The sequence below is a fragment of the Mycobacterium sp. PSTR-4-N genome (assembly GCF_022348085.1).
In the GTDB taxonomy this organism is placed as follows: Bacteria; Actinomycetota; Actinomycetes; order Mycobacteriales; family Mycobacteriaceae; genus Mycobacterium.
The window spans coordinates 54056-109833 of sequence record NZ_JAKRFN010000009.1; the positions used below are offsets into that span (position 1 = coordinate 54056).

Consider the following 55778-nt stretch of genomic DNA (forward strand, 5'->3'; position numbering starts at 1 on the left):
ATGATACGTTGATCGAATCATGGTGGACAGCGGTGCGGACGTTCTGACGGCATGTCGCGACCTCTGGCGCGCCATGGAGAATTTCGACGAAGCGGCATGCCGGGCGCTGAGGATCGGGCGCAGCGATCTGCGGGCGCTCAATGCGCTCGAGGAGGGCCCGCGCAGCGCGGCGTGGCTGGCCGAACACCTCGGACTGTCGCGCGGATCGGTGACCGCGCTCGTCGATCGTCTCGAAGCGGCACGCCTGGTCGAGCGTCGCGCCGCCGAGCGTGACCGGCGCAGTGTGATGGTCGCGCTCCGGGACGCCACCTGGCGTGCGCTCGCCGACATCTACCGCCCCCTCGGACAGCGGGTCGCCGCGGCGGGCGCCGGGCTGACCGAGCGGGACCGGCGCGCGCTGGTTCAGGGGCTCGACGCGATCGCGGCGGCCTTCACCCAGGCGCAACCCGGGGATGGCCGATGATCGACGAGATGGATCTCGCCGACCTCCTCGACCGTGTGCACGTCGTCGCCCTTCCGATGCGCGTGCGGTTCCGCGGCATCACCACGCGAGAGGTCGCGCTGATAGAAGGCCCGGCCGGCTGGGGCGAGTTCGGCGCGTTCGTCGAATACGGCCCCGCCGAGGCCGCGCACTGGCTGGCCGCCGCGCTCGAGGCCGCGAATCAACCGCTGCCGCCGACGCAGCGAGACAGCATCCCGATCAATGCGACGGTGCCCGCGGTGTCTGCCGGGCAGGTCCCGGAGGTACTGGCCCGGTTCCCCGGTGCCCGCACCGCCAAGGTCAAGGTCGCCGAACCCGGGCAATCGCTGGCCGACGACGTCGCCCGTGTCAACGCCGTGCGCGCGCTCGTACCCACCGTTCGCGTCGACGCCAACGGCGGCTGGACCGTCGAGGACGCCGTCGCCGCCGCCGCGGCACTGACCACCGATGGGCCGCTGGAGTACCTCGAACAGCCCTGCGCGACGGTCCCTGAGCTGGTCGAAGTGCGTCGCCGCGTCGATGTTCCGGTCGCGGCCGACGAGAGCATCCGCAAGGCCGAGGATCCGCTGCACGTGGTGCGCTCGCAGGCTGCCGACATCGCGGTGCTCAAGGTTGCCCCGCTGGGCGGGGTCCGGGCCATGCTGGCGATCGCCGCACAGATCGACATCCCGATCGTGGTGTCGAGCGCCCTGGACTCGGCGGTCGGCATCGGCGCGGGCCTCGTCGCGGCCGGCTGCCTGCCGCGGCTGCCGCACGCCTGCGGGCTGGGCACCGGCAGCCTGTTCGTCGAGGACGTGGCCGAGCCGGCGCCGCCCGTCGACGGGTTCCTTCCCGCGACGGCGGTGACGCCGGACCCGGCGCGGTTGAGCGCCCTGGCGGCAGACCCCCGGCGCCGTCAGTGGTGGATCGAGCGCATCCGGGAGTGCTGGCCGCTCGTGTCCTGATCTGTGGGATGCATGGCCTGGACGCCACGACCACAGTCCCCGAGACTGAGGACCATGGCGCGGCAGGTTGTGATCCTCGGCTTCGAGGGTGTGCAGGCGCTCGACATGATCGGTCCGTTCGACGTGTTCACCGGGGCGTCGCTGTACGCCGGCAGCCTCGGGGTAGACGGCTATGACGTGTGCGTCGTCTCCGCGGGCGGCGCACCGGTCAGCACCGGCACCGGCCTGACGCTGGTGGCGAATCCGCTGCCCGATCCCGCCGCGCCGATCGACACCGTCGTGCTGCCCGGCGGTGCCGGCACCGAGGTCGCCCGCAAGGACCCCGCCGTCATCGACTGGATCGCCGCTGTCGCGCCGCACGCCCGGCGCGTCGTCAGCGTGTGCAGCGGCGCAGTGCTGGCTGCCGAGGCCGGGTTGCTGGACGGGTGCGTGGCCACCACGCATTGGGCGTTCGCACCGCAGCTGGCATCGGAGTTCCCGGCGATCACCGTCGACCCGGACCCGATCTTCGTCCGCAGCTCCGAGCGGGTGTGGACGGCCGCGGGCGTGACGGCTGGCATCGACCTCGCGTTGGCGCTCGTCGAAGACGATCTCGGCACCAACGCCGCGCAGACAGTGGCCCGTCACCTGGTGATGTACCTGCGCCGGCCGGGCGGGCAGACGCAGTTCGCGGCGCCGGTGTGGATGCCACGCGCCCGCCGCACCCCGATCCGCGACGTGCAGGAGGCCATCGACGCCGCGCCCGGCGACGCGCACAGCATCGCCGAGTTGGCCCGGCGCGCGGCGATGAGCCCGCGGCACTTCACCCGCGTGTTCACCGACGAGGTGGGTGAGGCGCCCGGCGCCTATGTCGAGCGGGTCCGCGTCGAGGCGGCCCGCCGCCAGCTGCAGGAGACCGACGATCCCGTCACGGTGATCGCCGCGCGGTGCGGATTCGGCTCGGCCGAGACGCTGCGCCGCAACTTCGTCCGCCGTCTCGGTGTGTCCCCCGATCAGTATCGAAAAGCGTTCGCCTGAAGGGAGTTTCGACCATGCAGGTCGCGATCGTGCTCTATCCCGGGTTCACTGCCCTGGACTTCATCGGACCTTACGAATGCCTGCGATGGCTGCCCGACACCGAGGTCCGCTTCGTCTGGCATGAGCCCGGGCCCATCGCCGCGGATTCGCAGGTGCTGCTCGTCGGGGCCACCCACAGCTTCGACGAGACCCCGGCGCCGGACATCGTGCTGATCCCCGGCGGCATGACCACACTCGAGCACGCCCGCGACAAGAAGGTGCTCGAGTGGGTGCGCCACGCCCACGAGACGTCGACGTGGACGGCGTCGGTGTGCTCGGGGTCGGTGATCCTGGCCGCCGCCGGCCTGCTCACGGGGAAGCGCGCGACATCGCACTGGGCGGCCCTGCCGGTGCTGCGGACGTTCGGGGTGACGCCGGTCGGCGACGAGCGGATCGTGGCCGCCGACGAGCGCATCGTCACCTGCGCCGGCGTCTCGGCGGGCATCGACCTGGGCTTGTGGCTGACCGGCCGCATCGGCGGCGAGGCCAAGGCCAAGGTCATCCAGCTGTCGATGGAGTACGACCCGCAACCGCCGTTCGACTCCGGGCACATGTCGAAGGCGTCCGCGTCGACCAAGGCCGCCGCCACTGCGCTGATGAGCCGCGACCTGGCCAAACCCGCGTCGCTCGCGGCGGCCGGCGGCCTGATGTGGGATGCCGCCCTCGCGCGAATCCGGCGCGCCAATCGACACTGAGCGTCGGTCAGCGCGCCGAAATCGCGGCCCGAACAGTCGCGATCACCTTCTCCGGATACTCGACGATGTCGAGCCACGTGAAGCGAAGGACCTGCCAGTTCATCAACACGATGTCGTTCTGACGGCTGCGATCACGGTGGAATTCCGCTGTGCCGCTGTGGAAGGCGAAGCCGTCGACCTCGATCGCCACCTTGGCTCGAACGAACGCGATGTCGACCCGGTAGTTGCCGATGCGGTAGTTGGCTTTCCACCCGGTGATCCGGGCACCGCGGAGCAGCCCGTGAATACGGCGTTCCGCCTCGGACCGGGCTCCATCGGATGCGGCGTGCAGGAGCATCCGTGCCCGGGGCGCACCCGTTCGTCCCTTGTTCCGCAGATGCGCCTGCCACAGGCTGTGTACATCGACACGTAGCTGCAGCGCGTTGTCCATCAGCTTGGCGCCGTCGCGACGTCGCGCAGCGGCTTCCACGACGGTCAGCGGCAGGGCGGTCACCCGTACGCCCCGCAGCTCGACCACGTCGGGCGGCATCAAGTCACGTCGTCGCACGCGTGTCCCATCGTGCCGTCGACCGTGGCTGTCACGCGGCACCGTCACCTCGAGCCTCTCCGGTACGAAATGTGTCAATCCATGCCACCAGGCTGCGGTCAGTCCGCTGGCAGCCGAGCGGGCACCGTAACCCCAGACGGCCGCGCGGACCCGGGCTGCGTCGGTGAACGGACGGTCATCGACGAAGTACACGCCCCGTCCGGTTCTGCGCCAGCGGCCCGATTGCACGCGATGGCGCACTGCCCGTCCGCTAAGACCGGCCGATCGCGCCTGGTCGAGGGTGATCACGCCGTCCTGGTCGCGCAGATAATCGCTGAGCACGTCAGGTGGGACGCACACGACGCGCGAACGGTTCCACTCCCGGCGAATCCGGCGCGCAAACCGACGCCGCATGTCGGTTGGCGCGCCCGATTCGTACGATTGCGGGGTGAATTTGGCCTACGACGATCGCGGTACCGGCGATCCGGTGCTCTTCATCGCGGGTCGTGGGGGCGCAGGTCGCACCTGGCATCTGCATCAGGTGCCGGTCTTCGCCCGCGCGGGCTACCGCTGTGTGACGTTCGACAACCGCGGGGTGGGCGCCACGGAGAACGCCGACGGGTTCACGACCGAGACGATGGTCGGCGATGTCGTCGACATCATCGAGAAGCTGGGCCTGGCCCCGGTGCGCATCGTCGCGCTGTCGATGGGCTCCTACATCGCCCAGGAGCTGATGGTGGCGCGCCCCGATCTCGTGCGCTCGGCGGTGCTGATGGCCACCCGCGGCCGCCACGACCGCGCCCGGGATTTCTTCTGGCGCGGCGAGGAGGCGCTGGCCGCATCGGGGATCGAGCTCCCTGTCGAGTTCGAAGCCAAAGTGCGCCTGCTGGAAAGCTTTTCGCCGAAGACGCTGAACGACGGCAACGCGGTGCGCGACTGGATCGACATGTTCACGATGTGGCCGCAGAAGCCGACCCCGGGGATGCGCACTCAGCTGTCGATCGCGCCGCAGAGCAGCCGGCTGGCCGCCTACCAGAACGTGCAGACCCCGGCGCTGGTGATCGGGTTCGCCGACGACGTCGTGCTGCCCGCCTACCTCGGCCGCGAGGTGGCCAACGCGATGCCGAACGCGACGTTCCTGGAGATCCCCGGCACCGGACACCTCGGCTTCATCGAGAAGCCGCAGGTGGTCAACACCGCGATCCTCAATTTCTTCGCCGATACCCTGTAGTGGTGAACCCCTCGACCGCGCAGGCTCGGGTGGTCGTCGACGAGCTCGTCCGCGGCGGCGTCCGCGACGTCGTCCTGTGCCCGGGCTCGCGCAACGCTCCGCTCGCCTTCGCCCTGCACGACGCCGACCGTGCCGGCCGCTTGCGGTTGCACGTCCGCATCGACGAGCGCACCGCCGGCTTCCTGGCCATCGGCCTCGCTGTCGCGCAAGGCGCGCCGGTGTGCGTGGCGATGACGTCGGGCACCGCGGTGGCCAACCTCGGGCCTGCCGTCGTGGAGGCCAACTACGCCCGCGTCCCGCTGATCGTGCTCAGTGCGAACCGGCCCTACGAGCTGCTCGGCACCGGGGCCAACCAGACCTTCGAACAGCTCGGCTACTTCGGCACCCAGATGCGGGCCAACATCAGCCTCGGCCTGGCCGAGGACGTCCCGGAGAAGATGGCCTCCCTCAACGCCCAGTGGCGGTCGGCGACGTGCCGGGTGCTGGTCGCCGCGACGGGCGCGCGGTCGGCCAACGCGGGGCCCGTGCAGTTCGACATCCCGCTGCGCGAACCGCTGGTGCCCCCCGTGGACGAACCCGGCGAGCCCTACGCTCCCGAAGGCCGTCCCGGCGGGCGGCCGTGGACGATCACCCCGCCCGTCACGTTCGACCAGCCGCTGGACATCGACATCACCCCGGACACCGTGGTGATCGCCGGCCACGGCGCCGGCGGGCATCCGAACCTCGCGCATCTGCCCACGGTCGCCGAGCCGACCGCTCCGTATGCCGCCAACCCGTTGCATCCGTTGGCGCTGAACCTGATTCGTCCCCAGCAGGTGATCATGCTGGGCCGGCCGACGTTGCACCGTCCCGTGTCGGCGCTGCTGGCCGACCCGTCGATTCCGGTGTACGCGTTGACCACCGGGCCGCGGTGGCCGGACGTGTCGGGTAACTCGCAGGCGACGGGCACGCGCGCGGTCACCTCAGGTGAGCCGAGCCAGGAGTGGCGCGACCGGTGCGCGCGGGCCCACCGGCAGGCCTGCGAGGCGGTGCGCGGTCAGCTCGCCGCCCACCCGCTGACCACCGGGCTCCATGTCGCCGAAGCCGTCGCCGACGCGGTGCGGCCGGGCGACCAATTGGTCCTCGGCGCAAGCAATCCGGTGCGCGACATCGCGTTGGTCGGCTTCAACACCCCCGACGTCACGGTCCGCTCCAATCGGGGCGTCGCCGGGATCGACGGCACCGTGTCGACGGCCATCGGGGCGGCCCTGGCCCATGAACGCGCGACGGGCGGGCGCACCGTCGCGCTGATCGGTGACCTCACGTTCGTGCACGACAGCTCGGGCCTGCTCGTCGGGCCGACCGAGCCGATACCGACTGCGCTGACGATCGTGGTGTCGAATGACAACGGCGGCGGCATCTTCGAGCTGCTCGAGCAGGGTGATCCGCGCTTCGCCGACGTGTCCTCGCGCATCTTCGGCACCCCGCACGACGTCGACGTCGGCGCGTTGTGTCGTGCGTACCACGTGGAGAACCGGCAGATCGAGGCCGCCGATCTCGCAGCCTCCCTCGACGAACCGCACGACGGTATCCGGGTGTTCGAGGTCAAAGCCGACCGGTCGTCGCTGCGGTCGCTGCACGCGTCGATCAAGGCTGCCCTGTGACGGCACTGCTCGCGCGCCTGAAGGCGTTGTGGCAGTTCATCATTCCGCATCTTTACGGCGAGCCGGGGGAGACGCGGCGGGGCCGGGTGCTGCGCAGGATTCGGATCGGCATCGTGGTGGTGGCGTGCCTGGTGACGCTGCAGTCGGTGCTTCTGGTGGTGGGTGCGTGGCGTGACGACCGCCAGATCGAGCGGCACATGGGTGTCGCCGAAGCGACTGTCCTGGATGCCGGACCGCGGCGGTCGACGATCGAATTCGTCACGCCCGACAGGGTGACCTACCGACCGGAACTGGGGGTGTTGTACCCGTCCGAGTTGGAGAACGGCATGCAGATCTACGTCGAATACGACACCAACAACCCGGATCTGGTACGGGTACGGGATCGCGATGCATCGTTGGCGATCATCCCGGCAGGTTCCATCGCGGTCCTGGCATGGCTGGTCGCCGGTGCCGCGTTGGGCGTCACCGCGGCGGTGCAGCGCCGCCTGGAAAACCAGGACGCTCCGACTCAGGGCGCGACGAGCTGATCGAGCCAGTCGGCGTCGGAGATGTCGACCTTCTCCCCGGAGTTCAGGTCGACGACGGTCGGGGTGCCGGTGTCGACCGGATCCGCGGTGTAGAGCAACTCGAAATTGGCCTGCTCCAGTTCGTCGACGTCGACCACCTCCTTGGCCTGGGAGATGGTGTCGGCGACGGGTTCGGGCAGCCCTGCACTGCGTGCGATGGTGCGCAGCTCGTCTCCGGTGAACGCCGGGCCGCCCGGATCCTGCTGTGCCCACAGCTCTTCGACGAAGTGCTGGAACTGCACACCTGACGTGGTCGAGTCGCCTGCGGGTTCCGCGGCGGCGAACATGGCGTTGACCACGGCCGCCGAGTAGCCCTGCCCCTCCTCGTCGAGGAACGTGAGGGGGCGGTAGGTGACCTGAACCCCGCCCACCGCCAGGTAGTACGCGATCTGGTCGCCGAACTGCTGCTGAAGCTCATGGCAGTGAGTGCACTGCGGCTCGGTGAAGATCTCGATGTGCACCGGCGCGTCGTCGAATCCGGCGACGACGCCGTAGCCGTCGGCCGACAGAGCCAACGGGGCGGTGACGGGATCGGGACGGGCGGTGCCGGCGATCTCTTCGGCACAGCCGGCCGTAAACAACAGCAGCCCGACCACGATCAGGAGCCGCGCCGTCCGCGTCGTCTGCATGTCGGGAAGAATAACGCCGCACCACGGGCAATTCGCGCGACATATCCCTGCTCGCAACCTCCGGGACAGGTCGTCCTGTCACCGTCGGGACGTGCGCGTCGCAATCGTCGCAGAGTCGTTCCTCCCGAATGTCAACGGCGTCACCAACTCGGTGCTTCGGGTGATGGAGCATCTCCGTCGCACCGGCCATGAGGTCCTGGTCATCGCTCCGGACACCCCGCGGGGCGAGCCGGCGGCCGACCGCGTTCACGACGGCGTGCGCATCCACCGCGTGCCGGCCATGATGTTCCCGAAGGTGACCTCGCTACCGCTGGGTGTGCCGCGACCGCGGATGGTCGGTGTGCTGCGCGGCTTCGATCCCGACGTGGTGCACCTGGCGTCCCCTGCGCTGCTCGGCTGGGGTGGCGTCCACGCGGCCCGGCACCTCGGTGTTCCCTCGGTCGCGGTGTTCCAGACCGATGTTGCCGGCTTCGCGCAGAGCTACGGCATCGGCGTGATGTCGCATGCTGCGTGGGCGTGGACCCGCCGGTTGCACAGCAAGGCCGACCGCACCCTCGCACCGTCCACTGCGGCTATGGACGATCTTGTGGCGCACGGCATTCCGCGGGTACACCGGTGGGCGCGCGGCGTGGACATCACCGGATTCGCCCCGTCGGCGCGCGACGAGCAGCTGCACCGGGTGTGGTCCCCGGACGGAAAACCCGTCGTCGGCTTCGTCGGCCGGCTCGCCCCGGAGAAGCATGTGGAACGGCTCGCCCCGCTGGCCGAACGCGACGACATCCAGGTCGTCATCGTCGGTGACGGCGTGGACCGCGCCAAACTCGAGGCTCAGCTGCCGAAAGCAGTGTTCACCGGCGCGCTCTACGGCGCCGAGCTCGCCGCGGCCTACGCCAGTATGGACGTCTTCGTCCACCCCGGCGAGCACGAGACGTTCTGCCAGGCCGTTCAGGAGGCGATGGCGTCAGGGGTGCCGGTGATCGCCCCGGACGCGGGCGGCCCGCGCGATCTGGTGGCCCCGTACCGCACCGGGCTGTTGCTGCCGGTGCCGGAGTTCACCGACCGGCTCTCGGAGTCGGCGGACCATCTCGTCGCCGAGCGGCGGCGGTATGCGGTCGCGGCGCGACGCAGTGTGCTGGGTCGTACCTGGCCGGTGATCTGCGACGAGTTGCTCGGACACTACGACGAGGTGGCTGGTCGGCGCGGGGCCCGGGCCGCGTGACCCGGTGGCTCCGACGCGCTGGTTCGACTGAGCGGGGTTAATCCGCCTGCCGGGCGGGTACAGCACTCGCTACGGCTCCGCTGCTGCTCCGATGGCGACACAGCGTTGTGCCGGTGTCGCGGCGGAGAGTGAGGATCCATGATCGGTGCCCTGTATGACGCTGCGCTCAGCGGGCAGCGATGTTGGATCCGCAGCGCCGACTACCAAACCAGGGTTCTGCACGTCGACCGGTGGCTGGCCGAATGCGACGACGACCCCTTCGATGCTGCGCTGGCCGCCCGCGCCGAGGGGCCGACGATCGATCTGGCGTGCGGCCCGGGACGCTTCGCCGCCTGGCTGAGCCGCCGCGGCATCCCCGCGATCGGCATCGATCAGTCGGCGGTCGCGGTACGCCTGGCCGAGCAGCGGGGCGCGCGGGCGCTGCGTGGCGACGTCTTCGACACGGTGCCGCGGGAGGGCTGGTGGCAGACGGTGCTGCTGGCCGACGGCAACATCGGTATCGGCGGCCACCCGCTGCGCATGTTCAACCGGTGCCGCGCCCTACTGCGCGAGGGCGGCCACTGCGTCATCGAGTTCGACCCTGCGGTGACCGGGACGGTGACGACGATGGTGCGGTTGGAGACCGACGGCGAGGTCGGCCCGTGGTTCACGTGGGCCTCCGTCGGCCTCGATGCCGTCGAGGAACTCGGTCAGCGAGTGTCGTTGCGGCTCAAGGACGTCGAGATCATCGGCGGGCGCGGCATGGCCGAACTGGCTGCCATCTGAGCCGGTCCGATCCGATCCGGTCGGTTGCGCATTTGTTGCACATCGGCAACTGTTTTCGCTATGACGGAGGGTGCAGACGCAGTTCGCTCGCGTAGAGGAGGCCCTTCGATGGCAGGAGCGTCGTTTCCCGACGCCGTGAGCAGGCCGATGGTGGCCGTGGCCGACAGGGCACTGCGCTGCCGTCCGCTCATGCGCGCACCGATCGCCCTCTACCGGGCGGGTCTCGGATTTCTCTTCGGAGCGCGGTTGCTCATGCTCGAGCACACCGGCCGTCGTACCGGGCTGCCGCGCTACGTCGCGCTCGAGGTCGTCGATCATCCGGACCCGAACGTGTACGTGGTCGCATCCGGCTTCGGAAAGAAGGCGCAGTGGTTCCGCAACGTGATGGCCCACCCCGATGTCAGGGTCTGGACGGGCGGTCGCCGGGGCGTTCCGGCGTCGGCGCGACGGATGGCAACCGCCGAGGCCGACGCCACGTTGCGGCGCTACATCGCAGCACACCCCCGCGCCTGGGACGCGATGAGTGCGGTCCTCGACCGCAGCATCGACGGGCAAGTGGCACCGCCCGACACGAAGTTGCCGATGGTGGAGCTGAGGATCACATGAGCCGTCGACTCTGCGCGGGCGTGGTGCTCGCCCTGTGCTGTGCGGGGTGCTCCGGAACGTCGCCGTCCGAGTCGGAGACCGTGACCCACAGCGCCCCGCCGGCGGCGGTATCGGTGGCGCAACTGGTGGTGGACCGTCTCCAGAGTGAGGACCACGTGGTGCTGCATCCGGTGGACACCACCCGTTCGGACTGCCCGCAGGCAGGCTGCGCTCAGGCCGTCACCACCGACAGGTTCACGATCATGTCCTTCCCAGGCACGGGTGTCGCGCAGAGGTATGCCGCAGACCGGGGCCTGCGCCAGGTCGCGAGCATCGTGGTCGCGTTCGCCCCGACAGTGCCCGAGAACGAACGCGATCAGCTCTGGGCGGAGATCACGCACACCGTGGACTGACCGCCCGCGCCCTCAGCCCTGCGCCTCGACGGCCACCGGCTGCCACTCTTCCCATGTCGCGAGACGCTTCTCGTAGTCGGCCTTGGCCAGCTGCAGGGGCAGCTCGCCGAAGAACACCCGCAGCGGCGGCTCGGGAGCGTCGACGACCTTGAGGATCGCCCGCGCCGAGGCCGTCGGATCTCCCGGCTTCGAGCTGCGTGACTTGCGCGATTCGGCCGCTTTGGCGTGGATGTCGGCGTAGTCGGGAAGTTCTTCGGCGTGCTTGGCCGACGGGCCGGCCCAGTCGGTGGAGAAGCCGCCGGGCTCGACCAGCGTGACGTGGACGCCGAAGTCGGCGATCTCCTGCGCCAGCGCCTGGCTGAAGCCCTCAAGCGCCCACTTGGAGGCGTGGTAGATGCCGACGTTCGGGAAGGCGGTGATGCCGCCGATCGACGAGACCTGGATGATGTGCCCGCTGCGTTGGGCCCGCAGATACGGCAGCGCGGCCTGGGTGATCCACAGGGCGCCGAACACGTTCGTCTCGATCTGGTCGCGAGCCTCGGACTCGGAGAGCTCCTCGATGAAGCCGAACTGTCCGTAGCCGGCGTTGTTGACGACGATGTCGAGCCGACCGAAGTGCTCGTGGGCCTGTGCGACGGCCGCGAAGTCGGCGTCACGGTCGGTGACGTCGAGGCGGATCGGCAGCAGCGCGTCGCCGTGCTTGGTCTTGAGGTCGTCGAGGGTGGACAGGTCGCGGGCGGTGGCGGCGACCTTGTCGCCGCGCTCGAGGGCCGCGATCGTCCATTCGCGTCCGAAGCCGCGCGAAGCACCGGTGATGAACCACACTTTTTCACTCATGAGCGGTTCAATGCCCGTCGCGCTGGCATCCATTCCCGAATCGCGTCGGTGATACGTTCGCGGGTGTGAACCGTGCGTCGCTGGAGAAGGACCCACACGAGGTCGCGTCGATGTTCGACGGCGTGGCGCGGCGCTATGACCTGACCAACACGGTGCTCTCCGGTGGGCAGGATCGGTTCTGGCGGCGGGCCACTCGTGAGGCGCTCGGGATCGGGCCGGGTGATCGGGTGCTGGATCTCGCGGCGGGGACGGCGGTGTCGACGGTCGAGCTGGCCGCATCGGGTGCATGGTGCGTGGCGGCGGACTTCTCGGTGGGCATGCTGTCGGCGGGGGCGGGCCGGCCGGTGCCCAAGGTCGCCGGGGATGCGACGAAGTTGCCGTTCGCCGACGGTGTGTTCGATGCGGTGACGATCAGCTTCGGTCTGCGCAACGTGGTGGACCACGTCGCGGGGCTGCGGGAGATGGCGCGGGTGACGCGTCCCGGCGGCCGGCTGGTGGTGTGTGAGTTCTCGACGCCGACGAACGGTCTGTTCGCGACGACGTACAAGGAGTATCTGATGAAGGCGCTGCCGCGGATCGCCCGCGCGGTGTCGTCGAACCCCGACGCGTACGTCTATCTCGCGGAGTCCATTCGCGCGTGGCCCGATCAGGCGGAGCTGGCCCGTCGTATCCAGGCGGCCGGCTGGACGGACGTGGCGTGGCGCAACCTGACGGGTGGCATCGTGGCGCTGCACGCCGCCACCAGACCGTAACGTCGTCCCGCGAGCGCGCGCGTCTGCACGCAGACACGCCGCTATTTCTGTACTTTTGCGCGCGCTCGCCACCCGCGAACGTAGCGTCATGCTCATGCCGTACGGACGTCATGCCGATCCCGACGCCACCCTGGGCTCCGACCCGCGTTCCGATCCCCGCATGGTCACCGCGCTCGCGGCCTTCGGTCTCGACGGCCGGTTCCCGCTCTCCGGCCTCGGCGCGCATTCACCCCTGGACCAGCGGCTCGCCTACGCGACGATGGCCGAGAACGCCATCGGCTCGGTCTTCGCTGCCCTGGCTGCAGACATGGCCCAACCCGCGGGCGTCACCACTTCGACGACGACCATCACCGGGGTCGACGGGAACTCGGTCACGCTGTTCATCAGCCGGCCGACCGACGAGGCGGGGCCGCTCCCCGCGCTGCTGCACCTGCACGGTGGAGGTATGGCGATCGCCAGCGCTGCCGACCTGCCGTACATCCGGCTGCGGGAACACCTCGCCGCCACCGGCCTCGTGGTCGTCGGCGTCGAGTTCCGCAATTCGGGCGGCGCGCTCGGCCCCCATCCGTACCCCGCGGGCCTCGACGACTGCGCCGCGGCGGCCCGGTGGGTCTTCGAGCAGCGCGCCGAGCTCGGGGTCAGCCACGTCGTCGTCAACGGAGAGTCCGGCGGTGGAAACCTGACACTGACGTTGGCGCACAAGGCGAAACGGGATGGCTGGATCGGCGAGATCGCGGGCTTCTATGCACAGTGCCCGTTCATCTCCAACAGGTGGCAGGACGTCTGCGAGGACCTGCCCTCGTTGGAGGAGAACGACGAATACTTCATCAGCCGTGAGCAATTGGCGATTCTCGGTTCGCTCTACGATCCCGACGGGAGCCACGCCGACGACCCCGCATGCTGGGCGTCGGCAGCCACCGATGCTGATTTGTCCGGCCTGCCACCGCATGTGGTCTCGGTCAACGAGCTCGACCCGCTGCGCGACGAGGGGCTGCAGTACTACCGCCGACTCGTGCGGGCGGGGGTGCCGACGGTCGGTCGCCTCGTTGCCGGTACCTGTCATGGTGGCGATCTGCTGCTGGCGCACGCGATGCCGGACGTGTTCGCCGCAAGCATCAGAGACGTCAGCGGCTTCGCCCACTCCCTGTCCTGACCTTCGGCGAGCGCGCGCGTCTGCACATCGACACGCCGTGGCACGCGTGCATCGGCGCGCGTTCGGCGCCGACGAGCGCGCTACTCCGTCCACAGACGCGCCGATTCCTCGCTCACACGCTCGTCGTGGATCTCCTGGAAGTTCCGCCCACCCCGCGCAAAGGTGGCGACAACTGCAGCAGGGCAACGACTCTCGTCGAATCCGCGACCCCACTGACACGGCCGCACGTGCACGAGGTCGACATCGACGCCGTCGGCATCGAAGAAGTACGGCCCGCGCAACCGCCCCAGCCGGTACAGGCCGTCCTCGTCACGTGTCCACACGAACGCCCCGTCGGCCACCGCGGCGAACCGCTCGACCCGGCGCTGCGGCACGTCGACACACCCGAATCCGCACAGCCCCAGGCGCAGCGCACGCTCCACCGCCAGCAGATGATCGATGTCGTCCCGCCGCGAGCGCATCGGCGCCCGGTACACGGACGTCACGCTCGTGGCCCGCGAGCGCGCGCACAGCGCCGCGACACACCGCGCGGGGATGTGCAGACGCGCGCGCTCGCCAAACCAACGCTCACGTGAACGGGCGGCGGGCGTCCACCCGCTCCGACAGCCGGCCCGCGCCCCGCCAGAGCCGCGCCACGGTGTCCGCGTCGTCATCGGTGACGAAGTTGCCCATCACGCGCACCGCCACCGTCATCAGCGCCGACGACCGCATCGCCAGCGGCCCCGTCGCCGGCAGAAACCGGGGGAACGTCAGCAGCAGCGCCAACCGCCGCGCGATCGAGAACCCGCGGGCATAGTGCCCATCCAGAACCGCCGGCCACGCCCGCGAATAGTCGCCGCTGCCCAGCATCGCCGCGGCCAGCCGGCCGGTCTCCAAGCCGTAGTCGATGCCCTCCCCGTTGAGCGGATTCACGCACGCCGCGGCATCGCCGATCAGCATCCAGTTCGGGCCGGCCACCCCGGACACCGCGCCACCCATCGGCAATAAGGCCGAGCGCGCGGCCCGCACATCGGAGTCGAAGCCCCATTCGGATCGCCGCAGCGCGACGTAATGATTCAGTAATGGCCGCAGTGCGGCATCGGCCGGGCGCTTGGACGTCGCGAGCGCGCCGACGCCGATGTTCACCTCGCCGGTACCCAGCGGGAAGATCCAGCCGTAGCCGGGCAGTACCTCACCGCTCGGCGAGCGCAGTTCCAGATGCGAGGTGATCCACTCCTCGTCATGGCGCGGCGTGGCGATGTAGGCGCGGATGGCGGTGCCGTACACGGTGTCCCTGTGCCATTGCCGGCCGAGGACCCGCCCCACGCCCGAGCGGACCCCGTCGGCGACGATCAGGTCGCGGCACCCCACCACCTCGCCGTTGTCCAGCACCACCGCCGACACTCGGCCATCCGAATAACGTTGCACGTCAACGGCTTTCACGCCGAGCTTCATCTTCGCCCCGTCATCGGCAGCCACCTGCCGAATCCGGTCGTCGAGTTCGAGGCGCGGCACCGCGCTGCTGATCGGCGGGAACGACCGGCCCGGCCAGCGGACCTCGACGTCGGCGCCGAAGCCGGACATCCGCAGTCCGTGGTGGGTGACCCGACCGGTCAACCACCCGTCGAGCCCCAACCGCCGCATCTCGGCCACCGCCCGAGGGGTCAGGCCGTCACCGCACGCCTTGTCGCGGGGGAACGTCGCAGAGTCGATGACCAGCACCTCGTGCCCTGCGCGGGCGGCCCACGCCGCGGCGGCCGAACCGGCCGGACCGGCCCCGACGACCACCACATCAGCGCTCGTGTGCATGGGTCCCAGTATGTTGGCTGTGTGAGGACACCGGCGAACGTGGTGGCGGGAGTGGACTTCGGCGATGCCGAGTTCGCCCAGGACGTCCGTGACGGAGTGGCCCGGATCGAGGCGCTGATGTCGGAGGAACTCGGCCGCGCCGACGAGTTGATGGCCGAGGCGGTGACGCACCTGTTCCAGGCCGGCGGCAAGCGGTTCCGCCCGCTGTTCACGGTGCTGTCCGCTCAGCTGGGTCCCGAGCCCGACTCCTGGCAGGTCACCGTCGCCGGCGCAGTCATCGAGCTGGTGCACCTGGCCACGCTGTACCACGACGACGTCATGGACGAGGCGCAGGTGCGCCGTGGCGCCGAGAGCGCCAACGCCCGGTGGAGCAACAACATCGCGATCCTCGCCGGGGACTACCTGTTCGCGACGGCGTCCCGGCTGGTCAGCAGGCTCGGGCCCGACGCTGTCCGCATCATCGCCGATACGTTCGCGCTGCTGGTCACCGGCCAGATGCGGGAGACTCGCGGTGCGGCCGAGCATGTCGACGAGGTCGAGCACTACCTCAAGGTGGTGTATGAGAAGACGGCCTGCCTGATCGCCGCGTCGGGTCGGTTCGGGGCCACGTTTTCCGGTGCCGACGAGGAGCAGATCGAACGGCTGGCCCGCCTCGGCGGCATCGTCGGCACGGCGTTCCAGATCTCCGACGACATCATCGACATCGACAGTGATCCCGACGAGTCCGGCAAGGTGCCAGGGACTGATCTGCGGGAGGGCGTGCACACGTTGCCGGTGCTCTACGCGTTGCGTGAGACCGGCCCGGACGCCGAACGGCTGCGTGACCTGCTGGCCCGCCCCCTCGAGGACGACGACGACGTGGCGGAGGCGCTACGGCTGCTGCGCGCCTCGCAGGGCATCGCCAAGGCCAAGGAGACCGTCGCCGAGTACGCGCGCCGGGCCGAGGCGGAGATGGCCGCGTTGCCTGACGGCCCCGGGCGTCAAGCGCTGGCCACTCTGGTCGATTACACGATCAACCGGCACGGCTGAAGCGCCCCGGAACCTGCGCGACCTGTCCGGGCGTTGGAGGGACGTATGAGTTCGTCAGGTCAGATGAGGAGGACCGGTCGATGACGTGGCATCCGCACGCCAACAGGGCGAAGACGTTCCTGTTGCTGGTGCTGTTCTCGGGGTTGATCGTGGCCGTGGGCGCGATGTTCGGCCGCAACATCATGTTCCTGGCGGTGCTGTTCGCGATCGGCATGAACGCCTACGTCTACTTCAACAGCGACAAGTTGGCGCTGCGGGCCATGCACGCGCAGCCGGTCACGGAGATGCAGGCGCCGGTGATGTACCGGATCGTGCGGGAGTTGGCGACCACCGCGCGTCAGCCGATGCCGCGGCTCTACATCAGTGACACCGCCGCCCCGAACGCGTTCGCGACGGGCCGTAACCCGCGCAACGCCGCGGTGTGCTGCACGACGGGCATCCTCGGCATCCTCAACGAGCGCGAACTGCGTGCTGTTCTGGGGCACGAACTGTCCCACGTCTACAACCGCGACATCCTGATCAGCTGCGTGGCGGGCGCGATGGCGTCGGTGATCACCGCGTTGGCCAACCTCGCCTTCTTCGCGAGCATGTTCGGCGGTAACCGGGAAGGCGGCACCAATCCCTTTGCCATTCTTCTGGTTTCGCTGCTGGGCCCGATCGCTGCGACGGTGATCCGGTTGGCGGTGTCGCGTTCGCGTGAGTACCAGGCCGACCAGTCGGGTGCCGAGCTGACCGGCGATCCGCTGGCCCTGGCGAGCGCGCTGCGCAAGATCAGCGCGGGTGTGGAACGCGCCCCGCTGCCGCCCGAGCCGCAGCTGGCCGACCAGGCGCACCTGATGATCGCCAACCCGTTCCGCTCGGGGGAGAAGATCGGCAAGCTGTTCGCCACCCACCCGCCGATCGCGGACCGCATCGCGCGGCTCGAGGCGATGGCCGGCCGGGGGCCGGGTCACTACTGACGGCCCCGTCAGACTTTTCCCCTGACGATGCGCAGCCCACGGCCGGGCACTTAAGGTGTGCGCGTGCTCACCCGAATCCTCGTCGGTGTCACGGCCGCGGCGGCGTTGGCCGCACCGGCCGTCGCCTCGGCTGACCCGTCCCCGCTGAACGTCAACGCGCTGCCGCCGGTCAATCCGCAGCCCTTCGCGTCCCCGGACGGCGCGTGGTACTCGTTCGCCGCGCCGATGGGTGTGACGTGTGTGATGGACCGGCAGACGGGCAGTTACGGGTGCAACGGTGCCCTGCCGGGAGCCCCCGGCGGAGCCAACGTGGTGACGGGCTGGGCGGGCGGCCCGCCGGGGTTCGCCAATGCGGCCGGCCCGATGTACGGCGCGACGGCAGACCCGCTGCCGCTGCCGCCGAACACCCGGATGAGCTTCCGCACCGTCAGCTGTGGCACCGACGGCGTCATCACCTCGTGCGTGAACACCGTCGACCAGTCTGGCTTCGTCATCAGCCCCACCGGCACCTACGCGTACTGAGCGCTAACACTGCCTGCGCCTGCGGCGACATCTAGGCTGTGACGGTGTCGAGCAGAGCTTTCCTCGCGGCGGCGTGCCTGGCCGCGGCCGGTGTCCTCAACGCATCAGGTGTCGCTGCGGCGCAGCCGCCCACTCCACCGCCGCCACCGCCGGCGCCCAACGTGAACGCGTGGGCGCCCGCGAACCCGCAGAACTACGCCGTCTTCGACGGTGCGGCGTACGCGTTCAGCTCCAACGGTCTGACCTGCATGCTCCAGCGCTCGGGCGGCTACGGGTGCAACGGCGTGCTGCCCGGCGCCCCCGAGGGAGCCAACCTGATCAGCGGTGCGGCGGGCGGGGTGCCCGGGTTCTCGGTGGCGCCCGCGCCGATCTACGGCGGGCCCGTCAAGGCGCTGCCGGCCAACTCGCGGCTGAGCTTCGGTGACGTCAGCTGCGGCAGCGACGGCACCCTCACCTCGTGCGTGGACAGCCGCAATCAGGCGGGCTTCGTGGTCAGCCCGACAGCGTCGTGGGTCGTCAACGAGGTCAACCCGTTGCTGGCCCGGCCCGAGGGCACCAACCCCTACTTCAACTAGAAGCCCGAGCCGTGCACCTCGTGGCCCGGCTTCTCCAACATCAACCCGCGGTAGGCGTCCTCGACGGTCGCGCCGTGGTTGACCACCCCGTCCACTTCGCGGGCGATCGGCATCGAGATGTCCAACTCCTCGGCGAACGACATGATCACGCTCGACGCCTTCACCCCTTCGGCGACCTGGTTCATCGACGCGATGATCTCGTCGATCGGCTTGCCCGCACCCAGCTGCTCGCCGACGTGGCGGTTGCGGCTGCGCTGGCTGGTGCACGTCACGATCAGATCGCCCATGCCGGCGAGCCCGGCGAAGGTGTCGCGGTGCCCGCCGATCGCCTCGCCCATCTTCGACATCTCACGCACCGCGCGCGCCATCACCATCGCGCGCGTGTTCTCGCCGATACCCAGCGAATACCCCATGCCGACGGCGATCGCGTAGACGTTCTTGAGCGCACCCGCCATCTCGACACCCACCACGTCGTCGGTGGTGTACGTGCGAAAGCGCTTGGTGCGGAACAGGTTCGCCAGCTGAGCGGCCAGGTGTTGATCGGGCATCGCGAGTACCGCGGCGGCGGCATAACCTTCGGCGACCTCACGAGCGATGTTGGGGCCGGCCAGGATTCCCGCCGGATGTCCCGGTAGCACCTCGTCGACGACCTGGCTCATCCGGTAATTGGTGCCTTGTTCGAGGCCCTTGACCAGTGACACCACGGGCACCCAGGGGCGCAGTGACGCGGCCAATTCGGTGAGAACGCCGCGGAATCCATGCGAGGGCACACCCATGACGATGACGTCGGCGCACTCGGCGGCTTCGACGAAGTCGGTGGTCGCCTTCAGGTCGTGCGCCAACTCGACTTCGTTACCGAGGTACTTGGTGTTGCGGTGGTGGTTGTTGATGTCGTCGGCGGTCTCCTGCGAGCGCACCCACTGCAGCGTCGGGCCGCGCCGCGCGCAGATCGAGGCCACGGTGGTGCCCCAGGATCCGCCCCCGAGGACGACGACTTTGGGTTCGCGCTGTGCAGGTGCCATGGGAGATCACCCTAGGGGCGGGGGCTGACCGGCGAGGCGGGTTTCGTGGCGATCGGTGCGCGGAGGGTGCCGGCCGCGTGGGCATAATGGACGCGACGTTGCTGAGGGGGTCTTGTGTCGGTCACGGTGTCGACAGTCGAAGCGTCTGACCCGCAGGGCGTGACCGCGGCAGCAGGTCGCCTCAGCCGTGACATCGTCGAGCTGGACGCGGTCGCCTCCGAACAGAGGCAGGCGCTGGCGCGCATCGAGGCGGCCTGGCAGGCGGCCGGTGGTGACGCCGCTGTGGCGTCGGCCGAGCAGAACCTGGCGGTGCAGCTGGAGCTGCGGGGCCGGCTGGAATCCGTTCGAGCCGCGTTGACGGCGGGCGGCGCGCACCTCGACGCGATCCGGGTCGGGCTGCTGGAGCTCGTGTCGGCGCTGCGCGGCATGGGGTGGACGGTCACCGACGACGGGGTCGCCGTCGCACCGTTGTTCCCGCCGGTGTTGGAGCGCTTCGAGCCCGGCTTCACCGCGGTGATCCAGCGGCTGCTGGGCTTGTTCGATCAGATCGACACCGGCACCGCCGAGGCTGTCAGCAGGGCCGTCGAGTCCTGACCCGCCGAGCGTGCAGGTTGTGTACGCGAAACAGGCGTCAGGCGTGCACAACGTCCACGTTCGCGGTCAGCGGTAGTTGACGAACTGCAGCGCAACCTCGAGGTCGGCGCCACGAAGCAGGGCCTGGACGGCCTGCAGATCATCGCGCTTCTTGGAGCTGACGCGGATCTCCTCGCCCTGGATCTGGGCCTTGACGCCCTTGGGGCCCTCGTCGCGGATCAGCTTGGTGATCTTCTTGGCGTTCTCGCTGTCGATGCCCTGCTTGATGCTGCCGATGACCTTATAGGTCTTGCCGGAGGGCTGCGGGTCGCCCGCGTCGAACGCCTTCATCGAGATGTCGCGCCGGATGAGCTTCTCCTTGAAGACGTCGACGGCGGCCTTGACGCGCTCCTCGGTGGAAGAGACGAGGATGATGCCGTCCTCGCCCTGCCACTCGATGCTGGTGTCGGTACCGCGGAAGTCGAAGCGGGTGGAGAGCTCCTTGGCCGCCTGGTTGAGCGCGTTGTCGACCTCCTGGCGGTCGGCCTTGCTGACGATGTCGAACGATGAATCCGCCACTGGACCCGTCCCTCCCTCGTGATCGGTACTTGGTTCCATCTTGGCCGTAGGCCGGGGCGGCGGCCAAGCCACCCTGGCGATTTGTCGTCAGGGTATGCCGTCGTTGTATCCTGCTGTGCGCGCTACACGCGAACCCGGCAGGTTGCCCGAGCGGCCAATGGGAGCGGACTGTAAATCCGTCGGCTTACGCCTACAGTGGTTCGAATCCACTACCTGCCACACCAGATCAGGCCCCCTTTCGAGGGGGCCTGACGGCTTTCGAAGGTCCGTTTGCGCCGTGAGCCGGCGAAGGATTAGGTGAGCTCAGTCCGGCCAGACGCCCTCGAGCATCTCCCATTGGTCGCCCTCGACAGCATTGTCGACGCAGACGCTGCGGCCGGTCAGTCTCCAGACCCATCGCCCGTTGGGCGCTTGCAGGGTCACCACGCGGCCATCGAATGTCAGTCCGATGTCAGGATTGCGGCCCAGATTCGCGAGCACGTGGCTGGCGAACCACATCACCGGGGTCGCACGCTCGACATGTAGCTCGTCCCCCTCGCGGCGGAACCGAATTTCGCCCGTCACACACGGTGCGCTCGTTCTCGCCATCGTCGCCATGTGAAGTATTCGGCGCCGGCCTCGCCACGGATGGGAATTCGCGTCGCAAAAGCAAATCTGACAGCGGCCTGTGAATTCCCTTGATCGAATTTGCTATTGATGACCAAATCATGACGATCTGCACGGCGGCTGTCCTCATGCGGAGATCTCGTTGCCATAAGAGTGATCCAGTCCTCGGAATGGAGGGCCACGGAAAATTACCGTCCGCGTTACTAATTAGAGCTCGGTCCGGCAGATGACTATGTGCGATCCTCGCCGGCCCGTGGCGTCAATGATCCTGCTGCGCGACCTCGCATACGGCTGTCCCGTCGCCGTAATTTATTACGTCTACCTTTGCTTCAAGATCATATCGGCGATGCCAACAAAAGCGATCAGCAAATGCGTAGCGTCGGCGCTGCCCTCCTTGATGCACCAGGGTTCGCGCCGAATATCACTTCTCCCCAAGGGGTTCATCCATGTCCAAACACCGCAACCGTGCGCCGCGGACGCCTGTCAGGCATTATCTCGCCGCCGGAGTCTCCGGCGCCGCTCTCGTAGGAGCGGGTGTCCTTCTGGTCTGGCCGTCGGATGTCGCGGCGACGGCCGCAGCCGATATTCAGCTGGCCTCGACCGACGGCCCGCTGCCAGAAGACTCATCGACTCTGCCCTGGTGGCTGGGTCACTCGGGTGGCGACCGGACGGCGTCGGTAGTCGCTGCGGCCACACCCTCGGCGACGATGCGGCCGGTCGTCGGGCCCGGAGGCTGGCTCTACGGCGACGGACTCGATGCCCTGGCGATCAACCCCGACTGCACCGCCGATTGTCGCGGCGGCAACGGCGGTTTGTTGGGTGGCAGTGGCGGTAACGGTGCCTACGGCGGTGCCGGCGGCAACGGCGGCTTGTTCTTCGGCAACGGCGGCGATGGCGCCAACGGAGTCGATGCGTTCACGACCGCGGCAGGTGTCCGGGTCGCGGCCACTGCGGGCGGCGCCGGCGGTAACTCAGGCCTGTTCGGCGACGCCGGCGACGGCGGTAACGGCGGCAACGACTACAACTCGCTCAGTTCCACCGTCGCTGGAGCCAACGACGCTGTCGGGGCGGCTGGCGGTTCCGGCGGGCGTGGCGGCCGGATCAGCGGCAACGGTGGCAACGGTGGCCGCGGAGGATTGGCCGACTCGGTCAACGGCAACGCGAGCGGAGGGCGGGGCGGCGCCGGCGGCGCAGCCACCACCGGTACCGGAGGTGACGGGGGTGACGGTGGGTCCGCGTCAACGGATGCCGACGGAACCCACGTCGCGATCGGTGGCGACGGGGGCAACGGCGGAGCCGGCGCCCCCGGAGGCTCCGGTGGTGACGGCGGGACGGTCAACAACGCCTTCGGCCAGGGTGCCGACGGGGTCGGCGGCAACGGCGGTTCCGGTGGCGCGGCAACGAGCGGAATGGGCGGAGCCGGCGGCAGCGGCGGCTTCGTGGCCACCGACGAGGGTGATGCCACCGGCGGCGTGGGCGGCAGCGGCGGTAAGGGCGCCGCATCTGCGGCAGGCGGCGCCGGCGGTTCCGGCGGCAGCGCGAGTTCGGCCGGGAGCAACCGCTTCGGGACTGACGGCGACGGCGGCACCGCCACCGCTGGCGCAGGTGGGCGCGGCGGTAGCGGCGGGAACATCCGAGGACGGGGTGGTGACGGCGGCGCCGGTGGCGACGCCGACACCGACGGCGGACCCGCCGCCGACGGCGGTGACGGCGGCATGGGCGGTAACGGCGGCACCGTAGCCGGGACCGGTGGTGACGGCGGCCGCGGTGGCAGCACTATCGGCGGCGACACCCGGACCCCCGGCGCCGGCGGCGCGGGCGGCCGAGCTGGTGTGGGCGGAAAGTCCGGTGCCAGCGGTCCTGACGGAACCAGTAGCGACTCGTAGGGACGCCGCACCCAGAAGCCTCGGGCGTGACCACCGCGCCCGAGGCGCGGCGTGCATTCGTCGGTGTGATCGAGGTCCGTGCCGACCTGTTCCGCCGCGTTCACACGGTGCACCCCGTCGCGGTCGTGCACCAATACTCCTTGTGGACAGGGGATGTCGAGCAGGTCGCGTCGATGGCGGCCGGAGGGGGTGCACCACAACCAGGAACGCGACACTGAGGCCTCCTAGAATGCGGTCATGGCCAGCAACGGTCTCGGCGACTACCTCCGTGCACGTCGCGGCCGGGTCACGCCCACAGACATCGGCCTGCCTAGCGACGGGTTGCGCCGGGTCAGTGGACTCCGCCGGGAAGAGGTGGCGCTGCTGGCCGGCATGAGCGTCGACTACTACACCCGACTCGAGCAGGGCCGGGAGCGCAGCCCCTCCCCGCAGGTGATCGACGCCCTGTCAGCGGTCTTGCAACTTCCCGACGACGCCCGTGAGCATCTGTTCCGGCTGGCGGGGCTGAGCCCTCAGGAGCGCGGCAGCGTCAGCACCCGCGTCGATCCGGCGCTGCTCGAACTCCTGGAGATGTGGCCGGTCAACCCCGCGTTCGTCTACAACCGTGCATTCGACGTCCTGGCCAGCAATCCGATCGCCGACGCGATGTTCATGCAGTGGACGCACTCGACGAACCTGATGCAGATCATCTTCACCGAACCCGATGCCAAGACCTTCTACTGCAACTGGTCGGTGGTCGCCGAGGATGCGGTGGCGAGTTTTCGCCACGGGTTCGGTATCGCACCCAACGACGTGCGTCTGTGCACTGTGCGCGACGAACTGTTGGAAGCCAGTCCGGAATTCGCCGACATGTGGACACGCCACGATGCTCGACGTAAATCGCTGCAGAACAAGACATTCCGACATCCGATAGTGGGTGTCATGACGCTGACGATGCAGACCTTCGATGTGCGCTCCAGCCCGGGCCAGGAACTCGTCGTCTACCACGCCGAGCCCGGTTCCCCGAGCGCAGAGGCGCTGTCGGTGCTGTGCTCCTGGGCCGTCACCAGCTGACCGATGACGACGAAAGGATAAACGATGTCCACCTTTATGGTCACCTACGTCGGTGACGGCACCAGCTCCTTCGATCGCAATTACTATGAAAGCAAACATATTCCGTTTGTGGCCAAGACGTGGGAGCCGTTCGGTCTGGAGCGTACCGACGTGTACTACCCCGAGGATTCTGTGGACGGCCAACACGTCGTGGCGGTGGCGCTGTGCCACTTCGCCGACCGCGCAGGTCTGGATCGTGCACTCAGCGCGCCCGAATCCGCACCCATAGACCAGGACATCGCGAACTTCACGAACGTTGTACCGATCATCACGGTCGTGTCCCCGGCCACGTGACGTCCCTGGGTGCACTGCACCCATTGTGTCGGGGCGGCCGCTGACTAGCGTCGAAGGTGCAGTGATCACCTCTGGCGAAAGGACGATCGTGAAGCGCACGACTCTCGGCGGTCTGGACGTGTCAGCCCAAGGCTTGGGCTGCATGGGCATGAGCGAGTATTACGGTGAATCCGACTGGGACACCAGCATCGCCACGATCCGGCACGCCATCGACATCGGCATCACCCTGCTCGACACCGCGGACCAGTACGGCGCCGGCCACAACGAGGTGCTGGTCGGCCGCGGCATCGCCGGACGCAGAGACGACGTTCAGATCGCGACGAAGTTCGGGATCGACCGGAGCAGCGGTGACGAGAACCGGGTGCACCGTGGCGATCCGCCGTACGTGAAGCGGTCATGCGACGCGTCGTTGCTGCGTCTCGGCGTCGACCACATCGATCTGTACTACCTGCATCGGCCCCCGGACAACGCCGAGATCGAGGACACCGTCGGTGCGATGGCCGAACTTGTGGAGGCGGGCAAGGTCCGTCATATCGGCCTCAGCGAGGTCAGCGCCGATCTGCTGCGCCGCGCCTACGCCGTGCATCCGATCGCCGCCGTGCAGAGCGAATATTCGCTGTGGACACGGGATGTCGAGCAGGTGACGCCGGTGATGGCCGAGCTCGGCGTCGGGCTCGTGCCCTATGCGCCCCTTGGCCGCGGCTTTCTCACCGGATCCGTGCAGACCGAGAATTTGGCGTCCAACGACTTCCGCGCCAAGAACCCGCGCTTCACCGGCGATGCCGGTCAGCAGAATCAGGCCATCGCCGACACGGTGCGCTCGGTCGCCGACCGGCTTGACGTCCTACCCGCGCAGGTGGCACTGGCCTGGGTGTACGCCCAAGCCGATCGGCTCGGTGTCTCGGTGGTGCCGATCCCCGGAACGCGTCACGCCGAACGGCTCGACCAGAACGTCGCGTCGCTCGACGTCGAACTCGACGACGAGGCACTGGCCGAACTGCAGCCGTTGAGTGATCAGGTGCAGGGTGGCCGCTACGCGGATCGTGGCGTGCGCTGATGGGTTCTCGACTGGACGGCAAGGTCGCCGTCGTCACCGGCGCGTCGAAGGGGCTGGGTGCCGAGATCGCCCGGGAGTTCGCCGCGGAGGGCGCATCCGTGGTGGTCAATTACGCCCGCAGCAAGGACGCTGCGGACGGCGTCGTGGGTGGGATCAACGATGCCGGAGGCTCGGCGGTGGCCATACAGGCGGACATGAGTGACGAGACTCAGGTGAGCGAGATGTTCGCCGAAGCCCATCGCGTCTTCGGCCGTCTCGACGTCCTGGTTAACAACGCCGGCGTCTACGACTTCCAGCCCCTGCAGAATTTGAGCCGGGACTTGTTCCGACGCCATTTCGAACTCAACGTGTACGGCTATCTGACCGCGATCAAAGAGGCTGTCGGCTACATGTCGCCCGGAGCGAGCATCGTCAACATGAGCTCGACGGTGACGATCTTTGGGCCCTCTGAGGCGTCGGTGTACACCGCCACCAAAGGCGCGATCGATGCGTTGACGCGATCTCTGTCGAACGAACTGGCGCCCAGAGGAATTCGGGTCAACGCGATCAAACCGGGTGTCGTCGACACCGAGGGTGTTCAGGCGGGCGGGTTTCTCACCAGTGACTTCGGCAGGGCGCTGGTCGAGGAGACCCCGCTGGGTCGGCTGGGGCACTCCGAGGATGTCGCCCCGGCAGCCGTGTATCTGGCATCGGATGAAAGCGGATGGATGACAGGGGAGTACATCACGATGGCCGGAGGGCAACGGTGACGGACGCGCAAGGCACCGCGAGCCAGGTCGTGCAGAACTATTTCGACGTCTTCTTCAGCCACGACGTCGACAAGACACTGCAGTGCCTGACCGACGACGTGGTCTGGCGCGTTCAGGGCGCGCCCGATGTGCCGACCATCGGAACCCGGTACGGCAAAGACGAAGTGCGGGAATGGCTCGAGCTTTTCCCGCACCACTTCCAGCCGCTCGACTTCGACATCCAGCGGATGGTCGCCGACGATGATCGGGTAATCGTCATCGGCCACTTCACCCACCGCATCCTCGATACCGGCAGGGAATTCAGCAGCGACTTCGCGACCATCTGCACGGTGCGTGACGGGAAGCTGGCCGCATACAACTTCCTCGAAGACTCCTACGGGCTGTGGGATGCCTTCCAGCCCGTCGACTCCTGATTCCGGGAAAGGACCGTCGTGAACATCACGGGCAACACCATTTTCATCCCCGGTTCCACCAGTGGCATCGGCCTCGCGCTGGCGCTGGCCTTGCACGACAGGGGAAACACCGTCATCGTCGGCGGCCGGCGCACCCAACTCCTCGACGCGATCGCTGCCCGGCATCCCGGCATCGACACCGTGCAGATCGACACGACCGACCCCGCCGGCATCTCGGCGGCGGCTACGTCGGTGCTCGACAAACATCCCGACCTCAACGTGATCATCGCGATGGCCGGGGTGATGCGGGTGGAGGACTGGCACCACCGCGACGGTTTCCTCGATTCGGCCGAAGCGGTCATCACCACGAATCTGCTGGGTCCGATCCGCCTCATCGCCGCGTTCATCGACCATCTGCAGAGGCAGCCCGTAGCCACGATCATCACCGTGTCATCCGGTCTGGCGTTCACGCCGCTGAAGATCACGCCCAGCTACAACGCCTCCAAGGCGGCCATCCACATGCTCACAGAGTCGCTGCGACTACAGCTCGCCGACACGTCGGTGTCGCTGAAGGAACTGGTGCCGCCATCGGTGGCCACGGATCTGCTTCCCGGGCAACGGGAGAGCTCGTTCGCGATGCCGCTCGACGATTTCATCGCCGAGGTCATGCAGATTCTGGAGGCCGATCCGGACGGCAAGGAGATCCAGGTGGAGCGGGTCAAGTTCCTCCGCTATTCCGAGGTGCGCGGCGAGTACGACGACGTCGTGCGGACGCTCAACGAGGCGGACCCGAACTGAGTCCTGCGCGGGCGATTTCGCCGAGCGGCCACGCGAACTCCCCGCAACCTCTAGTGTCCTGCCGTGAAGACGTTGATGCGCGTCCTGGTCGCGCTCCTGCTCGCGTTCGCTCTCGCGCCCTCGGCCGCGGCCGCACCGTACCCCACCGGGCCGGTCACGATGACGGCCGGCGCAGGGCCCGGGAGCGGATTCGATCTGACGATCCGTTCGGTGGTCGACGCCCTGCAGACCGAGCGGATCGTCAATGTTCCTCTGCCGGTACAGAATCGGCCCGGGAACAGCGGGTCGGACTTCCTCGCCACGATGGTCGAGCAGTATCGCGGTGCCGACGATCAGCTGTCGGTCGCCTCACTGGCGACGATGATGAACCAGGTCCGGGGCGTGTCCCGCTACGGCTACGCCGATGTCACGATGATCGCCCGGCTGATGACCGAGTACTTCGTCGTCGTCACCACCCCCGCCTCGCCGTATCAGAACCTCACCGACCTGATGGGGGCAATCAGAGCCGATCCGGCCCGCGTGACGGTCGGCGCGGCGCCTGACGACGAGGCACCCTTCGATCTGTTGGTGAACGCCGCCGGCACGGATCCGAGGGCCACTCGCTACGTCGCGCACGAGGGCGGCGGCGCACAGACCGCGGCGCTGCTCGCCGGTGAGGTCCAGGTGGCGATCGGCGGGGTGAGCGAGTTCGTCGACCAGATCCGCAGTGGGCAGCTGCGCGCCCTCGGGGTGCTGTCAGAGAATCGGTTGCCGGGCCTCGACGTGCCCACCGCGCGCGAGCAGGGTCTCGACGTGACGCTGGCGAACTGGCGCGGGATCTACGGGCCGCCGGCGATGCCGCAGTACGCCGTCGATTACTGGCAGCAGGGGCTCGCAACCATGGTCCAAACGCCCACGTGGCAGGGCATCGCCGACCGCAGCGGGTTCGTGACCACGTTCATGGTCGGAGACGAGCTGCAGGCGTTCCTCGCTGACACCCAGGCCGACGTCGAGGCCGCCTACCGGATCGCCTGACGCAGCCGCAGCCCTCGCCGGCGCACCCACAGCACCGCGGCCGCGGTGGTCTGCGCCCACACCGCCAGTGCGATCCCCAGATGCACGAAGCTCTTGGTGTCGCGGCCGAGGATGGGGCCGATGGCGGCCGGCACCTGGTTCCAGAACACGTCGTGTTCGACGCCGCCGATGGGGTCGGCGACGTAGTACAGCGCATATGGCAGGGCCAGGGCGGTGAGCCACACGGCGACGTGGCGCCTATCGGAACGATCTCGCCATCGCCGGATCAACGGTGCGGCGGCCACGGGGAGCAGCACCGACACCAGATTGCCGATGCCGAGCCACGACACCACCGGCACCAGCACGTTGGGGACGGTGCGCAAGAGCCGCGACGGCGTGTCGATGCACAGCGTGAACAGCACCGCCGCTGCAAGAGTGGGTAGACCGACCACGCCGAACAGCGCGAGGTTCTTCACCAGCAGTATTCGCCACATGGGTGTGCCGGCCGCGAGCGCGGCCTGTACGCGGTGGTGGTCGGTGCCCAGCATGTTCGTGGTGGTGACGTCGGCGAGGATGAACGACGCGAAGTAGGTGTCGACGACGACGATCAGGTCGTTGTGCATGTTGTGCCGCGTCAGCGGCTGGACCAGAAGCCACAGCGCGGCGAGCACCGTGTTGATCGCGACGCCGCTCAGGCCTGCGTAGGGCGGGGTGAACATCCAGCGGATCTCGGCGGCGACGGCGCGTGGCAACGGCAGGGACAGTGCCCGCGCCGACCGTCGCGCGCTGTAGGGGCGGGCCGCGCCGGCCCGCACCATCGCGCGGGCGTACCGGAGCACCACCGGTTTCATGGACCCCTCCCGCACAAGGTGTCTGCGACCCTACCCGCGGACACCCCGATTTCATCACCTCGGAGCAACGTCGGCGATGTACTGTGTGTCCGCTCGATCGAGGGTCAGCGATGACCGCAAGAACACTGACAGCGAGGCAGCCGTGAGACTGATCCTGGAACTGCTTCGCCCCTACCGCTGGTCGGTGCTCGGCATCTTCGCGGTGCTGTGCGTTCAGATCGCGATGGGGCTGGCCGCGCCGTGGCCGCTGAAGGTCGTGCTGGACAGTGTGGTCGGCGATCATCCGTTGCCGGCCTGGCTCCATGGGCTGCTGCAACCCATCCTGGGTGGCGAGAGCCGGATGCACATCGCTGGATTGGCCGCGATCATGGTGATCGTCATCGCGGTGATCGCCGCGATCGCCACCTATGCGGCCAACTACCTCACCGAGACCGTCGGTCAGCGCGTCGGCAACGATCTGCGGACCCGGGCCTACCACCATCTGCAGCAGCTCTCGCTCAGCTACTTCGACACCCACCGGGTCGGGCCGATCCTGTCGACCCTGACCGACGACGTGGACACCATCCAGGACTTCGCGTCCGCCTCGACCCTGGGCATCGCGACCGACCTGCTCACCATCGTGGGCATGCTCGGCCTGATGCTGTGGCTGCAATGGGATTTCACCCTCGTGGCGCTCGCGGTCGCACCGCTGCTGCTGTTGTTCGTCTCCCGAATCCGCAAGGCGGTCAAGGCCGCGACGCACGAGGTCCGCCGACGCGAGTCCGACATCGTCGCCGTCGCCGAAGAGGGGCTGCAGTCGATCCGGGTCGTCAAGGCCTTCGACCGGGAAACGCTGCAGGAACAGCAGTTGGCGATCGCCGGGCAGCAGGCCGTCGATGCAGCACTCAACGCGCGCCGGGTGAAATCGGTGGTCTCACCGATCGTCGCGGTCGTGGTCGCGGCGTGCACGGCGCTGGTGCTGTGGCGCGGCTCGGCGCTGATCCTCGCCGGGGCGATGACCGCGGGCACGCTCACCGTGTTCATCAGTTATCTGGCGTCGTTCTTCAAACCCGTGCAGGACCTGGCGAAGCTGACCAACACGATCGCGATGGCCGCGGTCGGGGTCGAACGGGTGGCCGCGCTGCTCGACGCCGAAACCGACATCGAGGAGAAGCCCGACGCCGTCGGTGCCGCAAAGGTCAAGGGCGGCATCCGGTTCGACAAGGTCGCGTTCAGCTACGACGGTGAGAAGCCGGTGCTGCGCGATGTGACGTTCGACGTCGCCCCCGGTCAGCTGGTCGGCATCGTCGGCCACACGGGCAGCGGAAAATCCTCGCTGGTGAGCCTCATTCCCCGGTTCTACGACCCCAGCATGGGGTCGGTGCAGATCGACGGCGTGGACCTGCGCGACTACAAATTGCACGAGATACGCCAGCAGATCGGTTATGTGCTGCAGGACACGGTGCTGTTCCGGGGCACCGTCCGCGACAACATCGCCTTCGGCCGGCCGGATGCCACGCACGAAGAGATCGTGGAAGCCGCGAAACTCGCCAACGCCCACGAGTTCATCTCCGACATGCCGCAGGGTTACGACAGTGCCGTCGGCGAACGCGGGATGACGTTGTCCGGCGGCCAGCGGCAGCGTATCGGCATCGCTCGCGCCCTCATCCGCGACAGCCCGATCCTGATCCTCGACGAACCGACCGCCGCGCTGGACGCCCAGTCCGAGCATCTGGTGATGAGCGCGCTGCAGCGGCTGATGAGCGATCGCACCGTGTTGACCATCGCCCACCGGCTCTCGACGATCCGCGACGCCGACAAGATCGTCGTGCTGGAAGAGGGGCGCGTCGTCGAAGAAGGCACCCACAGCGAGCTGCTCGAGGGCAACGGCAGATACGCTGAGTTGCACCGCATCCAGTACGAGGACGAGACGCCGTGACCCGCTCCCTGATCATCCTGCCCGACGACTCGTCGCGGCCGGTTCTCGACGCCATCCACAACGCCGAGAAGTCGGTGCGCGTCAAGATGTTCGCGTTCAGCCATCAGCCGCTGCTCGACGCGGTCGTCGCGGCGCACCAGCGAGGCGTCCTGGTCAAGGTGATGCTGAACCCGGAGCGTCGCGACGGTGAGACCGACAACGACGGAGCGCGGGACCTGTTGCTGCAGTACGGCATCGACGTCACCGAGAGCAGTCCGTCGTTCGGGTTGACGCACGAGAAGTCGATGGTGATCGACGACGAGTTCGCGTTCGTCGAATCGTTGAACTGGACCGACGAGAACTTCACCGAGACCCGTGACTATGCGGTGGTCACCCCGACTTCGCATGAGGTGCTCGAGATCATCGAGTGTTTCGAAGCCGATTGGGCGCGAGAGGAATTCGATCCCGGTGATGACGCCCGGCTGATCTGGTGCCCGACCAACGGTCGGGCCCGGATCGCTGATTTCATCGATCGCGCCGAGAAGACCCTGTTCGTCCAGAACGAGCGCTACCAGGACCCGGTGATCATCGAGCGATTGGTGCGTGCGGCGCGCCGCGGGGTCAAGGTGCACGTGATGGCCCGCGCGGCCCACCATCTCAAGGCCGACAAGCTACTGGAGGGGGTCAGCGGGCTACGCATCCTCGACGATGTCGGCATCAAGATCCACCGGCTCAAGCACCTCAAGCTGCACGCCAAGATGATGGTCGCCGATCACGAGCGGGCAATCGTGGGCTCGATCAACCTGTCTCCCGGCAGTTTCGATCATCGCCGGGAACTCGCGATCGAGGTGGACGACGACCACCTGATCACCCGGCTCAACAAGGTGGCGCATCACGACTGGAAACATTCCGCGCCATTGGATCTCAGCGACGCGGCACTTCTCGCCGACCTCGCCGGGCGCAATCAGCGAGAAGTCGACCAGTTGGCGCTGCACGATCCCCACGCCGACTGAGGGCGCTGTCCGTCGACGCGGCAGGCGTCAGGTGCGGCTGACGACCGCCGAATCGGCGGGACGGTTGAGCGTCACCGGCGGATCCTCGCCCTCCGGGATGAGCAGGACAGGGACCTCGGTGTGGTCCACCACGGCGGCCGCCACACTGCCCTGCAGACGCCCCAGCAGACCGCTGCGTCGATGGGGGCCCAGCACGATGACGCTGGCGCCGTGCTCTTCGGCGGCGGCGACGATGCCCTTCCACGTCGGCGTCGCCTCGACGGCGATGCCGCACGCCGGCATCCCGGCGGCCTCGGCGAGCGAGGCACCGAGCGCCGCAGTGCGTTCGGCGGCGCGGCGGACGTCACCGGCACGGTCGGCGTAGACGTGTTCGTCGTCGGCCGGGATGAATCCGACGTCGACCGGTTGCCACACGCACACGACCACCGCCTCGCGCCCTGCGCCGAGATGATCGGCGGCGCGAGCGATGGCCCTCGCCGCGAGATCCGAACCGTCGTAAGCGAGCAGCACGGGACCCGGACCCGTGGATACCGGTTCGGGGGCCGCCGCCGAGGGCACGGTGTGTCCACTCGGCGGGGGCTCGATCGGCAGGCCCCGCAGCCGAGCCAGCAGCGGAGGTGAGTACCAGGCCGGTGAGTCACCGTCGAGGAACTCGTCGAGATCCGGGGTCTGCGGGCGTGCACTGCTGAGGACGTAGACCGCCACTCCGAACACCGCACCGCCGACGGCGAGACCGAATCCGACCCAGAGGGCAACGCCGGTTCCGGCGACCAGATCGTCGGAGATCCGGGTGGCCAGGTGCGCGAAGATCGGCGCCACCATGAAGGCCGCGACAGCGCGCAACAACTCGATGATCGCGAACACCCGCTGCAGACTGTTCGACTGCAGCGAGAACCCGGCGACGAACAGTGCGGGCGCGACGGTGGCCCCGAGGGCGAGTCCGGTCAGGGCCGAACCGAGCAGGGCCAGCGAGTGATTCGCCGGCAGCGACAACCGGAACACCAGGATGCCTGCGGCCAGCAGCGCCATGCCGACGAGCGGGAGATAGTGCATCGCGCGCCGGGAGATCACGAAGCCGAACACGACCGCCATCACGATCGCGCCACCGAGTTCCGGCAGGTACAGCAGACCGACCTGCACGGGGCTGAACGACTGCAGGAACACCGCCGCCGTCAGCGCGGTCGCCGCCACCGACGCGGCCGCGGCGAACAGGGCCACACCGACGCCGGCTACCGGGATCGCGCTGGTGAGCATCGTGCGGATGGTCAGCAACGGGCGACGGGCCCGGTACTGGTAGACGATCAGCGCCACGATCAGCACCAACCCGCCGAGCATCGGCGCGGTCACCGCCAGATCGGAGATCTCGTGGCTGGTCAGCTGGGCGGCCCCGACGAACGCCGCCGTGCACCCGACGGTGGCGAGCACGATGGCCGGCAGGTCGCGGGGTGCGTCCCGATCGGCGGGCGGCGCGTCGTCGAAGGTGAGCACGGCCAGGACGAGGGCGGCCAGCGCGACGGCGGCGACGATCCAGAACAGCGGCCGCCACGCGTGCGCTTCGGCTTGCGCACCGCCGATGAACGGGCCGAGCGCGACGGCGCCGAACACGCACATGTTCATGATCATCGCGGTGTTGCGCAGCTTGTCGCGCGGAAAGCCGATGGTCAACGGGGGAGCCGCCGCGATCAGCAGCATGCTGGTCGCCAAACCCTGCAGTACGTGGCCGATCACGAACGTCGGCGCGTTCGGCGCGGCGGCGACGGTCACCGATCCGATGACCAGCACCACGGCGTAGCCGAGCAGCATTCGGCGCTGCGGAAGATGTTGGGCGAACTGCACGGCCAGCACCGTGCCGACCGCGTACGCGGCGTTGCCCAACCCCGAACTGATCGCCATCGTCTGGGCGCTCATGTGCAGCTGTTCGCTGATGATCGGCACCAGCGGATCGAGCGCAGCTGACAGCGCCAGATAGGGGATCAGCGCCAGCGTGACCATGGCGGCCACTGCGGGGTATCGCCCGGCGAGGGGTCCTTGGCGCATCAGCAGCACCCACCGGAAGCACAGTCACGACGCGAGAGCTCAGCCACGTTCGGCGGCAACCGGGCCGCGGCGCCCGGCATTCCCCGATGGGAGGAGTTCCCAGGGACCTCCCAGGAAAAAGGTCAGACCACCGAGGGGGTTCCGATCCGGATGATCTGTCCGGTGTCGTAGCGCAATTGGTAGAGCGCCTGGTCGGGACCTTGTACGAGCACCACCGTTCCGCCGGCCTGCGCATCGAAGTCCCGCACGTTGCCGCAGGAGGAGAAGTCGGCGGTGCAATCCAGTGCTTTGATCCAGCCCTTAACCAGGTCGGCCACCAGCAACGTGTTCTGGAACTCGTCGCCGAGCTGGCCGCCGTCGTAGAACAGCACCGAGGTGATCGCAGCACCACTGTCGCCGTGCCCGTAGGTGTAGATCGGGTCCGACACGCCCGCGCAATCGCTGGTGCACACGCCCTCGGAACCCGGCCAGCCGTAGTTGCCGCCGGCGATGACGTTGTCGACCTCTTCGAAGGAGTTCTCGCCCACATCGGCGACGAGCAGCTCGCCGGTGGGGGTGAACGTCAGCCGGAACGGGTTGCGGAAGCCGTAGGCGTAGATCTGCGGCAGCGCCCCGTCCCCGAGGTCGGGGTTGTCCGACGGGATGGTGCCATCGGGATTGATCCGGATGATCTTGCCGTGGATCGTGCCGAGGTCCTGCGCGTTGCCGGAGTCCTTGTTGTCGCCGACGCCCCAGTAGAGCATGCCGTCAGGACCGAACCCCAGCGCGCCGCCGTGATGGAAGAACGCCGACCGGTCCGTGGACTGCAGCAGGACCTTCTGGGAGCCGAACACCACACGGTCGTTGCGGACCGTCAGCCGCGCCAGCCGGTCGCGAGCGAAGATCGTCGTGTAGGCCACGTAGATGTAGCCGTTGTTCTCGAAGTCGGGGTCGACGGTGAGGCCGCCGAGGCCCCGCTCGCCCTGTGTCAGCGTCGCCACCCGGTAGAGCGGTCGCCGCAGGACGTCACCGTTGTCGTCGACGACGCGGATTCGGCCGTTCTTCTCCGCGACGAGGATGCGTCCATCGGGCAGGAACTGGAAATCCGTGGGCTGGGTGAAGCCGGAGGCGACGACGGTCCGCTCGGGGGCGACCTCGGCAGCCGCGACGGTCTGACGCGTCCCTGCCGCCGTGAGGCCGGCGCCGACGAGGTCCAGCAACCGTGACGGACGGGGGTCGGGCGCGCTGGGAGTGGCCGGTTCCGGGGAGTCGATCGTGACCGTCCGAGCGCGCCGTTCGGCGACGCGGTCGGCGCGCTCGGCGGCGCGCTGCTCGCGGTCGGCGGCGCGCTGCGCGCGGGCTTCTGCCCGGTCGGACTTGGCCTCTGCGCGACGGGTCGCGCGCGCCTCGGCACGTTGGGTCGCGCGCGCCCGCGGACCTGCCTTCGCGGAATCACGATCAGCTGCAGCGCTGTTCGCGGTCGCGCTGGTCGACGACGCACTGCCGCTGTCCGCGGATGCCACGGCCTGACCCGTCAGGACGGCCGCGCCGATCCCGAAGGCCACGGCGAGGCCTCCGACCCGTCCGATGTGGAGTGCGGTGCTGACTCTGCTGTTCGGTCGAGTGGTCTGTGACCCTGCCGACGACGATTCCCCCATGACGCCTCCTCGCGAGCGGGGGTCTCCGCACCGCGCTGTCGGCGGCAACCCGGCAACACCCCGGTGAGGCGACTGTAGGTCGGCGCCGCGGCAGGTATCGCGTTTTCGCTGCGAAATCTGTGACGTCGCTGAACGCGTGAAGCGCAAGGAAGGCAACGCTTTTCGTGCTCCGTCACGCCTCGCGGGCGAAAGGCGCGGGACTGTTCTGATCTGGCGAAGGCCACCGGCCGGGAACATGCATCATTCGTGTGGGTCGATACCCCTGGTCGACAACGTCAGCAAACGTTCGCGTGCGCCGGGACGGAACATGACCGATTGATGACGGAATGGTGTGACCCAGCTCACAGCGGCGTATTCTGGAGTCATCCCTGAGACGAAGGGGGTTGTGATGAAAGGCGCTCATCGCGATCCGGTCGATCACGTCCGCACGACTCTGCCGCACAGTGGCGAGTCTTTCATCGACACGCTGTGGCTGCCCGGGCTGCTCCTCATCGGCATCGGCACGGTGTTGATCGCCGGCACCGTCGCGGCCACGGCCTACGGCAACCGGGACCTGTCGCTGATCCTGGGCCTGGTCGCCGGCGCGCTCGTCACCGCGGGGGCGCTGCTGATCGCGCTGGAACACCAGCGGGTCAAGCGGGTCGAGCGGCAGTGGCAGAAGGACCATCCCGACCATCCCCACCTGCGCGCCGGCTAGCTGAGAGGTCCGGCAGCAACACCCGGACGTGACGGCCGGTGGTCTCGACACCGGCGAATCAACGCGTAGGTCATCGGCAATCTGGAGAAGATCCACGCGAAGTGGACGTGTCAGCAAATATGGCGTCGTACACTGCTGTCGATCACGCGAGGGGGGACTCATATGGGTAATCGGCGGGCTGGCACGCAGGGCAGGCATCGCGCGCAGAAACAGCGGACGGCGGCACGCGGCGGGCGGGCGCGGGCCAAGGCCGCAGTGACCGCGGTCGGGATGGCCGGCGTGGCCGTCGCCGGCGCTGCGGTGCTGGGGACCGCGCCGACGATGTCGGTGAGCCCGCAACTGCTCGCGACCCTGCACTATCTGCGCGGGACCACCAACGGGCACCAGGCGACGCAGCAGGAGTTCGAGGATTTCATCGGCGTGGTCGTCAACGGCACGGCCGCGCCGACGCCCGACGGCCCGTACGAGAAGGTCGACTACAACGCGGGACTGCGGCCCTTCTCTCAAGGCGGCTTCAAGGACCTGACGTTCGACGATTCCGTCGCGGAAGGCGTCGCCAACCTGACGACGGCCGGTCCGGCGTCCGGTGACGTGATCTTCGGGTACTCCCAGGGAGCCGTCGTCGCGTCCCACTACAAGGCGACTCACGAGGGCAACGTGTACGTCCTGGCGGCGAACCCGAATCGGCCCAACGGTGGCATCCTCGAGCGTTTCGAGGGGCTGCACATTCCCTTCCTCGACGTCACGTTCAACGGAGCCACCCCCGACAACGGCGATCCCACGATCGACATCGCTCGCCAGTACGACGGCTGGTCCGATTTCCCCACGTATCTGTGGAATCCCCTGGCGATCGCCAACGCCGTGGCGGGCATGGCGCTGGTACACGGCAACATGCAATTCGAGCTGACCACCGACGACCTGAAGGCGGCCAGAGATTCGGGCGACAGCGACTACTATCAGGTCGACGAGGACACGAACACCACGTACTACCTGGTGCGGACCTACCCGATTCCGCTGCTGATCCCGCTCGATCCGTTCCTGCCCGATCAGGTCATCGCCGCGCTCGACGCCCCACTGCGCAAGATCATCGAAACCGCCTACGACAGAAGTGATTACGGCGCGCCGACACGCGCGACGTTCTTCCCGAAGCGGACTGTGAAGCCAGAGGTTGCGACGGTCGACGCGTCGGCGCCCGTCGAGCAGGAACCCGTCGAGCAGCGCCGGCAGCGGTCGGAACCCGGCGACCAGGTCGAGGAGAACCGGGACGAGGGTGGGGCCGCGGAACGCTCGGCCACGCGCACGTCCTGGTACCCGGGCAAGCATCTTCGTGAAGAGGTGGAGGCCGCCAACGCGACCCGCCACGAGAAGAAGCGCGTCCGCCAGCATGTCGAGGACTCATCCCAAGACGCCGTGAGCAGCGACGATGCCCCGAAGAAGGCCGCTGCCGCGCCGGGTGGCGGTCACGCCGACGGCCCCGCCGCGAACGACGAGGCCGCCTGAGCGCAGTCACCACACGCGGTGGACGTGCCGGTGGTGGCGGTGCCGGTAGGTCGCCGCGGCCGGGGTGTGCACGTGAGTCTTCGGGGACGTCGCGACCGAGGGGCTGAACACCCGCGGCTGAGTGGGCATGTGCGCCCGGGTGTCGCGGGGAGTCGTCGGTGCGTGGCCACTGTGTCCGTTGGTCGAGTGGGTGTTCGCCGGCGACGCGGCGGCAGCGGTACCGGCCAGGCCGAGCGCGCCACCGAGGATGCCGGCGGTCAGCAGGGGCAGGGCGATGATGCGAGCGGTGTTGTTCATGTTCATTTCCTTTGTCTGAGTTGGCTTTTGGAGCCTGTGACCGGCTGTTCCGGCGTTGACACAAGAATGCCCGGAGTCGCGGGTCTGCGTCTGTCCGCCGGGCGGCCGATCGCGGGGACGAAACCGTGGTCCTCCGATCGGGGGATGCCGGTGGATTGGTGGCATCCGATGCGGAGTGCGATGTTGTAGCGATGACGTCTGCGCACTGTGTCCGATGCGGCGCCGAGCGACCGTCGTGGCTGGGGGAGCCGCACCGCTGCATCGGCAACGCCGACGTGTCGTGGCTGAATTTCCACGGGATGACCGCGCACGCGGCGATGGCCTGGCGACGGCGCCTGCTCTACGGTTCGTCGTGAGCGAGATTTGCAGGCAACGGTATGCGCGGTAGGGTCGTCCGTTAGTCGCAAATAGAGATCGGATCGTGACGTCATGGACCTTGTACTCGGCCTGTCGATGACGTCGTCATCGGTGCGCTGGGTGCTGGTCGAAGGCGCCGCCGGTGAGGGCGCCACCATCGATCGGGGATCAGCCGACCGTGCCGGCGTGGACGCCGGCGTCCTGCTCGACTCCCTGATCGGTGACGACACGTCCCGGCGCCTGCACGCGGTGGGTCTGACCTGGTCAGCTGCGGCGGAAGCCACGGCGAGTGCGGTGTGGCAGGAGCTCACCGACCGGGGTGTCGAGAACGTGATCGCGGTGTCTGCTGTCGAGGCAGCCGAGACGCTCGCGCTCGGTATCGCAGACGTCGCCGGATACGAGCGCACGGTGGTCTACGTCACCGAGCCCGGAGAATCGGTGCTGGTCGCGGTCACTCCGGACGGCGTGACCGCAGACCGGATGGACACGGCCGCACTTGCGCAAGCGCAGCTGCCCAGCTCAGACGCGGTGGTCGTGTTGGGTTCCGGTGATGTCGCGGCCGCGATGGCCGCCGCGCAGCAGCGCACGGACGCTCCGGTGGTGTCTGCCGATCAGTCGGAGCTGGCCCTGGCCCGGGGCGCCGCGTTGGCGTCGGCGTCGGCGGTGGCCCTGCTCGACGTGGCCGGTGAAACCGGCGCCCGGCGCCTCTCGAGCACCGCCGTGCTGGCCTCGGTTCTGGGGGCGGCCGTCGTGACGCTGGTCGTGTCGGCGTCGGCCGCGGTCGGTCTGAACTTCACCCCGGATCCCACCCCACAGATGGTCCGCTCCGTGCAGGACGAGGTCCGCGAGGCGGCCCCACCCGCGCCTCCGCTCGTCGCTCCTCCCGCGCCGCCCGCGCCCGCGGCGCCGATCGTCAACACCGCACCCGCGCCCGAGGCCGTGGAGCTGCCCGCTCCACCCGAGGCGGCGCCCGTGGTCGACGAGCCGCCGGCGGCCGCTCCTGCTCCTGCTCCGGAGTACGTCCCGCCGGCGCCCGAATACGTCCCGCCGGCCCCGCCGCCGGACTATCTGGCGCCCGCGCCGGGTGCCCCGGTGCTGGTGCCCCCGGGCGGTCCGCTGCCCGCGGCCGTGCCGCCGCCCGTGGTCGTGGAGAACCCCCAGCCGCGGCTGCGGGACCGCATCATCGAACGCATCCCGATCATCAACCGGTTCCACGAACCGCAGTACGACTACACGCCCTAGCTCGCTCCACCCGCGACCACATTGCGCAGCGGAATGCCCTGGTGCAGCCGCACGATGTTCGCTGTGACATCTCCGACGCGGCCGGCGAAGGTGTCCGAGGTGACACCGGACGAGTGCGGCGTCATCAGCACATTGGGTAGCTGCCCGAAGGGCAGATCGCTGGGGGCGCACCGGCTTTCACCACCCGGATAGCGATACCAGACGTCGATGGCGGCAGCCGCGATCACGCCGTCCGCCAACGCGTCGTAGAGCGCCCGCTCCTGCACGAGGGGACCGCGGCCGACGTTGATGAGGACTCCGTCGTGACCCAGCGCGGCCAGCTGGGCAGCACCGATCATGCCCGTGGTCGCCGAGTTCAGCGGCGCCGACACCACGACGACGTCACTCTCGGACATAAGTCGGTCGAGCTGACTGGTGTTCCCCACCCAGGTGAGCCCCGCGTCCTCGCCGCCGCTGCCCGATCCGGTGACCGCGGCTGCCGTACAACCGAACGCGCGCAGCAGATTCCAGCTGTACCCACCGATGTGGCCGAACCCGACGAAGCCGATTCGAGCCTCGCTCAGTGTGGGGGCCTGGGCTATCGCACGATCGTAGACCGAGGTCGACCAGATCCCCTCCCGCAGAGCGCGGTCCTGAACGAGGAAGCGGCGGCGCAGCATCACCGCGGCAGCTGCCACGTACTCGGCGATGGACCGTTCGTGGTGGAAAGTGTTGGCGACGAGGATGCCCGCGTCCAACGCGGCGAACTCGATCTTGTCGGTGCCTGCACCGGCGACGTGAATCAGTCGCAATCTCTCGGCGGCGCCGGCCATGTCGGCGGTGAAGCGACTGCCGACGTACACGTCGGCGTCGCGGAGGTCCGGTCCGGTGACACCGTCCGGCACCCAGCGGACGTCCGAGTCGGCAGGCGCCATCGCCTCGAAGCGATCACGGTGCGGTAGGAGGTTGGGGTCGGCGACGACGATCTTCACGTCAATCCCTCTGCAGCGCTGGGCGTTTGCTGTCGAAAGTCCAGCCGGGGATCAGGTACTGCATGGCGATGGAATCGTCGCGCCCACCCAGACCTTCAGCGGAATACAACCTGTGTGCCGCCGCGACGGCGGCGTCGTCGAGCGTCACGCCCAGCCCCGGTGCGTCGGGCACCGCCAGGTGACCGTCGACGATCTCGTACGGGTCGGCGGTGATGGCCTGTCCGTCCTGCCATATCCAATGCGTGTCGATAGCCGTGATGTTCCCGGGCGCGGCAGCAGCGACGTGGGTGAACATCGCCAGCGATACGTCGAAGTGGTTGTTGGAGTGCGATCCCCACGTCAAACCCCACGCGTCGCACAGTTGGGCCACACGCACCGAACCTGCCATGGTCCAGAAGTGAGGATCGGCAAGCGGGATGTCGACTGCCCCGGCCCGGATCGCATGCCCCATCTCCCGCCAGTCCGTCGCGATCATGTTCGTCGCGGTGGGCAGTCCGGTGGCTCGCTTGAACTCCGCCATCACCTCCCGTCCGGAGAACCCGCCCTCCGGGCCGACGGGATCTTCGGCGTAGGCGAGCACATCGCGCAACTCGCGGCAGGTCCGGATCGCGTCATCGAGCAGCCACCCGCCGTTCGGATCGAGGGTGACCCGCGCGTCCGGAAAGCGTTCGGCCAGTGCGATGACGGCTTTGGCCTCGTCCGCCGCGGGCAGGACGCCGCCTTTGAGTTTGAAGTCGGCGAATCCGTAACGCGCGTGCGCAGCCTCGGCGAGCCGGACGATCGCGTCCGGAGTCAGCGCCTCCTCGTGGCGCACCGTCATCCAGTCATCCGCGCCTGCGGGTTCGTCGGCAGCCGAGCGGTAGGCGAGATCGGTCTTGCGGCGATCACCGACGAAGAAGAGATACCCGAGTGCCTGGACGCGGTCGCGTACCTGCCCGTCGCCGAGCAAGGCTGCCACCGGGACCTCGAGATGCTGCCCGAGCAAGTCGAGCAATGCTGACTCGATCGCGGTGACAGCATGCACCGTGACGCGGAGGTCGAACGTCTGCGCGCCCCGGCCGGCGGCGTCGCGGTCACCGAAGGTTCGCCGTACCTCGTTGAGCACGGCGTGATAGTCGCCGATGCGGCGTCCGGTGATCAGGTCGCGGGCGTCCTCGAGCGTGCGGCGGATGGGTTCGCCTCCGGGCACTTCGCCGACGCCGATGTTGCCCGCGGAGTCGGAGACGACGACGAGATTGCGGGTGAAGAAGGGCCCGTGCGCACCGGACAAATTGAGCAGCATGCTGTCGTGCCCCGCGATCGGGATGACGGTGACGTCGGTGACGACGGGTGTTCTCATGGGGTTCCTCTCGAGCGTCATGATGCGAACCATCTGTCGCCGTTGGCCAATGGGCGCACGACACGGGAAACCTTGTCGCCGATGCTCTGCAGCGCAGCGATGATCTCGCGTGCTCGCTGCGGGTTCAGCCGATCAACGGGTATCGAGGCACTGATCGCATCCTGCGCGGGCCGGCAGTAGTGCAGTGGCACCGCGAAACACCGCACCCCGGCGGTGTTCTCCTCGTCGTCGCCGGCGTACCCCCGTATCCGGATCTCGTCTAGCTCGCTGTCGAGAACGGCGCGATCGGTGATGGTCTTCGGTGTCAGCGGTGTCAGGGCCGACGGGATGTGCCGGTCGCGTTCGGCACCGAACAATTCGGCCAGCAGGGCCTTTCCGAGTGAGGTGGCATAGGCGGGGAGCCGTCTGCCCACCCGGTTGGCGGTGCGCGCGTACTGCTGGGATTCGCGGGTGGCGAGGTAGACGATGTCGGTCCCGTCGAGCCGGCCGAGGTGGAAGGTCTCGTCCAGCGCGGCGCGCAGGTCTTCCAGGAAGGGGACGATCAGCGGAAGGTACGGATCGCTGTCGAGGTAACTGGTGCCGACCAGTAGGGCACGGATGCCGATGCCGTACAGCGTTCCGGTGGAGTCCGACCGTACCCAGCCCTGACCGACGAGAGTACGCAGAAGTGCATGGGCGCTGCTGCGCGGCATCTCGAGTGCATCGCTGATCTCGCGCAATCGGGCCGGCTCGTCGTGGCGGCCCGCCAGGTACTCCAGCAACTCGACGGTACGAACCGCCGATTTGACCTTGCGCACCGGAAGATCTTCTGTCACAACAATTCCCTCAAATTGCCAGCAGTTCGCGGCCGATCAGCAGCGCTGCACCCAGGGCGGAGACGATGATCGCCACCCGACGTAACCGGGCCGGATTGAGATGCCGGTTCATCACCGTGGAGAGCAGATAACCGGCCACGGCCGCCGGTATCAGCACGGTGAAGCCCCACCAGGTGCGCGCGTCCACGGCGCCAGTGACCGAGAGCACGATCAGGGAGATCACCGAACCCACCAGGAAGAACCCGCCCATGGTTCCCCGCAACCGGGGCCCGGAATTGCGTTGCCACACCAGCGCCATCGGCGGACCGCCGATGGAGGTCGCAGTTCCCAGCAGCCCGGATGTGGCTCCCGCGATCACCACGTTGCGCCGGCGTGCTGCCGGAATCCAGCCGCTGCTCGTCAGTACCACGCCACCGAGTACCACGGCGGCCAGCATCAACGACAGCGCGCGATGCGGCAGCGCCGCGAGAAGCAGGGCGCCGGCGAGCGTGCCCGGCACTCGCCCGGCGAGCGCCCAGCCGGTACCCGACAGATCGATCGATTGCCGCTCGCGGATCACGACGATCAGCGTCACCAGGGTCGCCACCATGATCAGCGTGCCGGGGATCAGCGCCGGATCGACCAGGGCGACGATCGGCGCCGCGAACATGCCCATGCCGAACCCGATGGACGCCTGCAGAGCGGAGGCCAGGAAAATCGCCACGGCCAGAACGCAATACCCACCGACGCTCATGCCGGCACGGTCTCACGGCCACTCCCTTCGAGCAGCAGCGGATGGTGGCACTCCGCGGCATGGTCGGGTGCGGCAGGGTCTACGGCCGCGGGCGGTGGCGTCGTCGCGCACACGTCTGTCGCCTTCCAGCACCGGGTCCGGAATCGGCACCCCGACGGCGGATCGATCGGTGACGGCACTTCGCCCTTCAGCAGGATCCGCTCCGCGCGGCGGGAACTGTCCAGTGAGGGTGCGGCCGACATCAGCGCGGCGGTGTAGGGGTGGTTCGACCGCTGGTACACCGCCTCGGTGGGCCCGTTCTCGATGATCCGGCCCAGATACATCACGGCCACACGGTCGGCGACGTGCCGCACCACCGACAGGTCGTGAGAGATGAAGATGTAGCTGATCCCGAGTTGATCCTGCAGATCGTTGAGCAGGTTGAGCACCTGCGCCTGTACCGACAGGTCGAGAGCCGACACCGGTTCGTCGCAGATGATCACGTCGGGATTCAATGCCAGGGCGCGAGCGATACCGATGCGTTGCCTCTGTCCGCCGGAGAATTCCTGCGGGTACTTGGCCGCGGACTTGGCGCCGAGGCCGACCAGATCGAGCAGACCGCGCACCCTCATGTCGCGATCCTGGCGGTTCTTCACCACCCCCTTGTGGCTGCGCCATGGTTCGGCGATGATCTCGGCTGCCGACATCCGTGCGTTCAGTGAGGCGTAGGGGTCCTGGAACACCATCTGGACCCGTCGGCGAAAGGCCAGGAGTTCGGAGCCCTTGAGGTTGAACGGGTCGACGCCGTCGAACCGAACGCTGCCCTCGTCGGGCCGCTCGAGCATCATCAACGTTCGCGCCAAAGTGGATTTGCCGCAACCGGATTCCCCGACGAGGCCCAATGTCTGGCCGCGATCGAGGTTCAAAGTGACCCCGTCGAGAGCGCGAAGGGCTTTCTTGCCGGCGTGCGGTACCCGGAAGTATTTGCGGATGTCGTGGACTTCGAGCAGGGGGCCGTTGCCGGCCGTCGTGTGATCAGACATGGGTGACCTCTTCCGGGAAGTGGCAGGCTGTCATGCGACCGGTGCCCGACAGAACCGGTCGTGTCGTCGTACAGATCTCGCGAGCCAGCGGACAGCGGGCGTGGTAGACGCATCCCTCGGGAACGGCATGCAGGTCGGGGGGTGAACCGCCGATGGACTTGAGGCTGTCGCCCCGGCGAGCGTTCACCGGCACCGAATTCAGCAACCCCTTGGTGTATGGATGCCGGGGATCGGTGAAAACCTCGGCGACAGTGCCGGTCTCGACGATGTTGCCGGCGTACATCACCGCGACGCGGTCGGCCTCCTCGGCCACCAGCGCGAGGTCATGGGTGATGAGCACGACGGCCATGTTGTATTCGGTGCGCAGGTCCCGCAGCAGTGCCATGATCTGTGCCTGCACGGTGACGTCGAGTGCCGTCGTGGGCTCGTCGGCGATCAACACGCTGGGATTCAGCGCGACGGCCATCGCGATCAGCAGTCGCTGACGCATCCCGCCGGAGAACTGGTGCGGATACGAATCCACCCTCGTCTCGGGCTGCGGGATGCCGACCCGGGTCATCAACTCCACGGCCTTGACCTTGGCCTCCTTCGTGGAGAGGCCGTGGTGGATCCGAAAAGGTTCGGCCAGTTGGGTTCCGACGGTGTACAGCGGATTCAATGCGGTCAGCGCATCCTGGAAGACGATCGCCAGTTCCGTGCCCGCCATCGCGCGACGCTTCTTGCGGTCCACGGTGAGCAGATCGACAGTCCCATCCTGGTGCGCGAGCCGTGCGCTGCCACCGACGATGTCGGCGACCGGTTCGAGGAGCCCCACCAGCGCTGTGGCGGTCATCGACTTGCCGCAGCCCGATTCACCGAGCAGCGCCAGGGTTTCGCCGCGTCGAGCGCCGAAGGACACCTCGTTGACGGCGCGCAGTGTTCCTGAGATCGTGCGGACCTCGACGGACAGTCGGTCGACCTCGAGCACGGGCGCAGTGTCCACGTGGAGATCGCGATCGGCGAGTGCAGTCATCGCAGAGCCTTTCCGGTCTTGGTGAATGCGGTCAGCCGCTTCTGTGGGACGGTGAGACGCCACCGCTGGCCGGGGTCGGTGGCGATGCGCGCCCACGCGGCCAGGATCGTCGCCGACACGGTGGTGATCACGATGGCCAGGCCGGGGAAGAAGGACAACCACCAGGCGCTGTGGAGATACGTCCGGCCCTGGGAGACCATCAGCCCCCAGCTGACATCCGGCGGTTGGATGCCGATGCCCAGAAAGCTCAGCGAGCTCTCGGCGAGCATGACATAGCAGAAGTCGAGCGTGGCGACGGTGAGCAGCGTGGGCAGCACGACCGGCAGCACATGCCGGCCGATGATGGAGTTCGCGCTGGCCCCGAAGGTGCGTGCTGCGTCGACGAAGACCCGGCTCTGGAGTTCGGCCGACTCGGCTCGGGCGGTGCGCAGGTACACGGGTATGCGGGTGATGGCCAGCACCGCAACGATGTTGGCGGCACTGGGGGAGAAGACGTAGAGCACGACGACGGCGAGCAGCAGCGAGGGGAAGCTCATGATCACGTCGGCGATGCGCATCGCCAGCGTTTCGCGCCAGCCCCGATGGAAGCCCGCCCACATGCCGATCGCGGAGCCGACGACCGCGGAGATCACCACTGCCGGCACGGCAACCGACAGTGTGGTGCGGCAGGCGACGATGAGCCGGGCCAGCATGCTGCGACCCAGGGGATCAGTGCCCAAGACGTTCGCCCACCCGTGGCTGAGTGTGAACGGTGCCTGGTTGGAATTGTCCAGGTCGATGCGGGTGGCCAGGTCGCCGACGAGGACCGGACCGAGCAGTGCGGTCAGGAACACCAGGCCCAGCACGCATGCGGCCGCGAACGCGACGCGGTCGTTGGCCAGCAGCCGGAACCACAGGGAACCGCCGCGTCGGCGGGAGGTCTCGGTGTCGTCCTCGCCGACGATCGCTGTGGTCGGCTTGACCGGGATCTGATCGATCTGCGTCATGATGGTGTCCCTTGTCCGTCTTAGATCCGAGCCGGTTCCCGCACGCGGGCGTCGAGCAGCGCGTAGCAGGCGTCGATGAGGATGTTGAGCAAGAAGATGCTGACCGCGGTGAGCAGGACCGCGGCCTGCAACACCGCGAAGTCCCGCTGCAGGATGGCGTCGATCATCAGTTTGCCGATGCCGGGCCAGCCGAAGATCGCCTCGACCACCACCGCCCCGTTGATGAGGCCGACGGCGAGGTCGCCGGCGACGGTGAGCGCGGGCGCGGCGGCGTTGCGCAGTGCGTGGTGGCTGACGACGCGGAAGTCGCTGGCGCCCTTGCTGCGGGCCAGTCGCACATACGGCGCCGACAGCGCTGAGACCATCGCACCGCGGACCACTTGAGTGAGGACGCCGAGCGGTCGGATCATCAGCGTGGCGATCGGCAGAATCCAGCTCAGCATGCCGTCGTCGACCCCGGAGGTGGGCAGCCAGCCGAGCAGCACGGCGAACAGCCACACGCCGGTGATGGCGAACCAGAAGTCGGGAATCGAGGCCGCCGTCATGGACAGCAGGCTGGAGAAGCGATCGGCCAGTGAATTGGGCCGGTACGCGGCCCAGCAGCCGACGATCACAGCGCCGATGATCGCCAGCAGCATCGTGGTGATCGCCAGCTGGAGCGTGGCGGGGAACGCCCGCAGAGCCATGTCTGCGGCCGATTCGCCGGTCCGTAGCGAGGTGCCGAAGTCGAGATGGATGACACCTTTGAAGTAGTCGAGCAACTGGGTGATCAGCGGATCGTTGAAGCCGTTGGCGGCAGCGAACTGGGCGCGCTGCTCGGCGGTGGCGGACTCGGGCAGGTACAGGTTGGTGGGATCACCGGTGAGCCGGGCGAGCAGGAACACGCCGAGCAGCACGATGATCAACGGCAGAGCGCTGGAGTACATCCTGCGTCGAACGAAGGGAAACATGGGCTGAGCCTTCCTGCTTCTCAGGACTGGTCGGTGCGGTCGTCACCGGCAGGGGTCATCGCGGCGAGCCGCATCTCGTCGCCGGTGGCCGGATCGGGGGTGTAGTCGACACGCGGCGACTTGCCGAGGATCCCCTTCATGTGGGCGATGTAGGCCATTTGCATGATCTCTTGGGGTTCCTCGGCGAACAGCTTGGCGAAAGCGTCCTGGCGGGCCTGCCCGGTCAACAGCTCCGCGGCGCGGATCTTGGCATCGAATTCGGTTGTGCCGTAGGCGCTCTGCGGACCATCGGAGAGCATGTACTGGTCCATGGTGAACGCGGCATCACCGGCTTGGTTGCCGTGCATGATCATCAGCAGGTACGGCCCGGTGTTCGGGGGGAACGGCCGCAGCTGGTATTCCAACTGATTGGCCGTGTCCATCATCTCGATCTTCACGTTCAGACCGATCTCGGTGAACTCGGCCTGCAGAACCTCGATGGTCTCGCTGATGTTCGGGAACTGCGCGGTGCGCCCGATCAACCGGATCTGGGTGTCGACAGGCACACCGTCGGCCTTCGCCTCGGCGATCAGCTGCTTGGCCTTGTCGGTGTCGTGCGGCCACAGGGGGAGCTGATCGTTGTAGCCGACGACACCGGAAGGAATGAGCTGCGCGGCCGGCTGTCCGAGACCACGGAAGAGTGCCTTGACGATTCCGGTGCGGTTGACCGCGTAGTTGATGGCCTGACGGACCCGCATGTCGTTCAACGGCGGTTCGGTGGCCTGCATGCGCAGGGCCGTGGTCTCGTTGTTCTGGAACGGCACACCCAGATCACCCGCGCCGTCCTCGGGGCCGAGACCGGTGGCGATGTCGGCCTCGTCGTTGATGATCATCGCGGCTCGCACGCTTCCCTCACTGCGCCAGCGATATTCGGCGGTGGCGAAGGCCGGCGCGGCGCCCCAATACGTCGGATTGCGCTTGAGCGTCAGTTTCTGGCCGTAGTCCCACGCCGCGATCGCGTAGGGGCCGGTGCCGATGGGTTCGCGCACCTTCTCGACTGTGCTGGTGGTCCTGGGCACCATCTCGACGAATGAGATACGCAGCGGCAGAATCGGATCTGGTTCGCTGGTGCCGACGACGACCGTGGTCGGATCGGGGGTCTGCAGGCGGAGCTTCTCGTCGCCGAAGACGTAGCCGTCGACGTTGCATTGCAGATCGGAGTTGACCGCCCGGTCGATCGAGAAGGCGGCGTCCTCGGATGTGAAGGGCGCCCCGTCGGAGAACGTGACGTCGTCGCGCAGCTGGAAGGTCCACTGGGTCGGGCTGGTCTGCGTCCATCGCGTGGCCAGCAGCGGGGTCAGGTCACCGGTGGTGGCGTCGCGCTCCAGTAGAGGCTCGGTGATGTTGGAGCGGACCACGATGCCGGTGGAGGTGAGCGAGCTCTCGCACGGCTCCAGGGTCGGCGGCTCCTGCTGGAGCACGATGCGCAGCGTGCCGGGGTCGTACCCACCGCCGCCGGAGTTGGCGACCGAGCAACCGCTCAGGGCGAGCGCCGCGGCAGCGAATGCGGCAAGGGCTGTGGGTTTCATGGATTCTCCCGGGCTGGGCTGTGACGTCCACGTATGTAGATGCGAGCTGTGATGACAACCACACCGTAAGAGCGGGTTTCGAGGGGCGTCAACCCCACTCACGAGGCCCTTTGGCGCCATATTCGCCCTTCGATCGAACTCGTTCGGGACGTACTGAAACTGGCCTGACGTGCATGTTTTCGTACGCAGCGGGGGCTCCGATACGTCAAAGCGGCTCGCGAGAACCCTGTGATGCCGTTTCGCTATCAGTCCATGCCAATTCGGACGTAGACGGGTATTCGCAGGTCGCCGTAGCGTGGGCGGTATGAGTAGCAGTGGTGCGGTCTTGCAGGTCGGTCCCCTCAAACCGTCGCTCGAGCAGACGCTGGCCCGGGAGTACGGCGCGAGGGTGTTGCCGGAATCGGATGACGAGCGTGCGGCTTTCCTCGCCGAGCACGGCGCCGATTTCACCGCCGCTGTGACGTCCGGCCGCACCGGCGTGGACGCCGGGCTGATGGCTGCCCTGCCCCACCTCGGCGCGGTGATCAATTTCGGCGTCGGCTACGACACCACCGATGTGGGCGCGGCCGCCGCCCGCGGAATCGGCGTGAGCAACACTCCCGACGTGCTGACCGACTGCGTGGCCGACACCGCGGTGGGCCTGCTGATCGACACCTTGCGTCAGTTCTCGGCGTCCGACCGGTATGTGCGCGCCGGCCGGTGGCCGGTCGGGGGGTCCTATCCGTTGACCCGGCAGGTGAGCAACAGCCGGGTCGGCATCATCGGTCTGGGCCGCATCGGCACAGCAATTGCGCATCGGCTCAACGCATTTGGATGCTCGATTAGCTACCACAACCGCCATCAGGTCGCCGATTCGCCCTATGCGTACGTGGCGTCCCCTGTGGATCTCGCGCGGGCGGTCGACGTTCTGGTGGTCGCGGCGGCCGGCGGCGAGGGCACCCGCGGCCTGGTCAGCCGCGAGGTCATCGACGCGCTCGGTCCCGACGGCTATCTGATCAACGTCGCCCGCGGCAGCGTCGTCGACGAGGAGGCACTGGTGTCCGCCCTCCTCCAGCGACGGCTGGCGGGTGCAGGGCTGGACGTGTTCGCTGACGAGCCGAAGGTGCCCGAGGTGCTGTACGGGTTGGACACCGTGGTGTTGCTTCCGCACGTGGCCAGCGGAACGGTGCAGACGCGCGCGGCCATGGAGGAACTGACGCTGCGAAACTTGGCGACCTTCCTCGGCACAGGTGAATTGGTCACCCCCGTCTGACGTTCGCGGTCAGGTGACGGTCTCGACGAGGTCGTCGGTGGTCCATTCCTGCTGCGGCAGCACATCGCGAAGTACCCGCAGGAGAGCGGGATTCGTCGAGTCGCCCCGCCATACCGCGTCGAGCTCGACGGGCCGTTCGCGGAACGCCCCGATCGTTCGGAAAACCACGCCCTCGGGGTGCAGCGTGGCCGCCGACGCCGGAACGAGCGCGATCCCGATGCCCGAGCGCACGAGCACCAGCATCGTGTGTACCTGAGTCACGTACTGCACATACCTCGGACTGGCCCCAGCGATGGTGAAGGTCGAGATGAGCAGTTCGTTGAAATACCGTGCCTGCACGGGTGAATACATCACGACGTCCTGCCCGTCGAGGTCGGTCAGCGTCAGCTGCCGGGGGAGATCGGCCAGGGGATGGCCGGCGGGAAGCGCCGCGATCAGCTGCTCGTGCAGGAGTGGCCGCGACACGAGACCGGGCCGCTTCAGCGGCGGCCGGGCCATGCCCAGGTCGAGCTCACCGGTCGCCAGCCCCTCGATCTGGGCGGCGGTGACCATTTCGCGCAGATCGAGCGTCACATCGGGTAGCCGTTCGCGCGCACGCTCCAGCAGCCGCGGCAGCACCGCGTGCGCCGACGCGGCCGTGAAGCCGATCACCACGGTGCCGAGATCGCCTGCGGGAACACGCTTCACGGTTTGCGCGGCGCCTTCGGCCAGCTGCAGGATGCGACGTGCGTCAGGCAGGAACGCCACGCCCGCCGGTGTCAACGTGACGGCTCGCGTGGTGCGGTCGATGAGTTGCACGCCCAGTTCGCTCTCGAGCTGCTGCACCTGGCGGGACAGCGGCGGCTGCGTCATGTGCAGCCGTTCGGCCGCCCGTCCGAAATGCAACTCCTCGGCGACCGCGACGAAGCACTGCAACCGTGCCAGCGAGAACATCAGCGCCTAGGACTCGTGAGCACGGCATCCGGTGGGTGGACGGCCTCGATCGCTGCCATGCTCCCACCGTAGGGCTCGGGCGCGCACTGCGGAAGTGTCTCTACCAGCGCGGGCTCAGCAGTTCGAAGCCCGGCTCCACGGTGCGCATGTAACCGGTGTCGTCCCGGTCGCGGATCCCGCAGCGCAGGTACTGCTCGTGCAGGCTGTCGAGCGCGTCGTCGTCGATCTGCACGCCCAAGCCGGGTGTGCGGGGGACCGGCACGGAGCCGTCGACGAACGTCAGCACGCCCGGCTTCACCACGTCTTCTGTCTTCCAGGGCCAGTGGGTGTCACACGCATACGTCAGATTGGGGGTCGCGCCGGCGAGGTGCACCATCGCGGCGAGGCTGATGCCCAGATGGGAGTTCGAGTGCATCGACAGGCCGAGTCCGAAGGTGTCGCAGATCCCGGCGAGCAACCGTGAGCGCTGCAGTCCGCCCCAGTAGTGATGATCGGAGAGGACAACGCGGACAGATTTCTTCGCGACGGCGGGCGCGAGGTGGTCGAAGGCGACGACGCACATGTTGGTCGCCAGGGGCATCGGTGCCTGCGCGGCCACCTCCGCCATGCCGTCGAGGCCCGGTGTGGGATCTTCGAGGTATTCCAGGATTCCGGCCAATCCGGACGCCACCTTGACCGCGGTCTGCGGCGTCCATGCCGCATTGGGGTCGAGCCGCAGCGGCATTCCCGGGAATTCTCGGGACAGCGCCTCGATTGCCGCCATTTCCTCTTCCGGTGGGAAGACACCGCCTTTGAGTTTGACTGCGGTGAAGCCGTATTCGTCGATGATGCGGTGGGCCTGGGCAACGAGGCCGTCCGGATCGAGTGCCTCTCCGAAGCTGTCGGGATCGGTGCCGGGGTGGCCCGCCCACTTGTAGAACAGGTAGGCGCTGAACGGCACAGCCGCACGGACGGCGCCGCCGAGCAGATCGCACACCGGGCGGTCGAGTGCCTGGCCCTGGACGTCGAGGCACGCTACCTCGAACGGTGACAGCACCTGATCGACGGCGCTGGCGGTGGTGATCATTCCCGCCGTACCGACCGCGGCGGTGTCACCTCTGAGCCGATCGGCGATCGCGGCACGAATCGCGTTCAGTGCGAACACATCCAGACCGCTGATCGCGTCGGCGGCGGCATGCAGTCGGCCGAGGTGGCGGGTGTCCGCGTAGGTCTCACCCAGGCCGACCAAGCCTGCGTCGGTGTCCAATTGGATGATCGCCCGCAGCGCATACGGCTGGTGGACGCCCACCGTGTTGAGCAGGGGCGGGTCGGCGAATGCGACCGGGGTGACACGGGCTCCGGTGATCCGGATGGCCGGCATCAGCGTGCCCGGGTCAGGGCATCGGCCACCACGGAGCGACCGGCTTCGACGATCGAGGCCAGCTCGGCGAGGTCGCCCTGTGTCGGCATCACCAGCGGCGGGCGCACAGCTCCTGCGGGGACGCCGGCCATCGTGACACCGGCCTTGACCAACGACACCGCGTAGCCCGGCACGGTGTCGCGCAGGCGCACCAGCGGAATGAAGAACGCGTTGAGCAAGGCGTTGGTGAGTTCTTCGTTTCCGGACTCCAGGGCGTCGTAGAACGCCAGCGCCAGGTCGGGTGCGAAGGCGAAGGTGGCCGACGAGTACAGCGGTACACCGATCGCCCGGAACGCCAACTGCGTCGTCTCGGCGGTGGGCAGGCCGTTGAAGAACAGGAAGTCAGGGTCGACCGTCGTGGTGACGGCCTGCACGATGCGGGCGACCTGGTCGAAATTGCCGGTGCCGTCCTTGAATCCGACGACATTCGGGATACGTGCGACGGCGACGGCGGATTCCTCGGTGAACCGCGCGTTGTTGCGGTTGTAGACGATCACGGGCAACTGTGCCGCTTCAGCGACTGCGCGGGTGTAGTCCACCAGACCTGCCTGTGGCACCTCGACCAGATACGGCGGTAGGAGCAAGAGTCCGTCGGCACCGGCGGACTCCGCGGCAACGGCGAACCGCTTGGCCTGTGCCACGGACCCGCCCGCGCCGGCATAGACCGGCACGCGGCCGCCGACCACGTCGACGGCGGTGCGGACGACGTCGCCGAACTCGAGGTCGTCCAAGGCATGGAATTCGCCGGTACCGCATGCGACGAAGACGCCGCCGGCCCCCGCGTCCACACCGCGTGCGATGTGGGTGGCCAGCGCATCGAGGTCCACGCTGCCTGACGCGGTGAAGGGCGTGACCGGGAAGAACAGAACGCCGCGGAAATCCGGGCGCGAAGTCGGACGCATGGGTGGGGCTCCTAGCTCGTGAGTGGTGGGATGTCAGTCCTGCGTGAGCCGGCCGTCGACGCGCCGCCACAGGTGCTCTGGATTACCGTCGGAAATGGCCTGCGGTAGCAGGGATGTGGGCACATCCTGGTAGCAGACGGGCCGTAGGAACCGCTCGATGGCCCGGGCGCCGACGGATGTGCTGCGCGAGTCCGACGTCGCGGGCGAGGGACCGCCGTGGACCATCGCGTGGCACACCTCGACGCCTGTCGGCCAGCCGTTGAACAGGATGCGGCCCGCTTTGAGCTCGAGCAGCGGCAACAGGTCTGCCGCCGCCGGGTGGTCGCTGTCGTCGGCGTGCACGGTGGCGGTCAGCTGGCCCTCCATGCCGGCCGCCACGGCGTGCATCTCGTCGAGATCGGCGCAGCGTACGACCACGCTCGACGCCCCGAACACCTCGGCCTGCAGGGCTTCGGACGCCAGGAAGGTTGCCGCGTCGGTAGTGAAAAGTGCTGCTTGGCAGGATGTTTCGTTGCTCTGTGCTCGGCCGCGAGCCACCAGTTCTGCGGCCTGCGCCACTGAATCGACGCCTGAGGCGTAGCTTCGCGCGATCGCGGGTGTCAGCATCGGTGTCGCCGGGGTCTCGGCGAGCGCTTCGCCGGCGGCCTCGACGAAGCGCTGCAGGCCGGGGCCGTCGACACCGATGACCAGACCGGGGTTCGTGCAGAACTGTCCTGAGCCCATCGTCAGTGATGCGACGAATGCCCGGCCGAGATCAGCGCCGCGGCCGGCCAATGCCCCGTCGAGCAGGAAGACCGGGTTGATCGAGCTCATCTCGGCGTACACCGGGATCGGTTCGGGGCGCGCGGCGGCGGCGGCGACGAGCGCTTTGCCGCCGGAACGTGACCCCGTGAACCCGACGGCCTTGATCCGCGGATCGGTGACGAGCGCGATGCCGAGGTCCGGTCCCGAGCCGAACAGCAGCGAGAAGGTTCCCGCGGGCAGGCCTGCCGCGGCCACGGCATCGCTGATCGCTCGGCCGACCAGCTCGGAGGTGCCGGGGTGGGCGTCGTGTCCCTTGACGACGACGGGACAGCCGGCGGCCAGAGCGGATGCGGTGTCGCCGCCGGCGACCGAGAACGCCAGGGGGAAGTTCGACGCGCTGAACACGGCCACCGGGCCCAGCGGAATGGACCGCTGTCGGAGGTCGGGGCGCGGCTGGGGGGTTCGGTCGGGCAGGGCGGGGTCGATGCGTGCGCCGTTCCAGCTGCCCTCCCGCAGCACACCGGCGAACAGCCTCAGCTGGCCGGTGGTGCGGCCGACCTCACCGGCGATGCGGGCCTGCGGGAGGCCGGATTCGAGGACGGCGCGCGCGATCAGCGCGTCGCGGACGGCCTCGAGGTTGTCAGCGATGGCCTCCAGGAATCTGGCCCGGTCCTCGGAGCTGGTCGAGCGGTACGGGCCGAACGCTGTGGCCGCGGCGGCGCAGGCCGCATCGACATGACCGGCGTCTCCGTGGAAGTACGGCGGTTCGAGCTGTTGGCCGGCGGCGGGATCGTGCGCACGCACCTCGGTTCCCGTCCCGCGGACGGCCTCACCGGCGATGATCATCTGACCGGTGAGACCCGTGGTAGGAGACATCGTCGCTGTCATACGGTCAACGGTAGGAGGACCGTCGATGCCTGTCCAAGACCGTTTGCCACTCGATTGATGCAGGAACGGCATCGATTCACGGTGCGGTGACCTACGCGGTGACACCCGACGTCGGCTTTTCGTCCATCAAAAGCGCACGTCGCGCTGCCGTGGTAAAACTTTTTGACCGCGGTGTCCGGACTGGGCAACCGGTCGTGCGCTCGTGACATGCGCCGGGACTGCCCCGGCAAACCTGATGTAGCTCGTTCCGACGGACCGTTTGGCCGCAGCCGAGGAGAACACCGGTGAATGCGACACCATTCGGTCACTACCGACTCGAAAAGCTCA

The 55778-nt window shown here is 68.2% G+C and carries 60 protein-coding genes and 1 tRNA gene (1 of these 61 cut by a window edge); 36 read left to right on the top strand and 25 right to left on the bottom strand.

Annotated elements, in window-relative coordinates:
• Positions 1 to 19 precede the first annotated feature (19 nt).
• From MHN84_RS14475 to MHN84_RS14490, 4 genes are read left to right on the top strand one after another with little or no spacing between them, the layout of a single operon-like run.
• A complete protein-coding gene (locus MHN84_RS14475; RefSeq protein WP_241205227.1) occupies positions 20 to 463 on the top strand; it encodes a MarR family winged helix-turn-helix transcriptional regulator in 444 nt (147 codons plus the stop codon).
• Positions 460 to 1425, top strand: a complete 966-nt coding sequence (locus MHN84_RS14480; RefSeq protein ID WP_241205228.1) for an o-succinylbenzoate synthase — start codon at positions 460 to 462, stop codon at positions 1423 to 1425. The genes MHN84_RS14475 and MHN84_RS14480 overlap by 4 nt, the downstream gene beginning before the upstream one ends.
• Before the next feature lie 54 nt (positions 1426 to 1479).
• Positions 1480 to 2442 carry a GlxA family transcriptional regulator gene (locus MHN84_RS14485; RefSeq protein ID WP_241205229.1) on the top strand — a complete coding sequence of 321 codons (963 nt, stop codon included), beginning with the start codon at positions 1480 to 1482 and terminating at the stop codon, positions 2440 to 2442.
• Between the two features lie 14 nt (positions 2443 to 2456).
• On the top strand, positions 2457 to 3176 hold the full coding sequence (locus tag MHN84_RS14490; protein WP_241205230.1) for a DJ-1/PfpI family protein: 720 nt from the start codon (positions 2457 to 2459) through the stop codon (positions 3174 to 3176).
• Positions 3177 to 3183: 7 nt separating this feature from the next.
• Here MHN84_RS14490 and MHN84_RS14495 read toward each other — a convergent pair whose 3' ends face one another.
• Positions 3184 to 4044 carry a type IV toxin-antitoxin system AbiEi family antitoxin domain-containing protein gene (locus tag MHN84_RS14495; protein WP_241205352.1) on the bottom strand — a complete coding sequence of 287 codons (861 nt, stop codon included), beginning with the start codon at positions 4042 to 4044 and terminating at the stop codon, positions 3184 to 3186.
• Positions 4045 to 4150: 106 nt separating this feature from the next.
• On the opposite strand from MHN84_RS14495, the gene MHN84_RS14500 reads away from it, so the two are divergent.
• Genes MHN84_RS14500 through MHN84_RS14510 form a run of 3 tightly spaced genes read left to right on the top strand, consistent with a single transcriptional unit; the run spans position 4151 to position 7103 of the window.
• Positions 4151 to 4933 (top strand): alpha/beta fold hydrolase, encoded by a 783-nt coding sequence (locus tag MHN84_RS14500; RefSeq protein ID WP_241205231.1) that lies wholly within the window; start codon positions 4151 to 4153, stop codon positions 4931 to 4933.
• Positions 4934 to 4935: 2 nt separating this feature from the next.
• Entirely contained in the window at positions 4936 to 6576 is a 1641-nt protein-coding gene (menD, locus tag MHN84_RS14505; RefSeq protein ID WP_241205232.1) for a 2-succinyl-5-enolpyruvyl-6-hydroxy-3-cyclohexene-1-carboxylic-acid synthase, read from the top strand.
• Positions 6573 to 7103 (top strand): DUF3592 domain-containing protein, encoded by a 531-nt coding sequence (locus MHN84_RS14510; RefSeq protein WP_241205233.1) that lies wholly within the window; start codon positions 6573 to 6575, stop codon positions 7101 to 7103. Before menD ends, MHN84_RS14510 begins: the two co-directional genes overlap by 4 nt.
• Here the strand turns inward: MHN84_RS14510 and MHN84_RS14515 are convergent.
• A complete protein-coding gene (locus MHN84_RS14515; RefSeq protein WP_241205234.1) occupies positions 7085 to 7771 on the bottom strand; it encodes a thioredoxin domain-containing protein in 687 nt (228 codons plus the stop codon). The genes MHN84_RS14510 and MHN84_RS14515 overlap by 19 nt on opposite strands.
• Before the next feature lie 91 nt (positions 7772 to 7862).
• On the opposite strand from MHN84_RS14515, the gene MHN84_RS14520 reads away from it, so the two are divergent.
• The 4 genes from MHN84_RS14520 (at position 7863) to MHN84_RS14535 (ending at position 10753) form a co-directional block, all read left to right on the top strand.
• Positions 7863 to 8990 carry a glycosyltransferase family 1 protein gene (locus MHN84_RS14520; protein ID WP_241205235.1) on the top strand — a complete coding sequence of 376 codons (1128 nt, stop codon included), beginning with the start codon at positions 7863 to 7865 and terminating at the stop codon, positions 8988 to 8990.
• Positions 8991 to 9128: 138 nt separating this feature from the next.
• Positions 9129 to 9755 carry a class I SAM-dependent methyltransferase gene (locus MHN84_RS14525; RefSeq protein WP_241205236.1) on the top strand — a complete coding sequence of 209 codons (627 nt, stop codon included), beginning with the start codon at positions 9129 to 9131 and terminating at the stop codon, positions 9753 to 9755.
• A gap of 108 nt (positions 9756 to 9863) precedes the next feature.
• Positions 9864 to 10361 (top strand): nitroreductase family deazaflavin-dependent oxidoreductase, encoded by a 498-nt coding sequence (locus MHN84_RS14530; RefSeq protein ID WP_241205237.1) that lies wholly within the window; start codon positions 9864 to 9866, stop codon positions 10359 to 10361.
• On the top strand, positions 10358 to 10753 hold the full coding sequence (locus MHN84_RS14535) for a hypothetical protein (protein ID WP_241205238.1): 396 nt from the start codon (positions 10358 to 10360) through the stop codon (positions 10751 to 10753). The genes MHN84_RS14530 and MHN84_RS14535 overlap by 4 nt, the downstream gene beginning before the upstream one ends.
• A gap of 12 nt (positions 10754 to 10765) precedes the next feature.
• On the opposite strand, the gene MHN84_RS14540 is transcribed toward MHN84_RS14535, so the two are convergent.
• Entirely contained in the window at positions 10766 to 11590 is an 825-nt protein-coding gene (locus tag MHN84_RS14540; protein ID WP_241205239.1) for an SDR family oxidoreductase, read from the bottom strand.
• A gap of 65 nt (positions 11591 to 11655) precedes the next feature.
• Here MHN84_RS14540 and MHN84_RS14545 point away from each other — a divergent pair, with 65 nt between their 5' ends.
• Positions 11656 to 12342, top strand: a complete 687-nt coding sequence (locus MHN84_RS14545) for a demethylmenaquinone methyltransferase (RefSeq protein ID WP_241205240.1) — start codon at positions 11656 to 11658, stop codon at positions 12340 to 12342.
• Positions 12343 to 12436: 94 nt separating this feature from the next.
• Positions 12437 to 13495, top strand: a complete 1059-nt coding sequence (locus MHN84_RS14550) for an alpha/beta hydrolase fold domain-containing protein (protein ID WP_241205241.1) — start codon at positions 12437 to 12439, stop codon at positions 13493 to 13495.
• 80 nt (positions 13496 to 13575) lie between these two features.
• Here the strand turns inward: MHN84_RS14550 and MHN84_RS14555 are convergent, their stop codons facing one another.
• Positions 13576 to 13980, bottom strand: coding sequence for a GAF domain-containing protein (locus tag MHN84_RS14555; RefSeq protein ID WP_241205242.1), 405 nt, complete (start codon positions 13978 to 13980; stop codon positions 13576 to 13578).
• A gap of 82 nt (positions 13981 to 14062) precedes the next feature.
• Positions 14063 to 15283: a menaquinone reductase gene (menJ, locus tag MHN84_RS14560; RefSeq protein ID WP_241205243.1), complete on the bottom strand. Its 1221-nt coding sequence runs from the start codon at positions 15281 to 15283 to the stop codon at positions 14063 to 14065.
• A gap of 21 nt (positions 15284 to 15304) precedes the next feature.
• Here menJ and grcC1 point away from each other — a divergent pair, with 21 nt between their 5' ends.
• The 4 genes from grcC1 (at position 15305) to MHN84_RS14580 (ending at position 18368) form a co-directional block, all read left to right on the top strand.
• Complete coding sequence (grcC1, locus tag MHN84_RS14565; RefSeq protein ID WP_241205244.1) at positions 15305 to 16312, top strand: nonaprenyl/(2E,6E)-farnesyl/geranylgeranyl diphosphat synthase; 1008 nt, start codon at positions 15305 to 15307, stop codon at positions 16310 to 16312.
• A gap of 80 nt (positions 16313 to 16392) precedes the next feature.
• Positions 16393 to 17271 (top strand): zinc metalloprotease HtpX, encoded by an 879-nt coding sequence (htpX, locus tag MHN84_RS14570; protein ID WP_241205245.1) that lies wholly within the window; start codon positions 16393 to 16395, stop codon positions 17269 to 17271.
• Positions 17272 to 17334: 63 nt separating this feature from the next.
• A complete protein-coding gene (locus tag MHN84_RS14575; RefSeq protein ID WP_241205246.1) occupies positions 17335 to 17793 on the top strand; it encodes a hypothetical protein in 459 nt (152 codons plus the stop codon).
• 44 nt (positions 17794 to 17837) lie between these two features.
• Complete coding sequence (locus tag MHN84_RS14580) at positions 17838 to 18368, top strand: hypothetical protein (protein ID WP_374238370.1); 531 nt, start codon at positions 17838 to 17840, stop codon at positions 18366 to 18368.
• Here the strand turns inward: MHN84_RS14580 and MHN84_RS14585 are convergent.
• Complete coding sequence (locus MHN84_RS14585; RefSeq protein WP_241205248.1) at positions 18365 to 19390, bottom strand: NAD(P)H-dependent glycerol-3-phosphate dehydrogenase; 1026 nt, start codon at positions 19388 to 19390, stop codon at positions 18365 to 18367. The genes MHN84_RS14580 and MHN84_RS14585 overlap by 4 nt on opposite strands.
• Positions 19391 to 19549: 159 nt before the next feature.
• Between MHN84_RS14585 and MHN84_RS14590 the strand changes: the two genes are divergently transcribed.
• A complete protein-coding gene (locus tag MHN84_RS14590) occupies positions 19550 to 19984 on the top strand; it encodes a hypothetical protein (protein WP_241205249.1) in 435 nt (144 codons plus the stop codon).
• A 66-nt stretch (positions 19985 to 20050) separates the two neighbouring features.
• On the opposite strand, the gene MHN84_RS14595 is transcribed toward MHN84_RS14590, so the two are convergent.
• Entirely contained in the window at positions 20051 to 20542 is a 492-nt protein-coding gene (locus MHN84_RS14595) for a YajQ family cyclic di-GMP-binding protein (protein WP_241205250.1), read from the bottom strand.
• 136 nt (positions 20543 to 20678) lie between these two features.
• Here MHN84_RS14595 and MHN84_RS14600 point away from each other — a divergent pair.
• Positions 20679 to 20761, top strand: a tRNA-Tyr gene (locus tag MHN84_RS14600).
• 84 nt (positions 20762 to 20845) lie between these two features.
• Here MHN84_RS14600 and MHN84_RS14605 read toward each other — a convergent pair.
• Positions 20846 to 21139, bottom strand: coding sequence for a hypothetical protein (locus tag MHN84_RS14605; protein ID WP_241205251.1), 294 nt, complete (start codon positions 21137 to 21139; stop codon positions 20846 to 20848).
• 455 nt (positions 21140 to 21594) lie between these two features.
• Here MHN84_RS14605 and MHN84_RS29825 point away from each other — a divergent pair, with 455 nt between their 5' ends.
• From MHN84_RS29825 to MHN84_RS14655, 9 genes are all read left to right on the top strand, one after another.
• Positions 21595 to 23034 carry a hypothetical protein gene (locus MHN84_RS29825; protein WP_304654319.1) on the top strand — a complete coding sequence of 480 codons (1440 nt, stop codon included), beginning with the start codon at positions 21595 to 21597 and terminating at the stop codon, positions 23032 to 23034.
• Positions 23035 to 23060: 26 nt separating this feature from the next.
• Positions 23061 to 23252 (top strand): hypothetical protein, encoded by a 192-nt coding sequence (locus MHN84_RS14620; protein WP_241205252.1) that lies wholly within the window; start codon positions 23061 to 23063, stop codon positions 23250 to 23252.
• 19 nt (positions 23253 to 23271) lie between these two features.
• On the top strand, positions 23272 to 24087 hold the full coding sequence (locus MHN84_RS14625; protein WP_241205253.1) for a helix-turn-helix transcriptional regulator: 816 nt from the start codon (positions 23272 to 23274) through the stop codon (positions 24085 to 24087).
• A 24-nt stretch (positions 24088 to 24111) separates the two neighbouring features.
• Positions 24112 to 24420: an EthD family reductase gene (locus MHN84_RS14630; protein ID WP_241205254.1), complete on the top strand. Its 309-nt coding sequence runs from the start codon at positions 24112 to 24114 to the stop codon at positions 24418 to 24420.
• A gap of 85 nt (positions 24421 to 24505) precedes the next feature.
• Positions 24506 to 25477: an aldo/keto reductase gene (locus tag MHN84_RS14635; RefSeq protein WP_374238373.1), complete on the top strand. Its 972-nt coding sequence runs from the start codon at positions 24506 to 24508 to the stop codon at positions 25475 to 25477.
• A complete protein-coding gene (locus MHN84_RS14640) occupies positions 25477 to 26226 on the top strand; it encodes an SDR family NAD(P)-dependent oxidoreductase (RefSeq protein ID WP_241205256.1) in 750 nt (249 codons plus the stop codon). The genes MHN84_RS14635 and MHN84_RS14640 overlap by 1 nt, the downstream gene beginning before the upstream one ends.
• Positions 26223 to 26639 carry a nuclear transport factor 2 family protein gene (locus MHN84_RS14645; RefSeq protein ID WP_241205257.1) on the top strand — a complete coding sequence of 139 codons (417 nt, stop codon included), beginning with the start codon at positions 26223 to 26225 and terminating at the stop codon, positions 26637 to 26639. Before MHN84_RS14640 ends, MHN84_RS14645 begins: the two co-directional genes overlap by 4 nt.
• A gap of 18 nt (positions 26640 to 26657) precedes the next feature.
• Positions 26658 to 27416, top strand: coding sequence for an SDR family oxidoreductase (locus MHN84_RS14650; protein WP_241205258.1), 759 nt, complete (start codon positions 26658 to 26660; stop codon positions 27414 to 27416).
• A gap of 63 nt (positions 27417 to 27479) precedes the next feature.
• Positions 27480 to 28430 carry a tripartite tricarboxylate transporter substrate binding protein gene (locus tag MHN84_RS14655; RefSeq protein ID WP_241205259.1) on the top strand — a complete coding sequence of 317 codons (951 nt, stop codon included), beginning with the start codon at positions 27480 to 27482 and terminating at the stop codon, positions 28428 to 28430.
• On the opposite strand, the gene MHN84_RS14660 is transcribed toward MHN84_RS14655, so the two are convergent.
• Positions 28415 to 29260, bottom strand: a complete 846-nt coding sequence (locus MHN84_RS14660) for a hypothetical protein (RefSeq protein WP_241205260.1) — start codon at positions 29258 to 29260, stop codon at positions 28415 to 28417. The two genes, MHN84_RS14655 and MHN84_RS14660, sit on opposite strands and share 16 nt — an antisense overlap.
• Before the next feature lie 142 nt (positions 29261 to 29402).
• Here MHN84_RS14660 and MHN84_RS14665 point away from each other — a divergent pair, with 142 nt between their 5' ends.
• On the top strand, positions 29403 to 31178 hold the full coding sequence (locus MHN84_RS14665) for an ABC transporter ATP-binding protein (protein ID WP_241205261.1): 1776 nt from the start codon (positions 29403 to 29405) through the stop codon (positions 31176 to 31178).
• Entirely contained in the window at positions 31175 to 32170 is a 996-nt protein-coding gene (locus MHN84_RS14670) for a phospholipase D-like domain-containing protein (RefSeq protein ID WP_241205262.1), read from the top strand. The genes MHN84_RS14665 and MHN84_RS14670 overlap by 4 nt, the downstream gene beginning before the upstream one ends.
• A gap of 27 nt (positions 32171 to 32197) precedes the next feature.
• Here MHN84_RS14670 and MHN84_RS14675 read toward each other — a convergent pair whose 3' ends face one another.
• Together MHN84_RS14675 and MHN84_RS14680 are read right to left on the bottom strand one after the other, a co-directional pair.
• Entirely contained in the window at positions 32198 to 34207 is a 2010-nt protein-coding gene (locus MHN84_RS14675; RefSeq protein WP_241205263.1) for an MFS transporter, read from the bottom strand.
• Between the two features lie 122 nt (positions 34208 to 34329).
• The gene (locus tag MHN84_RS14680) at positions 34330 to 35844 is read right to left on the bottom strand and encodes a sorbosone dehydrogenase family protein (protein WP_241205264.1); all 1515 of its coding nucleotides are present in this window, start codon (positions 35842 to 35844) and stop codon (positions 34330 to 34332) included.
• Between the two features lie 388 nt (positions 35845 to 36232).
• Here MHN84_RS14680 and usfY point away from each other — a divergent pair, with 388 nt between their 5' ends.
• Positions 36233 to 36541: a protein UsfY gene (gene usfY / locus MHN84_RS14685; RefSeq protein WP_241205265.1), complete on the top strand. Its 309-nt coding sequence runs from the start codon at positions 36233 to 36235 to the stop codon at positions 36539 to 36541.
• A 162-nt stretch (positions 36542 to 36703) separates the two neighbouring features.
• On the top strand, positions 36704 to 38041 hold the full coding sequence (locus tag MHN84_RS14690) for a PE-PPE domain-containing protein (protein WP_241205266.1): 1338 nt from the start codon (positions 36704 to 36706) through the stop codon (positions 38039 to 38041).
• 6 nt (positions 38042 to 38047) lie between these two features.
• Here the strand turns inward: MHN84_RS14690 and MHN84_RS14695 are convergent, their stop codons facing one another.
• Complete coding sequence (locus tag MHN84_RS14695; RefSeq protein WP_241205267.1) at positions 38048 to 38338, bottom strand: hypothetical protein; 291 nt, start codon at positions 38336 to 38338, stop codon at positions 38048 to 38050.
• Positions 38339 to 38529: 191 nt separating this feature from the next.
• On the opposite strand from MHN84_RS14695, the gene MHN84_RS14700 reads away from it, so the two are divergent.
• Both MHN84_RS14700 and MHN84_RS14705 read left to right on the top strand, forming a co-directional pair.
• Positions 38530 to 38694 carry a hypothetical protein gene (locus tag MHN84_RS14700; protein ID WP_241205268.1) on the top strand — a complete coding sequence of 55 codons (165 nt, stop codon included), beginning with the start codon at positions 38530 to 38532 and terminating at the stop codon, positions 38692 to 38694.
• Positions 38695 to 38767: 73 nt separating this feature from the next.
• A complete protein-coding gene (locus MHN84_RS14705; protein WP_241205269.1) occupies positions 38768 to 39937 on the top strand; it encodes a hypothetical protein in 1170 nt (389 codons plus the stop codon).
• Here the strand turns inward: MHN84_RS14705 and MHN84_RS14710 are convergent.
• From MHN84_RS14710 to MHN84_RS14750, 9 genes are read right to left on the bottom strand one after another with little or no spacing between them, the layout of a single operon-like run.
• Positions 39934 to 40908 carry a 2-hydroxyacid dehydrogenase gene (locus tag MHN84_RS14710; RefSeq protein WP_241205270.1) on the bottom strand — a complete coding sequence of 325 codons (975 nt, stop codon included), beginning with the start codon at positions 40906 to 40908 and terminating at the stop codon, positions 39934 to 39936. The two genes, MHN84_RS14705 and MHN84_RS14710, sit on opposite strands and share 4 nt — an antisense overlap.
• A gap of 1 nt (position 40909) precedes the next feature.
• Positions 40910 to 42247, bottom strand: a complete 1338-nt coding sequence (locus MHN84_RS14715) for an enolase C-terminal domain-like protein (RefSeq protein ID WP_241205271.1) — start codon at positions 42245 to 42247, stop codon at positions 40910 to 40912.
• A 17-nt stretch (positions 42248 to 42264) separates the two neighbouring features.
• A complete protein-coding gene (locus MHN84_RS14720) occupies positions 42265 to 43062 on the bottom strand; it encodes an IclR family transcriptional regulator (RefSeq protein WP_241205272.1) in 798 nt (265 codons plus the stop codon).
• 10 nt (positions 43063 to 43072) lie between these two features.
• Positions 43073 to 43795, bottom strand: coding sequence for a sulfite exporter TauE/SafE family protein (locus tag MHN84_RS14725; RefSeq protein ID WP_241205273.1), 723 nt, complete (start codon positions 43793 to 43795; stop codon positions 43073 to 43075).
• Positions 43792 to 44817, bottom strand: a complete 1026-nt coding sequence (locus MHN84_RS14730) for an ABC transporter ATP-binding protein (protein ID WP_241205274.1) — start codon at positions 44815 to 44817, stop codon at positions 43792 to 43794. The genes MHN84_RS14725 and MHN84_RS14730 overlap by 4 nt, the downstream gene beginning before the upstream one ends.
• Positions 44810 to 45829 (bottom strand): ABC transporter ATP-binding protein, encoded by a 1020-nt coding sequence (locus MHN84_RS14735; protein WP_241205275.1) that lies wholly within the window; start codon positions 45827 to 45829, stop codon positions 44810 to 44812. Before MHN84_RS14735 ends, MHN84_RS14730 begins: the two co-directional genes overlap by 8 nt.
• Complete coding sequence (locus MHN84_RS14740; protein WP_255730433.1) at positions 45826 to 46815, bottom strand: ABC transporter permease; 990 nt, start codon at positions 46813 to 46815, stop codon at positions 45826 to 45828. Before MHN84_RS14740 ends, MHN84_RS14735 begins: the two co-directional genes overlap by 4 nt.
• A 20-nt stretch (positions 46816 to 46835) precedes the next feature.
• Entirely contained in the window at positions 46836 to 47765 is a 930-nt protein-coding gene (locus MHN84_RS14745) for an ABC transporter permease (protein WP_241205276.1), read from the bottom strand.
• A gap of 20 nt (positions 47766 to 47785) precedes the next feature.
• Positions 47786 to 49333, bottom strand: a complete 1548-nt coding sequence (locus tag MHN84_RS14750) for an ABC transporter substrate-binding protein (RefSeq protein ID WP_241205277.1) — start codon at positions 49331 to 49333, stop codon at positions 47786 to 47788.
• Between the two features lie 304 nt (positions 49334 to 49637).
• Here MHN84_RS14750 and MHN84_RS14755 point away from each other — a divergent pair, with 304 nt between their 5' ends.
• Positions 49638 to 50585 carry a 2-hydroxyacid dehydrogenase gene (locus MHN84_RS14755; RefSeq protein WP_241205278.1) on the top strand — a complete coding sequence of 316 codons (948 nt, stop codon included), beginning with the start codon at positions 49638 to 49640 and terminating at the stop codon, positions 50583 to 50585.
• Between the two features lie 9 nt (positions 50586 to 50594).
• Here the strand turns inward: MHN84_RS14755 and MHN84_RS14760 are convergent, their stop codons facing one another.
• The 4 genes from MHN84_RS14760 to MHN84_RS14775 form a co-directional block, all read right to left on the bottom strand.
• Complete coding sequence (locus MHN84_RS14760) at positions 50595 to 51518, bottom strand: LysR substrate-binding domain-containing protein (RefSeq protein WP_241205279.1); 924 nt, start codon at positions 51516 to 51518, stop codon at positions 50595 to 50597.
• A gap of 100 nt (positions 51519 to 51618) precedes the next feature.
• Positions 51619 to 52878, bottom strand: a complete 1260-nt coding sequence (locus MHN84_RS14765; protein WP_241205280.1) for a glucarate dehydratase family protein — start codon at positions 52876 to 52878, stop codon at positions 51619 to 51621.
• Positions 52878 to 53819 (bottom strand): 5-dehydro-4-deoxyglucarate dehydratase, encoded by a 942-nt coding sequence (locus MHN84_RS14770; protein WP_241205281.1) that lies wholly within the window; start codon positions 53817 to 53819, stop codon positions 52878 to 52880. Before MHN84_RS14770 ends, MHN84_RS14765 begins: the two co-directional genes overlap by 1 nt.
• Positions 53820 to 53852: 33 nt before the next feature.
• A complete protein-coding gene (locus tag MHN84_RS14775) occupies positions 53853 to 55451 on the bottom strand; it encodes an aldehyde dehydrogenase (NADP(+)) (RefSeq protein WP_241205282.1) in 1599 nt (532 codons plus the stop codon).
• Between the two features lie 284 nt (positions 55452 to 55735).
• Between MHN84_RS14775 and MHN84_RS14780 the strand changes: the two genes are divergently transcribed.
• On the top strand, positions 55736 to 55778 hold the start of the coding sequence (locus MHN84_RS14780; protein WP_241205283.1) for a bifunctional serine/threonine-protein kinase/transporter substrate-binding domain-containing protein. Its footprint extends 1718 nt past the window's final position; 43 of the gene's 1761 nt are visible here — the first part of the coding sequence; its start codon is at positions 55736 to 55738; its stop codon lies beyond the right edge, outside the window.

Bases quoted from the DNA above. Each gene is read 5' to 3' on its own strand.
- MHN84_RS14475 (WP_241205227.1), top strand. From the start codon at position 20: ATGGTGGACAGCGGTGCGGACGTTCTGACGGCATGTCGCGACCTCTGG.
- MHN84_RS14480 (WP_241205228.1), top strand. From the start codon at position 460: ATGATCGACGAGATGGATCTCGCCGACCTCCTCGACCGTGTGCACGTC.
- MHN84_RS14485 (WP_241205229.1), top strand. From the start codon at position 1,480: ATGGCGCGGCAGGTTGTGATCCTCGGCTTCGAGGGTGTGCAGGCGCTC.
- MHN84_RS14490 (WP_241205230.1), top strand. From the start codon at position 2,457: ATGCAGGTCGCGATCGTGCTCTATCCCGGGTTCACTGCCCTGGACTTC.
- MHN84_RS14515 (WP_241205234.1), bottom strand. From the start codon at position 7,771: ATGCAGACGACGCGGACGGCGCGGCTCCTGATCGTGGTCGGGCTGCTG.
- MHN84_RS14525 (WP_241205236.1), top strand. From the start codon at position 9,129: ATGATCGGTGCCCTGTATGACGCTGCGCTCAGCGGGCAGCGATGTTGG.
- MHN84_RS14530 (WP_241205237.1), top strand. From the start codon at position 9,864: ATGGCAGGAGCGTCGTTTCCCGACGCCGTGAGCAGGCCGATGGTGGCC.
- MHN84_RS14535 (WP_241205238.1), top strand. From the start codon at position 10,358: ATGAGCCGTCGACTCTGCGCGGGCGTGGTGCTCGCCCTGTGCTGTGCG.
- MHN84_RS14540 (WP_241205239.1), bottom strand. From the start codon at position 11,590: ATGAGTGAAAAAGTGTGGTTCATCACCGGTGCTTCGCGCGGCTTCGGA.
- MHN84_RS14550 (WP_241205241.1), top strand. From the start codon at position 12,437: ATGCCGTACGGACGTCATGCCGATCCCGACGCCACCCTGGGCTCCGAC.
- menJ (WP_241205243.1), bottom strand. From the start codon at position 15,283: ATGCACACGAGCGCTGATGTGGTGGTCGTCGGGGCCGGTCCGGCCGGT.
- htpX (WP_241205245.1), top strand. From the start codon at position 16,393: ATGACGTGGCATCCGCACGCCAACAGGGCGAAGACGTTCCTGTTGCTG.
- MHN84_RS14585 (WP_241205248.1), bottom strand. From the start codon at position 19,390: ATGGCACCTGCACAGCGCGAACCCAAAGTCGTCGTCCTCGGGGGCGGA.
- MHN84_RS14605 (WP_241205251.1), bottom strand. From the start codon at position 21,139: ATGGCGACGATGGCGAGAACGAGCGCACCGTGTGTGACGGGCGAAATT.
- MHN84_RS29825 (WP_304654319.1), top strand. From the start codon at position 21,595: ATGTCCAAACACCGCAACCGTGCGCCGCGGACGCCTGTCAGGCATTAT.
- MHN84_RS14625 (WP_241205253.1), top strand. From the start codon at position 23,272: ATGGCCAGCAACGGTCTCGGCGACTACCTCCGTGCACGTCGCGGCCGG.
- MHN84_RS14630 (WP_241205254.1), top strand. From the start codon at position 24,112: ATGTCCACCTTTATGGTCACCTACGTCGGTGACGGCACCAGCTCCTTC.
- MHN84_RS14640 (WP_241205256.1), top strand. From the start codon at position 25,477: ATGGGTTCTCGACTGGACGGCAAGGTCGCCGTCGTCACCGGCGCGTCG.
- MHN84_RS14660 (WP_241205260.1), bottom strand. From the start codon at position 29,260: ATGAAACCGGTGGTGCTCCGGTACGCCCGCGCGATGGTGCGGGCCGGC.
- MHN84_RS14675 (WP_241205263.1), bottom strand. From the start codon at position 34,207: ATGCGCCAAGGACCCCTCGCCGGGCGATACCCCGCAGTGGCCGCCATG.
- MHN84_RS14680 (WP_241205264.1), bottom strand. From the start codon at position 35,844: ATGGGGGAATCGTCGTCGGCAGGGTCACAGACCACTCGACCGAACAGC.
- usfY (WP_241205265.1), top strand. From the start codon at position 36,233: ATGAAAGGCGCTCATCGCGATCCGGTCGATCACGTCCGCACGACTCTG.
- MHN84_RS14690 (WP_241205266.1), top strand. From the start codon at position 36,704: ATGGGTAATCGGCGGGCTGGCACGCAGGGCAGGCATCGCGCGCAGAAA.
- MHN84_RS14695 (WP_241205267.1), bottom strand. From the start codon at position 38,338: ATGAACAACACCGCTCGCATCATCGCCCTGCCCCTGCTGACCGCCGGC.
- MHN84_RS14700 (WP_241205268.1), top strand. From the start codon at position 38,530: ATGACGTCTGCGCACTGTGTCCGATGCGGCGCCGAGCGACCGTCGTGG.
- MHN84_RS14705 (WP_241205269.1), top strand. From the start codon at position 38,768: ATGGACCTTGTACTCGGCCTGTCGATGACGTCGTCATCGGTGCGCTGG.
- MHN84_RS14715 (WP_241205271.1), bottom strand. From the start codon at position 42,247: ATGAGAACACCCGTCGTCACCGACGTCACCGTCATCCCGATCGCGGGG.
- MHN84_RS14725 (WP_241205273.1), bottom strand. From the start codon at position 43,795: ATGAGCGTCGGTGGGTATTGCGTTCTGGCCGTGGCGATTTTCCTGGCC.
- MHN84_RS14730 (WP_241205274.1), bottom strand. From the start codon at position 44,817: ATGTCTGATCACACGACGGCCGGCAACGGCCCCCTGCTCGAAGTCCAC.
- MHN84_RS14735 (WP_241205275.1), bottom strand. From the start codon at position 45,829: ATGACTGCACTCGCCGATCGCGATCTCCACGTGGACACTGCGCCCGTG.
- MHN84_RS14740 (WP_255730433.1), bottom strand. From the start codon at position 46,815: ATGACGCAGATCGATCAGATCCCGGTCAAGCCGACCACAGCGATCGTC.
- MHN84_RS14745 (WP_241205276.1), bottom strand. From the start codon at position 47,765: ATGTTTCCCTTCGTTCGACGCAGGATGTACTCCAGCGCTCTGCCGTTG.
- MHN84_RS14750 (WP_241205277.1), bottom strand. From the start codon at position 49,333: ATGAAACCCACAGCCCTTGCCGCATTCGCTGCCGCGGCGCTCGCCCTG.
- MHN84_RS14755 (WP_241205278.1), top strand. From the start codon at position 49,638: ATGAGTAGCAGTGGTGCGGTCTTGCAGGTCGGTCCCCTCAAACCGTCG.
- MHN84_RS14760 (WP_241205279.1), bottom strand. From the start codon at position 51,518: ATGTTCTCGCTGGCACGGTTGCAGTGCTTCGTCGCGGTCGCCGAGGAG.
- MHN84_RS14765 (WP_241205280.1), bottom strand. From the start codon at position 52,878: ATGCCGGCCATCCGGATCACCGGAGCCCGTGTCACCCCGGTCGCATTC.
- MHN84_RS14770 (WP_241205281.1), bottom strand. From the start codon at position 53,819: ATGCGTCCGACTTCGCGCCCGGATTTCCGCGGCGTTCTGTTCTTCCCG.
- MHN84_RS14775 (WP_241205282.1), bottom strand. From the start codon at position 55,451: ATGACAGCGACGATGTCTCCTACCACGGGTCTCACCGGTCAGATGATC.